43 protein-coding genes and 1 tRNA gene (1 of these 44 running past the window's edge) are annotated in these 57,671 nt (G+C 50.8%); 21 read left to right on the top strand and 23 right to left on the bottom strand.

The window, feature by feature from the left end:
• Window positions 1-286: the end of a zinc-dependent metalloprotease gene (locus tag ABNT34_RS00885; protein ID WP_348727926.1), read on the top strand. Its footprint begins 2,129 nt before the window's first position; only the last 286 of its 2,415 coding nucleotides appear in the window; the start codon falls outside the window, past its left edge; it ends in the stop codon at window positions 284-286.
• A gap of 60 nt (window positions 287-346) precedes the next feature.
• On the opposite strand, the gene ABNT34_RS00880 is transcribed toward ABNT34_RS00885, so the two are convergent.
• Entirely contained in the window at window positions 347-1,672 is a 1,326-nt protein-coding gene (locus ABNT34_RS00880) for a methyl-accepting chemotaxis protein (RefSeq protein ID WP_348727924.1), read from the bottom strand.
• Window positions 1,673-1,963: 291 nt separating this feature from the next.
• Between ABNT34_RS00880 and ABNT34_RS00875 the strand changes: the two genes are divergently transcribed.
• From ABNT34_RS00875 to ABNT34_RS00865, 3 genes are all read left to right on the top strand, one after another.
• A complete protein-coding gene (locus ABNT34_RS00875) occupies window positions 1,964-3,484 on the top strand; it encodes an aldehyde dehydrogenase family protein (RefSeq protein ID WP_348727922.1) in 1,521 nt (506 codons plus the stop codon).
• Between the two features lie 122 nt (window positions 3,485-3,606).
• Window positions 3,607-4,767, top strand: a complete 1,161-nt coding sequence (gene nosP, locus ABNT34_RS00870; RefSeq protein ID WP_348727920.1) for a nitric oxide-sensing protein NosP — start codon at window positions 3,607-3,609, stop codon at window positions 4,765-4,767.
• Complete coding sequence (locus ABNT34_RS00865) at window positions 4,764-6,626, top strand: PAS domain-containing hybrid sensor histidine kinase/response regulator (RefSeq protein ID WP_348727918.1); 1,863 nt, start codon at window positions 4,764-4,766, stop codon at window positions 6,624-6,626. Before nosP ends, ABNT34_RS00865 begins: the two co-directional genes overlap by 4 nt.
• A 19-nt stretch (window positions 6,627-6,645) precedes the next feature.
• Here ABNT34_RS00865 and ABNT34_RS00860 read toward each other — a convergent pair whose 3' ends face one another.
• From ABNT34_RS00860 to yfcC, 3 genes are all read right to left on the bottom strand, one after another.
• On the bottom strand, window positions 6,646-7,299 hold the full coding sequence (locus tag ABNT34_RS00860) for a response regulator transcription factor (protein ID WP_348727916.1): 654 nt from the start codon (window positions 7,297-7,299) through the stop codon (window positions 6,646-6,648).
• Window positions 7,300-7,427: 128 nt separating this feature from the next.
• On the bottom strand, window positions 7,428-8,600 hold the full coding sequence (iadA, locus tag ABNT34_RS00855; RefSeq protein ID WP_348727959.1) for a beta-aspartyl-peptidase: 1,173 nt from the start codon (window positions 8,598-8,600) through the stop codon (window positions 7,428-7,430).
• Between the two features lie 22 nt (window positions 8,601-8,622).
• Window positions 8,623-10,128, bottom strand: coding sequence for a putative basic amino acid antiporter YfcC (gene yfcC, locus ABNT34_RS00850; RefSeq protein WP_348727914.1), 1,506 nt, complete (start codon window positions 10,126-10,128; stop codon window positions 8,623-8,625).
• A gap of 398 nt (window positions 10,129-10,526) precedes the next feature.
• Here yfcC and ABNT34_RS00845 point away from each other — a divergent pair, with 398 nt between their 5' ends.
• Both ABNT34_RS00845 and ABNT34_RS00840 read left to right on the top strand, forming a co-directional pair.
• Window positions 10,527-12,380: a cyanophycinase gene (locus ABNT34_RS00845; protein ID WP_348727912.1), complete on the top strand. Its 1,854-nt coding sequence runs from the start codon at window positions 10,527-10,529 to the stop codon at window positions 12,378-12,380.
• A gap of 483 nt (window positions 12,381-12,863) precedes the next feature.
• A complete protein-coding gene (locus ABNT34_RS00840) occupies window positions 12,864-15,497 on the top strand; it encodes a TonB-dependent receptor (protein ID WP_348727911.1) in 2,634 nt (877 codons plus the stop codon).
• 88 nt (window positions 15,498-15,585) lie between these two features.
• On the opposite strand, the gene ABNT34_RS00835 is transcribed toward ABNT34_RS00840, so the two are convergent.
• The gene (locus ABNT34_RS00835; protein WP_348727909.1) at window positions 15,586-16,038 is read right to left on the bottom strand and encodes a DUF4826 family protein; all 453 of its coding nucleotides are present in this window, start codon (window positions 16,036-16,038) and stop codon (window positions 15,586-15,588) included.
• Between the two features lie 152 nt (window positions 16,039-16,190).
• Here ABNT34_RS00835 and ABNT34_RS00830 point away from each other — a divergent pair, with 152 nt between their 5' ends.
• From ABNT34_RS00830 to ABNT34_RS00810, 5 genes are all read left to right on the top strand, one after another.
• Window positions 16,191-19,058, top strand: a complete 2,868-nt coding sequence (locus ABNT34_RS00830) for a diguanylate cyclase (protein WP_348727907.1) — start codon at window positions 16,191-16,193, stop codon at window positions 19,056-19,058.
• A 116-nt stretch (window positions 19,059-19,174) separates the two neighbouring features.
• Entirely contained in the window at window positions 19,175-19,786 is a 612-nt protein-coding gene (locus tag ABNT34_RS00825) for a TetR/AcrR family transcriptional regulator (RefSeq protein WP_348727905.1), read from the top strand.
• Window positions 19,787-19,871: 85 nt separating this feature from the next.
• Window positions 19,872-20,579, top strand: coding sequence for an SDR family oxidoreductase (locus tag ABNT34_RS00820; RefSeq protein WP_348727903.1), 708 nt, complete (start codon window positions 19,872-19,874; stop codon window positions 20,577-20,579).
• Window positions 20,580-20,715: 136 nt separating this feature from the next.
• A complete protein-coding gene (locus tag ABNT34_RS00815; RefSeq protein WP_348727901.1) occupies window positions 20,716-24,048 on the top strand; it encodes an MHYT domain-containing protein in 3,333 nt (1,110 codons plus the stop codon).
• Window positions 24,045-25,028 (top strand): HD domain-containing phosphohydrolase, encoded by a 984-nt coding sequence (locus tag ABNT34_RS00810; RefSeq protein WP_348727899.1) that lies wholly within the window; start codon window positions 24,045-24,047, stop codon window positions 25,026-25,028. The genes ABNT34_RS00815 and ABNT34_RS00810 overlap by 4 nt, the downstream gene beginning before the upstream one ends.
• Before the next feature lie 53 nt (window positions 25,029-25,081).
• Here the strand turns inward: ABNT34_RS00810 and ABNT34_RS00805 are convergent, their stop codons facing one another.
• The 4 genes from ABNT34_RS00805 to ABNT34_RS00790 form a co-directional block, all read right to left on the bottom strand.
• Complete coding sequence (locus ABNT34_RS00805; protein ID WP_348727897.1) at window positions 25,082-25,780, bottom strand: hypothetical protein; 699 nt, start codon at window positions 25,778-25,780, stop codon at window positions 25,082-25,084.
• Window positions 25,781-25,972: 192 nt separating this feature from the next.
• Window positions 25,973-26,851 (bottom strand): PhnD/SsuA/transferrin family substrate-binding protein, encoded by an 879-nt coding sequence (locus tag ABNT34_RS00800; protein ID WP_348727896.1) that lies wholly within the window; start codon window positions 26,849-26,851, stop codon window positions 25,973-25,975.
• A 186-nt stretch (window positions 26,852-27,037) separates the two neighbouring features.
• A complete protein-coding gene (locus ABNT34_RS00795; RefSeq protein WP_348727894.1) occupies window positions 27,038-28,489 on the bottom strand; it encodes an ATP-binding cassette domain-containing protein in 1,452 nt (483 codons plus the stop codon).
• Between the two features lie 127 nt (window positions 28,490-28,616).
• Window positions 28,617-29,381, bottom strand: coding sequence for an SDR family oxidoreductase (locus ABNT34_RS00790; RefSeq protein ID WP_348727892.1), 765 nt, complete (start codon window positions 29,379-29,381; stop codon window positions 28,617-28,619).
• Between the two features lie 131 nt (window positions 29,382-29,512).
• On the opposite strand from ABNT34_RS00790, the gene ABNT34_RS00785 reads away from it, so the two are divergent.
• On the top strand, window positions 29,513-30,427 hold the full coding sequence (locus tag ABNT34_RS00785; RefSeq protein WP_348727890.1) for a LysR family transcriptional regulator: 915 nt from the start codon (window positions 29,513-29,515) through the stop codon (window positions 30,425-30,427).
• Between the two features lie 41 nt (window positions 30,428-30,468).
• Here ABNT34_RS00785 and ABNT34_RS00780 read toward each other — a convergent pair whose 3' ends face one another.
• From ABNT34_RS00780 to hutH, 5 genes are all read right to left on the bottom strand, one after another.
• Complete coding sequence (locus ABNT34_RS00780) at window positions 30,469-31,218, bottom strand: SDR family oxidoreductase (RefSeq protein WP_348727888.1); 750 nt, start codon at window positions 31,216-31,218, stop codon at window positions 30,469-30,471.
• Window positions 31,219-31,417: 199 nt separating this feature from the next.
• Window positions 31,418-32,482 carry a PA2778 family cysteine peptidase gene (locus ABNT34_RS00775; protein ID WP_348727886.1) on the bottom strand — a complete coding sequence of 355 codons (1,065 nt, stop codon included), beginning with the start codon at window positions 32,480-32,482 and terminating at the stop codon, window positions 31,418-31,420.
• Between the two features lie 5 nt (window positions 32,483-32,487).
• Window positions 32,488-32,862: a PA2779 family protein gene (locus tag ABNT34_RS00770; RefSeq protein WP_348727884.1), complete on the bottom strand. Its 375-nt coding sequence runs from the start codon at window positions 32,860-32,862 to the stop codon at window positions 32,488-32,490.
• A 167-nt stretch (window positions 32,863-33,029) separates the two neighbouring features.
• A complete protein-coding gene (locus tag ABNT34_RS00765) occupies window positions 33,030-35,030 on the bottom strand; it encodes a urocanate hydratase (protein ID WP_348727882.1) in 2,001 nt (666 codons plus the stop codon).
• 14 nt (window positions 35,031-35,044) lie between these two features.
• Window positions 35,045-36,559, bottom strand: a complete 1,515-nt coding sequence (gene hutH / locus ABNT34_RS00760; RefSeq protein ID WP_348727880.1) for a histidine ammonia-lyase — start codon at window positions 36,557-36,559, stop codon at window positions 35,045-35,047.
• A 151-nt stretch (window positions 36,560-36,710) separates the two neighbouring features.
• Here hutH and ABNT34_RS00755 point away from each other — a divergent pair, with 151 nt between their 5' ends.
• A complete protein-coding gene (locus tag ABNT34_RS00755) occupies window positions 36,711-37,634 on the top strand; it encodes a LysR family transcriptional regulator (RefSeq protein WP_348727878.1) in 924 nt (307 codons plus the stop codon).
• 80 nt (window positions 37,635-37,714) lie between these two features.
• Here ABNT34_RS00755 and ABNT34_RS00750 read toward each other — a convergent pair whose 3' ends face one another.
• On the bottom strand, window positions 37,715-39,535 hold the full coding sequence (locus ABNT34_RS00750) for a DUF885 domain-containing protein (RefSeq protein WP_348727876.1): 1,821 nt from the start codon (window positions 39,533-39,535) through the stop codon (window positions 37,715-37,717).
• A gap of 583 nt (window positions 39,536-40,118) precedes the next feature.
• Here ABNT34_RS00750 and ABNT34_RS00745 point away from each other — a divergent pair.
• Complete coding sequence (locus ABNT34_RS00745; RefSeq protein ID WP_348727874.1) at window positions 40,119-41,396, top strand: site-specific integrase; 1,278 nt, start codon at window positions 40,119-40,121, stop codon at window positions 41,394-41,396.
• Between the two features lie 270 nt (window positions 41,397-41,666).
• On the opposite strand, the gene ABNT34_RS00740 is transcribed toward ABNT34_RS00745, so the two are convergent.
• The 4 genes from ABNT34_RS00740 to ABNT34_RS00725 all read right to left on the bottom strand — a co-directional run bounded on the left by ABNT34_RS00740 (window position 41,667) and on the right by ABNT34_RS00725 (window position 46,001).
• On the bottom strand, window positions 41,667-42,305 hold the full coding sequence (locus tag ABNT34_RS00740; protein WP_348727872.1) for a hypothetical protein: 639 nt from the start codon (window positions 42,303-42,305) through the stop codon (window positions 41,667-41,669).
• Window positions 42,306-42,413: 108 nt separating this feature from the next.
• Window positions 42,414-43,664 carry an antiviral reverse transcriptase Drt3b gene (gene drt3b / locus ABNT34_RS00735; protein WP_348727870.1) on the bottom strand — a complete coding sequence of 417 codons (1,251 nt, stop codon included), beginning with the start codon at window positions 43,662-43,664 and terminating at the stop codon, window positions 42,414-42,416.
• Window positions 43,661-44,929: an antiviral reverse transcriptase Drt3a gene (gene drt3a, locus ABNT34_RS00730; protein WP_348727869.1), complete on the bottom strand. Its 1,269-nt coding sequence runs from the start codon at window positions 44,927-44,929 to the stop codon at window positions 43,661-43,663. The genes drt3b and drt3a overlap by 4 nt, the downstream gene beginning before the upstream one ends.
• Window positions 44,930-45,599: 670 nt before the next feature.
• Window positions 45,600-46,001: a hypothetical protein gene (locus ABNT34_RS00725; protein ID WP_348727867.1), complete on the bottom strand. Its 402-nt coding sequence runs from the start codon at window positions 45,999-46,001 to the stop codon at window positions 45,600-45,602.
• 460 nt (window positions 46,002-46,461) lie between these two features.
• Here ABNT34_RS00725 and ABNT34_RS00720 point away from each other — a divergent pair, with 460 nt between their 5' ends.
• From ABNT34_RS00720 to ABNT34_RS00690, 7 genes are all read left to right on the top strand, one after another.
• Window positions 46,462-47,127 (top strand): hypothetical protein, encoded by a 666-nt coding sequence (locus tag ABNT34_RS00720; protein WP_348727865.1) that lies wholly within the window; start codon window positions 46,462-46,464, stop codon window positions 47,125-47,127.
• 102 nt (window positions 47,128-47,229) lie between these two features.
• Complete coding sequence (locus ABNT34_RS00715; protein WP_348727863.1) at window positions 47,230-48,633, top strand: hypothetical protein; 1,404 nt, start codon at window positions 47,230-47,232, stop codon at window positions 48,631-48,633.
• A 134-nt stretch (window positions 48,634-48,767) separates the two neighbouring features.
• Window positions 48,768-49,673 (top strand): tyrosine-type recombinase/integrase, encoded by a 906-nt coding sequence (locus tag ABNT34_RS00710; RefSeq protein ID WP_348727861.1) that lies wholly within the window; start codon window positions 48,768-48,770, stop codon window positions 49,671-49,673.
• Window positions 49,670-51,688, top strand: coding sequence for an ATP-binding protein (locus ABNT34_RS00705; protein ID WP_348727860.1), 2,019 nt, complete (start codon window positions 49,670-49,672; stop codon window positions 51,686-51,688). Before ABNT34_RS00710 ends, ABNT34_RS00705 begins: the two co-directional genes overlap by 4 nt.
• 31 nt (window positions 51,689-51,719) lie before the next feature.
• Window positions 51,720-52,178: a DUF6641 family protein gene (locus ABNT34_RS00700; RefSeq protein ID WP_348727859.1), complete on the top strand. Its 459-nt coding sequence runs from the start codon at window positions 51,720-51,722 to the stop codon at window positions 52,176-52,178.
• A 62-nt stretch (window positions 52,179-52,240) separates the two neighbouring features.
• Window positions 52,241-52,645, top strand: a complete 405-nt coding sequence (locus tag ABNT34_RS00695) for a DUF2787 family protein (protein ID WP_348727858.1) — start codon at window positions 52,241-52,243, stop codon at window positions 52,643-52,645.
• Between the two features lie 278 nt (window positions 52,646-52,923).
• On the top strand, window positions 52,924-53,685 hold the full coding sequence (locus ABNT34_RS00690; RefSeq protein ID WP_348727958.1) for a site-specific DNA-methyltransferase: 762 nt from the start codon (window positions 52,924-52,926) through the stop codon (window positions 53,683-53,685).
• Window positions 53,686-53,740: 55 nt separating this feature from the next.
• On the opposite strand, the gene ABNT34_RS00685 is transcribed toward ABNT34_RS00690, so the two are convergent.
• The 4 genes from ABNT34_RS00685 to ABNT34_RS00670 all read right to left on the bottom strand — a co-directional run bounded on the left by ABNT34_RS00685 (window position 53,741) and on the right by ABNT34_RS00670 (window position 57,612).
• Entirely contained in the window at window positions 53,741-54,514 is a 774-nt protein-coding gene (locus ABNT34_RS00685; protein ID WP_348727857.1) for a hypothetical protein, read from the bottom strand.
• Between the two features lie 295 nt (window positions 54,515-54,809).
• Window positions 54,810-56,165 carry a hypothetical protein gene (locus ABNT34_RS00680; RefSeq protein ID WP_348727855.1) on the bottom strand — a complete coding sequence of 452 codons (1,356 nt, stop codon included), beginning with the start codon at window positions 56,163-56,165 and terminating at the stop codon, window positions 54,810-54,812.
• An 11-nt stretch (window positions 56,166-56,176) separates the two neighbouring features.
• On the bottom strand, window positions 56,177-57,337 hold the full coding sequence (locus tag ABNT34_RS00675; protein ID WP_348727853.1) for a nucleoid-associated protein: 1,161 nt from the start codon (window positions 57,335-57,337) through the stop codon (window positions 56,177-56,179).
• Window positions 57,338-57,526: 189 nt separating this feature from the next.
• Window positions 57,527-57,612, bottom strand: a tRNA-Leu gene (locus tag ABNT34_RS00670).
• Window positions 57,613-57,671 lie beyond the last annotated feature (59 nt).

The raw sequence follows: 57,671 nt of genomic DNA, 5'->3' as shown, positions 1-57,671 counted from the left end.
CCAGACTATTCTGGCCGACAGCGGTGATGACAACGCAGGCCTGATTCGCCAGCGCGTCAGTCATGTCGCGTTTTACCAGCTGATGCAAAGCCTGACGCACCAAGACTTAGCGCCGGAAGCACGGGCGACTTTGCTGGCGAAGCTGACCGACCTTGGCAAACAACTGCAAAAACGCGACGATGGCACCGCGTTACTGCTCGCCAGCCAGTGGCAGCAGTATCTGCAGCATGGCGTCTGGCAACCGGTATTTGTACCAAAACAACTGCCACCGGGTGCGCCGATTTAACAGCACAGGCATCAAGACTGACCGGCCACAGCAGCTTATGCTGTGGCCAGCCTTCGTAAACTAATCTTTGCTCTGAATCCGATTGGCAAACTGCGACACAGCGTCGACCACTTTTTGTGCCGCGGACTGGATGTCGTTAATCACTTCGCGGGCTTGCCCGACCAGCTGATTCACCTGCAGCGCCTGCTGCTGACTGCCCTCAATAATCGACACTGCGTTCTGTGACAACTGCTGATTGCGATTAACCACTTCAGTGATCTCTGCCGTCGCGGCACTGGTGCGGGACGCCAGCTGGCGCACTTCATCGGCGACCACGGCAAAACCACGGCCCTGGTCACCAGCACGCGCCGCTTCAATGGCTGCATTTAACGCCAGCAAATTAGTCTGATCGGCAATACTGCTGATGCTCTGAATAATGCTGTTAATCAGCTGCGACTGGTGCGCCAAATCATTGATATTGCCCACGGCGGCCGCCATCTGCGTTTCGAGTGACTGCATCACCGCGGCGGTATCATGCATCACCTGCATGCCCTGGCGGGCACTCTGGTCGGTCAAACTGGAGGTGTCATATGCGACAGCAGCCGCAGCCGCTACTTCTTGTTCCTGACGGATTTGTTCAGTGATCACAGTGGCAAATTTCACCACTTTGACATACTGACCAGCGGCATTCTGAATAGGGTTGTAAGAGGCTTCCAGCCAGACTTCGTTACCGCGACGGTCAATACGGCGAAAACGTGCCGCAACAAACTGGCCTTGTTGCAGTTGCTGCCAGAATTGCTGGTATTCCGGGCTGTTGCTAATGTCCGGCGGGCAAAACAAGCGGTGATGTTTGCCCTGAATATCAGACAGCTGATAACCCATCCCCCGCAGAAACAACTCGTTGGCGTGCAGCACATGGCCCTGCATATCAAATTCAATCACCGCCATCGAGCGTTGCATGGCGCGGATCAGCGCATCATGTTGCTGCGAGGTATCAATAGTGCGGGTCAGGTTGCTGGCATAGAGTTCAAAATGGTCCAGCTGGCCGTTACTGCTACGCGCCGGACACAAACCGGCCCGCAGCCAGTATTGGTTTTTTTGCCGATCTTCGACCTGCCAGACACCGACATAAACCTGCCCCTGTGCCAATGCTGTCTGTAATTTTTGGCAATGTCCGGTTTGGCGCAACTCTGCCGGTATCAGGTCCAGCAGGGTTTTACCCTGAAAAAATGCCGCGTCGGCTTGCAGCTCACTGAGAAAGTTATCATTCGCCCGCTCGATCCGGCCGCGGGCATCCAGCATCAGATGCATCATTTTCTGATTCAGGCTGTCTCTCACCTGTAAAAACATATCCAGCCGTTCGCGCAGTTGTTGATTTTCGAGCTTTAACGCTTTGTTTCCAAACATAAAAACTCCTCAAATCGGGGGGGGCTCCGTCGCAACGTCTGCTCCGGCTGTGCAGTGCACTGGGTCTACCAAACCAATGTAGAGGAATCACCTCTGATTGCAAGCGAACAGGCCGCTGCTTTGCCCTGCCACAGCGCGATGTTGGCACCCGCCGGCAAAATTACGACTTTAGTACTGGTTTTTCTGTCCGTCCGACGAATGTTCGGCGCCGGGCGGCAGGCATAACATCGGTGGTGACAAGGCAGAGGGCATACGCCTGCTGACCATAACAACAAATCCACGGGGTAGATGATGATTTATGCAAATCCAGGGCAAGACGGCGCCCTTGTAACCGTTAAAACACAATATGGTAATTTCATTGGCGGCCAATGGCTGGCGCCGGTCAAAGGCCAGTATTTTGACAATATTTCACCGGTAACCGGCCTGCCGTTTTGCCAAATCCCGCGTTCCACTGCCGAAGATATTGAGCTGGCGCTGGACGCCGCCCACGCCGCCAAAGCCAGCTGGGGCGCCACTTCTGTCACTTTCCGTTCGAATTTACTGCTGAAAATCGCCGACCGGCTGGAGCAACATCTGGAGCAAATCGCCGTCGCCGAAACCTGGGACAACGGCAAAGCAGTGCGCGAAACTTTAAATGCCGACGTGCCGCTTGCTGTCGATCATTTCCGTTATTTTGCCGGTGCAATCCGCGCGCAGGAAGGCAGTATCGGTGAAATTGACCAACACACTGTGGCTTATCATTTCCATGAACCGCTCGGTGTCGTCGGTCAGATTATTCCATGGAATTTCCCGCTGCTGATGGCCGCCTGGAAACTGGCTCCGGCACTCGCTGCCGGCAACTGCGTAGTGTTAAAACCGGCCGAACAAACGCCGTGGTCTATCTTAAAATTCATTGAAATTATTGAAGATTTACTGCCAGCCGGCGTGCTGAACGTCGTCAACGGCTATGGCCGCGAAGCCGGTGAAGCGCTGGCCACCAGCAAACGCATCGCTAAAATTGCCTTTACCGGCTCGACACCAACAGGTTCACATATCCTCAAATGCGCCGCCGAAAACATCATCCCGTCGACGGTTGAACTGGGCGGTAAATCACCGAACATCTTCTTTGCCGATGTGATGAATTTTGAAGACAGTTACTTAAGCAAATGTATTGAAGGCGTGGTGCTGGCGTTTTTTAACCAGGGCGAAGTCTGCACTTGTCCGTCCCGTTTGTTAGTGGATGAAAGCATCTACGATGCATTTATTGCCAAAGTCATTGAGCGCACCAAAGCCATCAAACGCGGTAATCCGCTGGATACCGAAGTGATGGTCGGCGCGCAGGCATCGGCCCAGCAATTTGACAAAATCATGAGCTACCTGACCATTGGCCGCGAAGAAGGCGCGCAGGTATTGATTGGCGGTGATAAAGAAGCGCTCGGCGATGGTCTGAACGGCGGATTTTACGTGCAGCCGACCCTGCTCAAAGGCCACAACAAAATGCGGGTGTTCCAGGAAGAGATCTTTGGCCCTGTGGTCGCCGTCACCACTTTTAAAACTGAAGCCGAAGCGCTGGCGATCGCCAATGACTCTGAATTTGGCTTAGGAGCAGGCGTCTGGACCCGCGACATGAACCGCGCTTACCGCATGGGCCGTGGTATTGAAGCCGGCCGCGTCTGGACCAACTGTTACCACCATTATCCGGCGCATGCCGCTTTTGGGGGTTACAAAAAATCCGGCGTCGGTCGCGAAACACACAAAATGATGCTCAATCACTATCAGCAAACCAAAAACCTGCTGATCAGTTATGACGTCAATCCACTGGGCTTTTTCTAAGCCCGGCTTTTTGACTTTAATCTACGCAGGCAAGCCGGACTTGGGTCCGGCTTGCCTGCGGCAAGAAATTCGCCCTACAATCCGGTACATGCCTGCCGTCCAGGCCAGCTTTAGGCGAAATTATGTCTGCCTGTTCCGACCCCATTGTTGCCGCCATGTCTGCCGCGCCCGATGCCAATCAGGCGGTGGCTGAACTCGCCGCACAACTGCTGCCGCCCGAACCCGGCTTTGTGTTGTTTTTTTGCTCCGCCGAATATGACCGGCCTGCGCTGGAACAAGCCTTTGCCCGGCATTTTACCGGCGTCACTCTCGCCGGCTGCACCACGGCCGGTGAAATCACACCACGCGGCTACGACCAGGGCACTATTTGCGCTTTGGCGTTCAGCGCCAGCCATTTTCAGGTGGCGCTGGCCTGTATTGAAGATTTGGCCGCTTTTGATTTATTGCAGGCACAAAAGCTGGTCGATGCCTTATTGCAACATAAGCTGCACCATAAACTGCAGGATCTGCAAAAAGCCCGGCCTTTTGTACTGACTTTGCTCGATGGCTTATCCGCGCAGGAAGAAATGGTATTGCTGGCACTTGAAGCGGCGCTGGGTAATATCCCTCATTTTGGCGGTTCAGCCGGTGACGACAACCTGCTCAGCGCCACCCATATTTTTGCCAATGGCCGGTTTTATCAGGGCGCTGCCGCTGTCATTATGCTGCACACCACACTGCCATTTGAGGTATTCAGTACCCACCACGTCAGCGCGCTGACCGACAAACTGGTGGTCACGGCAGCCACCTCCGACATGCGCACTGTGCTGGAGCTTAACGCAGAACCTGCCGCCCTCGCCTATGCTGCGGCCATAGGTTGTAGCGTCACAGACCTCAATGCCACTGTCTTTGCCATGCATCCGTTGGCGGTGAAAATCGGCAAAGACTATTACGTCCGTTCTATTCAGCGCGTCAATCCGGACGGCAGCCTGACCTTTTATTGCGCCGTCGGGCTTGGTGCTGTGCTGACGACGATGCAGCCACAACCGATTTTGCCGGACTTACAACAACGCTTTGCCGACATTGAACAGCGCATCGGTGAACCGCTCATTACTATCGGCTGCGACTGTGTGCTGCGCCGGCTGGAAAGCGCCGAGCGCCACAGTTTGCCGCAGGCGTCAGAATTTTTCCGCGCCCATCGCGTATTTGGTTTTAACACTTATGGCGAGCATTTTCAGGGCGTGCACCTGAATCAAACCTTCACCGGCGTGGTGATCGCCAAGCCTGTGGACAGAGCACCATGACAACAACGCCATCTTCGCAACAAGCTGTGCCAAACGCCGGGCCAGACACTGGGAATGACGCCGGGCCTGACTCTGCTATTGAGCAGCAGCTGTTGGCGCTGCAGGCGGAAAACCAAAAGCTGCGCAAAATCAATCAGGCGCTGATCGAGCGCGTCGAAGCCGGCCAAAACGCCGTGCACACCGGACCTTATGCCGCCTTTCAACATGCTGCCGTGCTGGCCGAACAAGTGCGGGAACGCACCGCTGAGCTGTCGCGCGCTTATGACGAGCTGCGCCGCTCGGTGCGTTATTCGGAAACACTGGCGCAAAGCGAGCGCTGGATCCGCACTATTACCGACCATGTGCCGGCGATGATTGCTTATCTGTCGGCGGCCGGGATTTATCTGTTTACCAACCGCGGTTACGACGACTTTTATGGCGTACCAAGCGGCAGTTTATTAAATCAGACTTTGGACGCCGCGCATGGCCCGCAAGGCGCAGCACGGCTCGCGCCTTATGTGCTGCAGGTATTAAGCGGCGAGCAAGTTGTGTTTGAAATTGACGAGAAAAATGCCGGCGGTGAGTGGCGGCATTTGCTGAAGACTTATGTGCCGCATCGCGACGAGCAACAACAAATCAGCGGTTTCTTTGTATTAAACCGCGACATCACGGAGCGTAAACGCACCTCAGAGGCCCTGCGCCAGGCCAATTTACACCTGGAACAACGCGTCGCTGAACGCACCGCCGCGCTGACCACACTAAACCAACAATTACGCGCCGCCACTGCCACCGCCGAACAGGCCAATCAGTCAAAAAGCCAGTTACTGGCCGCAGTCAGCCACGATGTATTACAGCCGCTCAACGCGGCACGGCTGTTTAATGGCGCTCTACTGGAACAGCAGCTCGGGCACAACCAGCAACAGCTGGTGTTGTCGGCCGGTCGGGCGCTGGATGATGTTGGTGATTTACTGCGCACCCTGGTGGATTTATCCAAACTGGACGCCGGCCAGTTGCAACCCGATCGCAGCAGCGTAGCGCTTGGGCCTTTGTTAGCAGCGCTGGCCAGCGAGTTTGCCGCCTTGGCGGCCAGCAAAGGCCTGCGTTTTCGTTTTGTCACCACCAGTGCCACAGTGCAGACAGACCCGGCCTGGCTGACACGGATTTTACGCAATCTGCTGACCAATGCCTTGCGGTATACCCCGCCCGGCGGCTCGGTGTTGCTCGGCTGCCGCCGACGGGGCGACAAGGCGGAAATTCAGGTGCTCGACAGCGGCGTTGGCATTGCTGATGAACATCTTGAGCTGATTTTTCAGGAATTTCAGCGCCTGCCGCAAAGCCGCGCCACTGAAGCAGGCTTAGGCCTTGGCCTCGCTATTGTCGAGCGTTTATGCCGGTTATTGGCGCATCCGCTGCGGGTGCAGTCCGAACTGAACCGCGGTTCGGTGTTTGCATTACAGTTGCCTGTCGCGAAACCAGAGCCAGTGTTATCGCAGCTGATATTACCCGCCATGGATAAAGCAAACGCCAGCATCTGGGTCATCGACAACGACGCAACCATTTGTCAGGCCATGGATACCTTATTAACCAGCTGGGGGTATCAGGTACAAAGCGGGGCCGACACCGCTGCTTTTACCGCAAAGGCAAAACCCGATTTGCTGATTGTTGATTATCAACTGGCGGATGGACTGCTTGGCACCACTGTGGCGCAACAATTAAAAAGTCAGACTGGTTTTGCTGAATTGCCGGTGCTAATGATCACCGCCAATAGCCAGCAGCAACTCGCCATGGAACTGAAGCAACAGGGGTATCAGCTGCTGTATAAACCGGTGCGGCCGCTGCAGCTAAAAAGCATGCTGCGCCATTTGTTGTTGGGTGTTTGAGTTTTTAGCTGAGCTGCAACTACAGATACAGACTGAAATCGAGATCCCGCGCCAGCAAAATGGCCTGCACCCGGCTTGGCACGCCGAGTTTGGCCAGCACGGCAGAAACATGCGCTTTGACTGTGGTTTCAGCGATACACAGCGCGTCGGCGATTTGTTTGTTTGATTCGCCACTGACCATGCGCTGCAATACTTTGATTTGTTTTTTGGTCAGACCACGTAACAATGCCTGCTCAGCTTTATGTTCGATCGGGCTGTTGCCGGGCGCCACATGTTGGCGGAAGGTATCCGCCGGCAGATAAATGTCGCCATTGAGCAGCTGCTTCAGCGCACTGACCAGTTGCTGCCGGCCAGCCGCTTTGGAAATAAAGCCGGCGGCGCCAAACGCCATCGCCTGCAATACCGTTTGTTTGTCATCCTCGGCTGACAACATCGCGACTGCGATCTGTGGGAACTGCTGACGTAACTGCACTAAGCCGTTGAGTCCGGCCATACCCGGCATATTTAAATCGAGCAGAATAAATTCCAGCGCCGGATAAGCTGCAGCCAACTGCTGCACTTGCGCCAGCGAGCCGGCTTCGAGCACGCTCAGCGCAGTGAAATGCTGATTCAGCACGTCTTTCAGCGCATCACGATACAGCGGGTGATCATCGGCTATACAGATATATTGCATGGGCTCAGCTTTAGGCAAAAGTCAGCTTTGAATAGGGCAAACAGCAGAGTAAAGACTGACGCGGTTTTGTGCAAGCAGCCGGTCTGTGCCGGCCGCCATCTATAGGCAGGTGTATGGTATGCTGAGTTTCAGCGCTCAAAAGTACCTTTCACCAGCGCTTGTCCGCCCTGCACCAACAAGCGGCCTTTGGCTATCACGGAGTCGAGCTGCAAATCATCCCGGCGCAGCAACAGCAAGTCGGCATCCAGGCCTGGTTCGACACGGCCTTTTTGCGCCAGGCCGAGCACAGTCGCCGGCGCTGCCGTCACCGCAGTTAAGGCATGCGCCAGCGGGACATGGTGGCGCTGGACTGCATCAAGCAGACTGTCAAACAGACTCCGTACCTGCCCCACCTGTAAACCCTGTAATTCACCGTCGGCGTTAAAAATCGGCAAACTGGCATTGCCGTCCGAACTTAATGTCAGCTGCAGCGGTGCAATGCCGAGATACAGCGCTTCAGCCAGCGCCGCCGCGGCTGCGACTTCGCCGTGCTGCAAATCATAAGCTGTGGTGCTGGTGGTAAAATCGATGACACCACCTTTTTTGGCAAACTCAATGCCGGCTTCAAAGATACGGCGATTGCGGTTGATATGGGTCGGATAAAACTGCTTTAGTTTCAGCTCAGTACCGCTAACCGCCTGATAGAGTGGCTGCAACATCCGTTCGCCGGCACCAACATGCACGCTGACCACACCACTTTTGCCGGCTAACATACCGCCGACCCGCGCTGCCGCCGCCACTTTGCGAATTTCTTCGCTGGTCGGCTGCGACGAACGATGATCGCTGATGGCAATCTCACCGACACCAATAAACTTGTCGATCAGAATCAAATCGTCGGTGATGCTGCCCGTCAGCGTCCGGCACGGGATTTCATAAGAACCGGTATGGCAATAAGTGCTGATGCCCTCAGCCTCCAGCGCATGGGCCTTGGCCAGCAGGTTGGTTAAAGTGCGCGTGGTGGCGTCAGTGCCAAGTACGCCAATAGCGGTGGTGACACCGCCCAGCGTGGCGTCGGTTAACTGCATTTCCGGCGTGCGGGTGGCAAAGCCACCTTCACCGCCACCACCGATAAAATGCACCAGCGAATCAACCAAACCCGGCGTTAAGTAATAGTCCGCAGCATCAAAAACAGTCACAGGCACATTGCTGCCAGACAGATTAAAATCCTGGCCTATGGCGACAATCCGGTTACCGGCCACCAGCACATCCTGTCGGCCCAGCGGCTGTGGCGCCATCAGTTCAGCGTTTTTCAACAGAAGCATAGAGTTCACAGTCCAATCCTTTTTACTGATAATGCGTGGCGACAGCAAGCAGCATAAAGACGCTGGCCAATCCAAACAGATACAGCTGCAGCCGCCAGACAAAACGCAGCCAGATGGTCCAGTCGAGCCGCACTGCACCAAGGCAACCAATCAAGGCGGCAGAAGTTGGAATGATGCAGTTGGTCAGGCCATCGCCAAGCTGAAACGCCAGCACTGCGGTCTGACGCGACAGACCAATCAAATCCGCCAAAGGCGCAATCAACGGCATGGTTAAGGCGGCCTGACCTGAGCCGGAGGAAACAAAAAAATTAATCACCGACTGCACCACCAGCATCAGCCAGGCGGATAAATAGACCGGTAAATCCTGCAGCGACTGCGCCGAATAATACAGCAGCGTATTGAGTACCGACGGCGTTTGCGGGTCGCCACCACCGAGCAGCAGCAACATGCCTTTGGCCATACCGACAATCATCGCCGCCGGCAGTAATTCAGCGGCACCTTGTTTAAAACCGTCGGCGACATCGTTCACCGACATGCGCCGGCCAATGACGGCGATGGCACCAATCACGATGCCAATAGTGAAAAACTGGCTGGCAATTTCCGGGATGTAATATGCGCAGCTGGTGACGCCCCAGATGATCCAGCCAAGACCGGCAAAAAAAGCCAGTAGGATCACGGAGTCCAACAGCTGATATTGACTGACCACCTGCGCGCTATGCTGGTTGCGCTGGCGTAAATCAGAGTGATAACTTAACGACAGCGCCGGATTGGCTTTGATTTTGGCGGCGTAGCGCATCGTGAACACCAGCCCAAACAGCGTAAACAGCGCCCACATGCCCGTGCGCAGTTCCTGGCCGGAAAACAGCGGGATCTCGGCAATACCCTGGGCTATTGCCACGTTAAACGGATTCATCCAGGAAGTAGCAAAACCGATTTGGGTCGCGACATAAGTGACCAGCACTGTGGTGATAGCGTCGTAGCCTAAGGCCAGCAGCAGCGGCAGCAGGATGATGCAAAAAGCAATCGCCTCTTCACCCATGCCAAACACAGCACCACCGAGTGAAAACAGTAAAAATAACAAAGGGATAAACAAGAACTGCAGATTCTGTGTACGCCGGATCAGCGCCAGTATGCCATTGTGAATAGCGCCGGTTTTCATCAGGATGCCAAAGGCGCCACCGGTCAGCAGGATAAACATCACGACGCCCACCGCCGAGCCCCACTTATTGCCCGACACCAGGCCCTCAAAGGCATAATTAAAAAAACCGATACCGCCGCCTTCAGCAAACAGCGGTACACCGCCCCCGCTGTTTTCGGCAAATTGGAAACTATTTGGGTCGAGCTTGCCGGTGACTTTGGCAGCGCCTTGCACCACAGGCGCTGGTTCCAGTAGCTGAAAGGAACCCGCCGGGATCAAATGCGAAGCAATTGCTGCCAGCACCATGATAAAAAACAGGATCACCATAGCATCCGGCATCGACGACGCTGACGTGGATGTAGACGGCGAGGCTTGAGGTTGAACAGACATAACTTCACCTGCGAATGACGGCCGCAAACAGCCCGGCCGATAAATATTCAGATCAGCACACAGCGTTTTTCAGCAAAACCTTTCGGGCGCAAACTGCGTGTGACAATTGGAGGTGGCGCAACAGACGCCAGCCAGACACCGGATGTCTGGCTGAGATCTACTCGTTAAACCACTCCGACAGGTAGTAGGACGAGTAGTGATATGAGCTTAAAGCAAAGGCATTTTTCAGCATATCGCTACCAAAAGAACTGGGGAAAATGGGTGACAGCAAGGCTGTCCTTTTTCAGAAATACTGATTTAACCGGTGGAAGTCAAGCAACGCCGGCCAAAAAAACTACTGGATTTTGCTGCGGCGACCGGCGTATTAGTAAATAAACCTCAGCTACATGGACCTCACAATGAAACAATCTCTGAGCCAAGTTTTCCCGAAACTGCTGCCAGCGCTCGCGCTTTGCGGCGCCGCACCGGTGGCTGCCGCGACGCCACAATTTCCTGAATATTCAATGGTATTAGTCGGTGGTGGTCTGCATACCTGCAGCTCGCAAAGTCGCTCAGCCTGTACGGACAACCCGCAGTTTGCCGCCAACGCCAAAAGCAGCGAAATCTATGCACTCAGCCTGCCCCGCATCCGTGACATCAGCCAATCCGCGGTGTGGCCACAAAGCCGGGCTGAAACACGCCAGCAGACACAAGCTATCCTCAGTCAGCTGTTGCTGGATTTTGGCACCAAGGCCATGACTGAAGACGAACTGCGCCAGCGCTTACGGCTGGCCAAAGTTGAACTGGCCGGTCAAAGCATCAGCGGCGAAACTCTGTACCAGCAGCTGTCGGAGCTGGAGCTGAACCTGATGTTTGACCTGTTGCAGCAGCCGCAGCTTTTAGGCAAACAGTTTTTAGCAAATCAGCAGTCGGAAAAATCACAACGCCAACCTGAACAGGCCAGTCTGGCACAGACCAAAGACCCGTTCAGCGTCGAAATCTACCAGAAAATCACTGAACTGGCAGGCAAAGTGCGGCAAAAACCAGGGAAACCTGTGGTTTTAGTAGTGACGGCCTCCAGCCGTGACCCGCTGTCCGCGGTAGATTTTTACCAAAGCGCTTTTGCCGAGACCGGTGCCGAGGCGCGCTGGTTACCGCTAAACGCTGCCTATCAGGCGGCACAGCAGCAAAAAACCGCCGGCACAGCCAGTTGCGATCAGTTAGCCCAATACCTTGCTGACATCCATGGCAGCTACAACCGTGCGGCGGTCTATCCGGATTTATTCGCCAAGCTGCAGGCTTTTTGCCAGCAAGGCCCGGCTGCTGCCATCGCGCAAATTGAGCAAGCCGATGCGATCTTTTTTAACGGCGGCGACCAAAGCCTGACGCTACAAGCGCTGCGCCTGCCAGACGGCAGCGCCAGCCCGGAACTCAAGGCCATCACAGCCCGGCTGCAGGCTGGCAAGCTGATTGTCGCCGGCACCAGCGCCGGCACTGCGGTGCAGGCTGGCGCAAATGCGGGTCAAAAACCCCTGCCGATGATTAGCAATGGCAGCAGCACTCAGGCGCTGCAAAGCGGCGCTGTGGCGGCAGAGGCACCGCTCGCAGGTTGCGAGAAAAACCACAGCTGCCCGGCAGAACTGACCGAAGATCAGCTGACCTACCGCGCCCAGGGTGGCCTGGGTTTATTCCCCTTTGGTGTCACCGACACGCATTTTTCTGAGCGCGGCCGCGAAGCCCGGCTGGTAAGGCTACTCAGCGATACACAAACCCGCTACGGTTTTGGCGTCGATGAAGCCACAGCCTTGCTGGTTGGTTTAAATCCGACAGCACCCAACAATGCCCGCTTTGCCGTACTTGGCGCCTCAGGTGTGTTTATCGCCGACCTTGCCGGCGCTAAGGCCAAAGGCAGCGGCGCGGATTGGACCATCAGCGGTGTGCGCACGCACTACCTGAGCCGCGACGACCAGGCGTTGCTGCAACAAGGCCAGCTGAAGGTGATGTTTGCGCCGTGGAAAAAGCCGGTGATGCAGCAGCAGAACCAGCCTGCAGTGCTGAAAAAAGACGACATTCTGCGTGGTGATCACTACCGGCAACTGGCGTTGCAACTGTGCCAAAGCGGGCAGCCCCGCGCCGAAGGACAAGCAGAAAAAGCCCAGCTAGTGCTGCTGCAACAAGCCGACAGCCGGGCTGTATTTGGCACTTATTCGCAGGTAACGCCGGCGGCAGATTATTGCTCTTATCAGAATTTTTATCTGCAGATCAATCGCTAAGCGTTCAGTGCCTGCAGCGTGAAAAAAAACCGCTTGACAGTTTTTGCCGGATCAGACAGTTTGAAAAGCAAGCCGATTTTCCGGCTGTGCTGGTCCGGTTGGACCTGCTAAAACCCGAATAGCCCCGAATAACCCCAGGTCAGCTGCCGCTTCAATGTTGCGCCGCTGCCAAACCCAAAGGAGGAGAGTTATGTTGAAATGCGCAGTCAACCTGAGCAACTACCGTTACTCTCCTTACTACCTGTCCGAGTGGTTTAATAATTAGCCACCCCTCTGCCTGACGCAGAGGGACGCCCCACAGATCCCGGCTTTACGGCAATAATTCGCCTGTTTTTGCACACTCCCTGCAATGGCAGTCCGTGGTTATTGATGATCTGTCCGAGCGTGTCACTCCGGATCTGCCTGTGCGGCCCCTCTGCGTCGTTTTTTGCACAACGTCAACCAGATTGCTTTGAAGCAACATTTTGATCCAGAGGAATACCCATGAACACAACGACATCACCGGCAGCGAAAATCCGTAAATCAGCCCTGTGCAGCGCCCTGTTGCTGGCTTTCAGCACGCAAGCCCAACAAGCACCGGCGACTGGCACAGCAGAGCTAGATGCCGAGAAAAAAATCGAAAAAATTGAAGTCACAGGCTCGCGCCTCAAAGGCGTCGACATGGAAGGTGCCAATCCACTGCAGGTGTTTACCGCCGATGAGTTGATTAACAAAGGCTACGACAATGTCGCCAGCTTCCTGCGTGACCTGCCACAAGCCGCCAGCGCCGGCACTTTCACTGAAAACGGCAATGTCGGTGGTTCCGATGGCACACCACCGGGCGCCGCCGGCGTCAGTTTACGCGGCCTGGGCTCGAGTTCCACACTGGTGCTGGTGAATGGCCGTCGCGTGGCGGTTGATTCTTTCTCGAACGGCTTTGATGCTTTTGTCAACGTCAACGCCATTCCGATGGCAGCGATTGAACGCATCGACGTGCTGACCGACGGCGCCGCTTCGGTCTATGGCTCTGATGCCATCGCCGGCGTCATCAACTTTATCCTGAAAAAAGATTACGAAGGCCAGGAGATCAGCGCCATGTATGGCGATGACACTGCTGACAGTGATTTCAGCCGGCAGAATTTCACTTACACCGGCGGTTTTGCCACGGAAAACTCCAACACCACGCTGGTGCTGGATTATTTCAAACGCGATGCGCTGATGAATACCGACCGGCCAATTGACGTCACCTTCCTGTCGTCAACCCGCGTCACCATCGACGGCAAAGATTACGCCGAACCCTGGTGCGGCAGCGCAACCAGTAACGGCGGCACACGTTGCCAGTACGACTATGTCATGGAGCGCGCTATTCAGCCGGACAGCAAAAACCTCGGTGCCACGCTGAACCATATCTATCGCCTCGGCGGTGACAAAGAGTTGTTTGTCGAAGCCATGTACCAGCAAAACAGCGGCCATTCCTATGATTCAGCCGGCTCTTTTGACTTGCGAGTGCCGGGAACATTGAGTTCAGTGCCGCAATGGGCCCGTGACATTGACGCCAAAAATGGCTCAGCCGGCACCATCCGCATCCGTTCGCGTTATCCGGAAGTACGGATGCAGCAATATGACAGCAACAGCTACCGCCTGCTGGCTGGCCTTCGCGGTGAAACCACTTTGTTTGGCAGCAGCGATAGCTGGCGCTGGGAAACGGCTGCGACTATCGGTAAATCCGACAATGAAGTGTTGCATACCAGTGGCTATTACAATCTGGATCGCGTCGCTGCGGCCACAGCCAGCGGCCAGTTTAATCCGTTTAATTTAGGCCGCGACACTAAGCCTGAAGTGCTGACCAGCCTGCGCGAACTGGCGCCGCGCGTCGGTGAATCGGACGTCAAATCCTGGGACTTTAACTTAAGTGGTCAGCTCGGTGAATTGCCAGCCGGCCCCATCAGCGCGGTATTTGGTGGTGAATGGCGCAGCGAAGATATCTTCGACCGGCCGGCTTTGGTCGCCCAGCAAGGTTTAGTCAGTACTTTAGGTGCCAGCGATGCTGCTGCGGACCGCACCCAATATGCCGGTTACGCTGAATTTAACCTGCCATTGACCGAACAACTCGATGCGATCACCGCGCTGCGTTATGACCATTACAGTGATTTTGGCGGCGACACCAACCCGAAAATCTCGCTGCGTTACAAAGCCACAGATGATGTGATCCTGCGCGCCAGCTGGAGCACCGGTTTCCGCGCACCGTCTTTGTCTGAACTCGGTGCCGGTACTTCATTAGGTTCTAACTATATCGATTGCGGCAGCGGTAAACCTTATAACGGTTTGTGCGGCAGCTTCGGTGCTCAGGCCGGTGAACTGGAATTTGATCAGGAAACACTGGGCAACCGTGGCCTGGATGCGGAAAGCTCCGAAGCCTGGAACGCCGGTGTGTCGTGGAACCTGACCGACGATTTTAATATCACGTTAGATTACTGGCGTTACGAACACACCGATATTGTTGATGTTGATGCCAACACCACATTAAAAGCCTGTCTTGCCGGCACAGCACCGACTGTAACGAGCGAAGCAGCCCTGAACGGTGCCTTTGGCTGTGTCAAAGATGCCGGCGGGGATTTGGTATTCCTGCGTACCGGTTTCTTTAACGTGGGTGCACAAGAAACTGACGGTATCGACGCCAAAATCAAATACGGCTTTGACAGCAGCGCCGGTCGTTTTAACCTGACCTTAGCCGGCACCCGCACTTTGAGCTACGAACGTCAGCTGACTGCCGACGACCCGGCCGAAGATTTGCTGGGTAAACTCAGTGGTGCCAGTGAAATTGCCCGGCCAGAATTTGTCGGCGACGCAGCTGTTGACTGGGAACTGCAAGACTGGAATGCCAGCCTAAGCGCACACTTCATCAGCTCGCTCGGTGATGGTGACTTTAAGTTTGACAACGAAACTGTCAAATCCTGGCTGACGCTCAACGCCAGTGTCGGTTACAACATCACCGACAAACAGGATATCCAGTTCGCGGTGCGTAATCTGACCGACAAAGAACCACCTTACGCATCATCACCAACCAACGGTTATGCCAGCTCGATTCACGACTGGTTAGGCCGTAACTGGACGCTGCGTTATACCGTGAAGTTCTAAGTCCACCGCGCATAAAAATGGCAGCTTCGGCTGCCATTTTTCGTTAAAAAGCCGGGAAATTGCAGCTAAATGCGGCAAAAAACTGGAATCAATCCTCTTCCCACAACTCATCATCCTGCGCCCACAGGCTCAGCAATTGCGCCTGGCGGCTCAGCTGTTTGGCCTGTGCAGCTAAGTCACCGGAAAGCTTTGGGCTGCCCTGCCAGCTTTCGCCTTTTTGCGCCTTTGCCGCCAGGCCTGCCCAGCGTTTGGCAAAAGCAGCCATAGCATCACGCGGCTCCGCCAGTTCTGTGGCCGGCAGATGGTCAAAAGGCACCGGCTGCGGCTGGGCACCGGTGCTGTCGCCGGCTAAAATCCAGTGGCCGGCATAACCCGGATCGGCCGGATCTTCCACCACCCATAAACCAACGTACGGCGCGGTATACCATTCCGGCCAGTCACAAATCAGCCCATGCGGGATCTGCTGCGCCGCTACATAAGCTTCGATTGCGGCAAATTGTTGTTCACACCAGACGAAATCGGCGCTGTCATCCCATTCCATGTTATTGCTCCCGTTGGGTTTTATGCATTGTGATAGCCGCTATTGTCATTGTCACAGCGCTTTACGGCAAGTGCCGGCACGCAGCGGGCGCAGTGGAAAAAACATGCTGCTTCAGATACATTAACCTTTTGTCCTCATCATGGTGAATTTTGTTGCATTGGTTACAGCGCCTGACTTACGCGATGCTGCTGCTCACCTTGATGTGTGGCGGTTGGCTGAATTCGGTTGAGGCTGCAGCGAATACGTCGCCGGCTACAGTAGTGGAACTGCCGCAGAACGTACCGGGCGTTGTGTACGGCGTCACTCAGGATCAGCAGGATTTTCTTTGGCTGGCTGCTGAATTTGAAGGGCTGCTGCGCTATGACAGCCAGGAATATCTGCGTTTTATGCCACCGGGCCCGCGTCGCGCCGTCAGTTTCAGTCAGGTGGTCAGCGATATACACAATCAACTGTGGGTTGGCACCTGGGGCAATGGCCTGTGGCGGCTCGACAGTCAGCGTAAAAACTGGCAGCACATCAACTCATCACTGCCAACCGAAGCCCGTATCCAGTCCTTGTTTCTGAGCCAAAGTCAGGTGTTATGGATTGGTACTACCGACGGGTTGTATAAGTTAAACCCGGACAGTCTGCAAGCAGAGCTGTGGCAGCCGCTCGCCGGCCAGCGGATCTGGCAACTGACCGAACAGGACGACGGCACCTTGTGGGTCGCCACCTCCAAAGGCCTGTATCGTTTGCCAGCCGACCCTTTGGCACAAGGCGAATGGCTGCAACAGGCTGAATTCCGGGATCAGGAGATCCGGGCCATCGCCGTGCAAGGCCAGCATTTGTTCGTCGGACTGCGCACCCACTTATATTTACTGGATTTGTCGCGGCCTGATCAGGTGCTACATACCGGGTTTGGTAATCCCAACACCATCCTGGCTGAATCCGCCAGCAGCTGGCTACTGGGCTCGATCGATGGTCTGTTCCGGTTAAACCTGTCCGGCGGCAAGCTGAGCACCGAACTGCTGCAAAGCGCTGTCGACATCCGCAAAATCTTCCGTGACCGGCGTGGCCAAATCTGGTTGACCAGCCGGAATAACGGCCTGCAAATGTTACCAGCTCCGGCGATCCGACCGGTTGAACCAACCATCAGCACTTTTTTAAATCCGAAACAACCACACCGGCTCGGGCCGCCGTCTAAAACTGATACCCGCTGGCAAGCACTGGAGAAATCGCTGTTGCAGCTGCATCAAGGCCAATGGCGTGAGCTGACTTTCGCTGCCGCAAGCCCTGTGGCCTATGTACGCGATGTGGTGCAATTCGGCGCTTATACACTGGCTGCCACCGATCAGGGGTTATTTGTGCTCAACAACGACAACCAGTTTGTGCCGGTAGCGCTGCAAATCAGCAGCAAACCTCTGAATATCGAACGCATGGTCATTGCCGCAGACGGCGCATTATGGCTGGGGTTATGGCAACAAGGTGTATACCGCATTGGCGCTGAAGCCGCCACACAGCCGGTCGCAGACTGGCAGGCGGTGCAGCTGCAAACCGATATCCAGGCGCAGGAAGGGATTGTCGATATTCAGACCGATGCGCAGCAACGGCTGTGGTTATTAAGCCGGCAGGGTAAGTTGTATCAGGGGGAGGCCGACAAAATCACCTTGCGTTGGCAACCGGACCATCAACTGGCCACAGGTTATTTCCAATGCATGTTACCGGTGCAGGACTCGCTGTGGCTTTGCACTGACAAAGGTTTGATCCGGCTGCAGCAAGACCTGCAGACTCAAACTCTGCTCGGTCATACCGAAGGCCTGCCGGACCCTAGGGTGATCGGCATTACCCGCACTGAGCAGTTTGTTTGGGTACTGACGCGCAATGGTGTACTCAGTTTTAGCCCGGATGGCAGCAATTTACATCTGTTTGCCCCGCGGCCGGGGCTGGATCTCAGTAGCGCCCAGCTCAAAGGGATCAGCCCGCTTGATGGCGATCAGGTGCAGCTCGCCACCAGCACTGGTTTGTGGCAGCTGAGTCAGGCTGACATGACAGCGGTACCGACTTCGATGCAGTTACATCTGACCAGCATGCGGCTGAACCGGCAGCTATTTCATGTCGCAGATACCAACGGCAGCATCCTGTTACCGGAAAAAGTTGAAGAGCTGCAGCTGCAGTTTAAATTGCTGACCTTCCAGTCTCACTTGCGTGTGCAATATTTTTTCCGCTGGCAAGCGGAGCAACGCTGGACCGCATTAGGTGAACATGCGGTATTAACCTTAAGTCAGCTCAGTCCGGGCCAACACCGGCTGGAAGTGATGGCGCAGGCTGGCGGCCAGTTTGTGCAAACCCGGCCTTTGTTGCTGCAGGTGCCGGTGCCATTCTGGCAACGGCCGCTTGGCATTGCGCTGATCAGTGTCAGCACGGCCTTGGTTTTGGGGCTTCTGTATCATTTACGCACCCGGCGCTTACAACAACGCGCCGCCACTCTCGACCGGCTGGTGGCACAGCGCACCGCCGAGCTGGAACTGGCCAACCAGCAGCTGAAATTACTGTCCAACACCGACAGTCTGACCGGTCTGTTAAACCGGCGCGCCTTATATGCAGCAGCCGCCTTGTTACAGGCGCAACGCAGCCGCTCGCCATCCGCCCTGACTTTAGTGTTGATGGATATCGATCACTTTAAGAAGATCAATGATCTACATGGCCATGACAGCGGCGATGCTGTGCTCAAAGCGGTAGCGGCTTATCTGAAACAGCGCCTGCGCGCTCAGGATTTGATCGCCCGCTGGGGCGGCGAAGAATTTTTGTTGTTAATGCCACAAACTGACCTGCAACAGGCCAGTCGCTTGGTGGAAGAGCTGCGCCTCGGCATCCGGCAATTACAAATACCGATACTACCGGTGCCGCTCAGCGCCACTTTTGGTCTCAGCAGCGTAGCCCTGCAACCAGACGCGCTGGAACAGGCGGTGAAAGCCGCCGATCTGGCGCTGTATCAGGGCAAAGCGCAGGGCCGCGACCAGGTGGTGCTGGCCAGCCCCTAAATTGCCCTATCACCAGCGTCCCTGCCCTTGCCGAAAAAATTGTTTGCTTTTTCGCCAATCTTAAAATATGATGATCATCATATTAATTCACTGCACCAGACAGAGCAAAAACCGGCATGGCTAACCTCAGCAAAAAAGAACAAACCCATCAGCGAATTCTGAGCACCGCCGCCCGGATGATCCGCAAAGATGGTTTTGAAGCGCTGGCAGTCGCCGACCTGATGAAACAGGCCGGTCTGACTCACGGTGGTTTTTATGCCCATTTTGCCAATCGGGATGCGTTGTTAGCCGAAGCGCTGGATTATGCCCGGCAGGAAAGTCAGGATTTGCTGGCTGCCACTGCGCAACAACCGACCAGCGACAGTCCGGCATTACAGCGTTTTCTCGATGTGTATCTGTCGGAGCAACATCTGGCCGCCAGCCCACAAGGCTTGGGTTGTCCGGTGGCAGCGCTCAGTTCCGAGTTTCACCGGCTCGACGCCAGCGGCCAAACGGTTGCGACTCAGACTGTGGCAGACCTGATCCAGCGTTTATTGCGTGCTGGTGCAGGGCGTCTCAATGCAGATCAGGCTTTTTTGCTGGCCAGTGCCATGGTCGGTGCTTTACAGCTCGCCAGAACTTTACCTGCAACCGAAGCGCCGGCGTTATTGGCCAGAACGCGCCAGCAGCTGTGCAAGATGTTTTTATCTGACTCTGTCCCGGCTACCCCGGCGCAGGTCTTGAACTAAGCAGTACCAATCGCATGCGGACAATGTCTGCCCGCAGCTGACTTTAAAAATATGATAAGCATCATATTAAATTGAGGATATAGCAATGAAACTTAAAAATGCCGTGGTACTGGTTACAGGCGCCAATCGTGGTTTAGGTCAGGAGTTTGCCCGGCAAGCCGTAGCCGCCGGCGCACGCAAAGTCTACGCAGCGGCCCGCAATCCGGCCAGTATCAACATTCCAGGCGTGATCCCGCTGCAACTGGATGTCACCAATCCGGTGGATATCGCCAGAGTCGCGCAGGACCACCCGGATATCACCCTGCTGATTAACAATGCCGGCATCGCCGAAACTGGCGGGATTTTGTCGCCGGAAGCGGACCAAATGTTACAGCGCCAGATGGAGGTGAATGTGTTTGGTCCGCTGCGGCTGAGCCAGGCCTTTGCGCCGGTGCTGGCTGCCAATGGCGGTGGCGCTGTTATCAATGTGCTGTCGATTGCCAGCTGGATCACCGGTCCTTTGCTGGCGACTTATTCAGTCACCAAATCAGCGGCCTGGTCTATGACCAACGCGCTGCGCCAGGAATTACAGGCGCAACAGACCCAAGTGCTGGGCCTGCATGTCGGTTTTATCGATACCGATTTAACCAAAGACCTCGAAGTGCCCAAAGTCTCTCCTTCCAGCGTAGTCGAGGCGACTTTTGCTGGCCTCGAACAAGGTGCACATCAGGTCCTGGCTGATGATGTGACCCGTCAGGTGCACGGCGCCCTGTCTGGTTATCCGGATATTTACCTGTTACCCATAGCCCATTAACCAACCAGCTGAAAAAAATACCGGCCTGGCTAAAACTGCCGGGCCGGCTTTGCTTCTGTGCCGGATTTATCCGATGATGTCGCTCATCAGGTCAGCAGCGGACCGGACAGCAGCAGCGCCGGAGCGGAGGTAGATTTTGCCAGATTGGTTATCGCAGTGGTTTGAATATCCGGCAGATCCGTTGTTGCTGAGCGGCAGCTATACCCCGGGTCTGGTGCTGTTATCTTTTGCCATTGCCGTGCTGTCTTCGGCGATGGCGATGCAGGTCACGGCGCAGGCGGTCAAAATCCGCCGCCGCAGTTACCGGATGCTGATGCTGGGCAGCGGCAGTATTGCGCTCGGCGGTGGCGTCTGGTCGATGCATTTTATCGGCATGCTGGCCTTTGCCCTGTGTACAGAAGTCAGCTACAAACCTGGTCTGACGTTATTGTCGATGTTACCCAGTATCGCCGCGTCCTGGGTGGCGCTGGATCTCATCAGTAAAAAACGCCTGAGCCTGCCGCAATTATTATTGGGTGGTTTATTAGTCGGCGCCGGCATCGGCATTATGCATTATGCCGGCATGGCCGCGATGGACATGGCGGTGGCACTGCGCTACGACCTGCCGATGTTTTTATTATCTATTTTGGTGGCCGTGGTGCTGGCCGTGCTGGCGCTGTGGGTGCGTTTTGGCCTCAAACGTCTGCAAATTCCGTCGTTCCTGCTGACGATTATCGCCAGTCTGGTGATGGGCGGCGCTATTACCGGGATGCATTACACCGGCATGGCGGCCGCACGTTTTGTGCCGCCAGCCGGTTTTGTCCCGCTGCAGCAAGCCGGCGAAGCACCGCTTGAGCTCGCCATGGCCATTACCTTCACCACGCTGATGATTTGTGCGCTGGTAGTAGCGGTCAATCTGCTTTTGAAGTTTCGCGACGCCAGTCAACGCGCCATGGCCAATGAAAGCCGGCTGATGGCAATGATGGATACAGCCGTTGACGGCATTGTCACTATTGATGCGCATGGCCTGATCCTCAGTATGAACAAAGCCGCCGAGCAAATTCTCGGCTGGCGGCAGCAGGAATTACTGGGCCAGAACGTGAATATCCTGACGCCCGGCACCATCCGGGGTGAACACGATTCTTATCTGGCACGATACCTCAATACCGGAGATGCGAAAATTATCGGCGTGGGCCGCGACGTCAATGCCGTACACAAAGACGGTCATCAGGTGCCGGTCCGGCTGGCCATAGGCCATGTCCGACTGCCCGGTGAGGATTTATTTGTCGCCTTTATCACCGACCTGCGCGCCCGTCAGCAGATGGAACAGGCACTGAAAGACAACGAAGCCAAATACCGCTCGCTGATCGGCAATATCCCCGGCGCGGCTTATCGTTGTCTGTTTAACGACAGCTGGGATATGTTGTTTTTAAGCGACGCCATCGAAGGTATTTCCGGTTATCCGGCCAGTGACTTTATGCTGCCGGACCGTAAACGCAGCTGGGTCGAGGTCATCCATCCGGACGACGCGCTGCAACTGCAGGACCCGGACATGTTCCGCCGGGGTTTTCATGTTGAATACCGGATTGTGCACCGCGACGGCACAGTGCATTGGGCGCTGGAGCAAGGGGAGCCCGTGTTTGACGAACAAGGCAATATTCTGTGGCTCGACGGTTTTATCATGGACATCACCGCGCGCAAGCAGATGGAAACCGAACTGCGCGACGCCCGCGACAAAGCCGAGCAAGCCGCCGAAGCACGCGCCGCCTTTTTGGCCAATATGAGCCACGAGATCCGCACGCCGATGAACGCCATCATCGGTTTCAGTGACCTGCTGCTCAGTTCAGCATTAGCGCCGGAGCAGAAAAAACATCTGTCGACCATTCACAGCTCTGCCCATTCCTTGCTGCATTTGCTGAACGATATTCTCGACAGCGCCAAACTGGAAAAAGGCAAACTGGAGCTGGAGCAACACGATTTCTCGCTGCCGGCGGTGCTCGATAGTGTAGTGTCAACCTTGTGGATCCAGGCGCGGAAAAAACAGCTGACACTGGAGCTGGAACTAACTGCGGATTTAGGCGAGTTTTACCTCGGCGCCGCCGACCGCTTGCGGCAAATTCTGACCAACCTGATTGGCAATGCGATTAAATTCACCGAGCTCGGCGGCGTGACTGTTTCAGTGCGGCCGATGCCAGACAACATGGTGCAATTTGATATCCGCGACAGCGGCATCGGTATCGAGCCACAACGACTGGAGCAGATTTTTGAAGCCTTCACCCAGGCCGATTCGTCGATGAGCCGGCGCTTTGGCGGCACCGGACTTGGCACGACAATCAGCAAACAGCTGGTCGAACTGATGGGCGGCCGGATCTGGGTGCAAAGCCAGCCTGGCGTTGGCAGCACTTTCAGTTTTGTCATTCCGCTGATCCCCGGGCAAGCCCCGGCACAAAGCAGTTACGGTTCACAGGCACCTGCCCTGCCGCCGCTGCGCGTTTTAATCGCTGATGATATTCCGCAAAATCTGGAATTGCTCGGCCTGTTATTGTCCCGCGCCGGCCATCAGGTCTACAGCGCTGCCGACGGTGCTGAAGCCGTTCTGCTTGCCAAACAACACCAACCGGACCTGATCCTGATGGATATCCAGATGCCGGTGCTGGATGGTCTTGGTGCTTGTCGTCAGCTGCGCCAATGGGAACAGGACGAAGCCCGCAGCACCATACCTGTCATCGCGTTGACCGCCAGTGTGCTGGATGAAGACAAAACCGCTGCGCAGCAGGCTGGTATGCAGGGTTTTGCCAGTAAACCGGTGGATTTCCCGGCGCTTTGTTATGAAATGGCGCGGGTGCTGCAACTCGAGGTACAAGCGCCGCTGGCTGACTTCAGTAGCGCAGCGCCCGGCACTGAGCAGCTGATTAATGTTGGCAAAGCCTTACAGCTGTGGGGCAGTTTTGGCCGTTATCTGCCATCGCTGCGCCAATTCCTCGACAAACAAGGCCTGGCCTTGCAACAACTGCAGCTGGCAGTGGAACAAAAAGATTTTACTGCCATCCAACAAGTGGCGCATGCAATCAAAGGTGTGGCGGGTAATCTGGCGCTGGAACCTTTAGCCAAAGTCTGCGCCGAACTGGAACAAGCCGGGCGGCAACAACAGCAGCAACGCTGCGCCGATTTGCTGCATAAAATTCTGCACTGCTGGCCACGTTTTGATGCCGAATACCAGCTGTTGCTGCAACAGCAATCGTCCGATCCGGTGGCCACTACGGCAGCAGCCAGCACCAGCGTGTTGGCAGAGATTTTAACGGCGCTGCAAAGTGCTCTGGCACGCCACGAACTGGATGAGCAGCGACTGACCAAACTGGAAGCCTATCACGGCCCGTATCAGCAAGAAGTCGCACAGATCTGCAGTCTCATCAATGATTTTGATTTCAGTAAAGCCCAGCAACAGTTGCAGCAACTGTTGCCGCAACTGGCAGGTGGAGAGGAAGTATGACAGAGGATTTACCGGTCATTTTACTGGTCGACGATGAACCGACCAACCTGCGGGTGTTGCGCACTGTGCTCAATGACCTGTACCGCCTGCTATTTGCCAAAAATGGCCTGGAAGCACTGCAACTGGCCGCTGAACATCAGCCCGATCTGGTGCTGCTTGATGTGATGATGCCTGGGATGACTGGCTTTGAAGTCTGTACCAAGCTTAAAGCCGACGCCCAAACCCGCCATATTCCGGTGATTTTTGTCACGGCGCTACGCGATGAAATCGACGAAACTCAGGGTTTTGACGTCGGTGCCGTCGATTACATCACCAAACCTATTACGCCGGCGGTGGTACGCGCCCGCGTCAAAACCCATTTGTCGCTGGTACAGGCCGAAGAGCTGAAAAAGACCCGGCTGCAGATTATTCAGCGGCTGGGTCGTGCGGCCGAATACCGTGACAACGAAACCGGTCTGCATATTTTGCGGATGAGTCATTTTTCTCAGGTGATTGCGCTGGCTTATGGCTTAAGCCCAAAACGGGCCGAAGATTTATTACATGCCGCGCCAATGCACGACATCGGCAAAATCGGCATCCGCGATGACATTTTATTAAAACCCGGCAAGCTGACCGACGACGAGTTTAAAGAAATGCAGCGCCATCCGTTGATTGGCGCCGAGATCTTAGGCGACGCCGACTCGCATCTGCTGAAACTTGCGCAGCAAGTGGCGCTGTATCACCACGAAAAGTGGGACGGCAGCGGTTATCCGCATGGCCTTCAAGGTGAAGCGATTCCGCTGGAAGCACGCATCGTCGCACTCTGCGATGTATTTGACGCGCTGACCAGCACCCGGCCTTATAAAAGCGCCTGGAGCATTGAAGACACCATGGCGCACCTGCAGGCACAAAAAGGCCGGCATTTTGACCCACAGCTGGTGGATTTACTCGAACAGGAATTGCCGAAAATTCTGGAGATCAGAGCGCGCTGGGCTGAATAGCAACGACCAGCCGCCCTGAATTTGCTGATAAGCTTTCTGCAGAAATGGGGCCCTCAGGAAACCGGATCATCCCACTGCAGATTGTCCAGATCTGTCGCTAACAACACAAAACTGACCGCCGCCAGCAGGTCTTGTTCGGCTGCGGGGCTTTGCTGCCAGACCAGCACCCGGCCGGCATTGACTTTCTCCACTGACCACAACAGGTGCTGTTGTTTTTTCAGATGAAATCCCACAGGCACCGCGCTACTGAACAAACCGCCTTCCAGCTGATGCTCTGACGTGATGTCGTACACAGCACCTGCTGTGACCAACTGGCCCGACAGACGATTCAGCTTATCCTGTCGCAGCGACAATTCGCCCTGATGCTGGCCGGAAAACACACAGGACAGCAGCGGCATATTGCCAAGGCTTGGGTCCAGCGCCAGGCTGCCTTTGCTGACGTGCAACAACCAGCCATCACAACTGGCGGTTATGCCGGTATTGGTCGTCAGGCTTTTTGCATGATAAGTCCCGCCAAGCCCAAACTTGCCGATTTTCACCCCAGCATCCAACCGGCCTTTATCACTGAGTTGACCGGTAGACCAGGTCCCGAACTGCAGTGGCTTGTCCCAGGCAAAGGGATTTGCGCCTTGCACCTGATGCTCCGCGACAGCCACAGCAGGCGTTGGCAACGCCATCTTGGCTGTCGAGACACAAGCGTTTAATAACAGTGCTGACGTAACACTCAAACAAAACGCAACGGCGTATTTCATTGCAGCTCCTCACAGGCTTTGCTGGCTACCCGATGGTGCCACGCTATGCCATTGTAAAAATGCCAGGGAGGCTTTTTGTAATTCTTTGTCGGTACAACTGCTACCAGCAACCTGATACTATGTACAAAATGTATACAGCTGATTGCTGTTGTTAGCGACTGACGGTTTCCCCGTCCCGGCAACACAACTGCTTTATTTTTGCTCGGCCAGCAGCGCCCGTATCGCCTGATACGGCCTGGTATCAACCGTCACCAGAGTGCGGCTGTGCTGGAATTCAACCCATCCCTGCTGCAGACCCTGTAATACGGCGGTCGCCGTTGCCCGCTCGGCCATCAGCCGTGGCCGCAGTGCCTCACAGGGCAGCGTCTGGCTGTTACACAGTAAGGGCCCAAACGGCAATTCGGCGGAACGCCAGATCTCCGAGATCCCGGCAGGCAAAGTGGCGGGTAAGGCTGCGGTCGCCACTATGGCCAGACCTTCAGATGCTTTACCCAGCGCCGGTAACACAGCCTGATGGCTGCCAACATATTCAAAGCGCAGCTGACTAAATTGGTCGGCCAGTCGCGTTTTCAGCTCGGCGCGGCCGATCAGGCCACCGGAAGCCGAGTCGGGCCAAACCGCAAAGACGGTCAGGGTTCGGCCTTGCTGTAACCATGATGGCAGTTGGGTCAAGTCCGGGAGTTTTTTCGCCAGCAAGCTGGAAGTGTACTGAGGCTTGCTGTCCGACTGCATTGGCGCTGCCGGCACCACAAAATCCAGCATCGCCGGCTGTTGTTGCTGAATTTGCAAGTAAGCCACCAGATTCGGCACTACCATATCGACACTGCCCTGCCGCGCCCACAACACCAGCTCAGCCGGATCTCGGGCAACCTGGACAATAACCTCACGCTGTTGCGTCGCCGCCAGCCAGGTGGCCAAAGGAGTGACAGCAGCCTCACGATTGATCTGCGGATAAGCATAAGTGGCCACTACCAGCGGCCGGGCTGCGCTCTGCAGGCTGCAGCACAGCAGGAGCAACAGAAAAGACCTGTGTAACAGCAATGACCAGTGACGTACTTTGCGTTCTGACATCTGAATCCCCCTCAATCTGCGCCGCAGCCACAGCTGCAGTCACCTCAATAAAGCGGGCAGCTTAACGGCCTTTTCGCCGGCAGATCCACTGCATTTTGTAACCAATCTGCAGACAACCCCCACCGAAGATGAGTCTTGTAACAAAGCGGCCGTCATCAATCCGGGGAGAACAGCGGAGCTGTGCGCTCACTTCTGTGCGGCCAGCACCTGATAATCCGTCATTCGCAACACCTGATGAATGCCGGCGATTTTGTCTTCCGCATGATGATTCACATATAACAAGGTCGATTCACCGCTTTGTGCCAATACACTCAACAATGCCAGCACTTTGAGACGGTTCAGTTCGTCTAGGCCGTTGCAAGGTTCATCTAAAATCAGCAGCGTTGGGTGTTTCACCATAGCCCGCACTATCAGTACCAGCCGCTGGTCGCCAAACGACAACGACTGGAACGAGTCTTTGGCTTTTGCCTCCAACCCAATCAACGCCAGCCACTCAAGCGCCAGTTTGATTTGCAGCGCTGACGGCTGGTCATACAGGCCAATGCTGTCGTAAAAACCCGACAACACCACATGCAATACCGGGCAACCGACGCGGTATTGCAACTGCAGACTGTTCGACACCAGCCCCAAATACTGTTTGATATCCCAGATACTTTCGCCACTGCCGCGCTGATAACCAAACACCTGTAAGTCATTGGTGTAACAATGTGAATTGTCGCCGCTGAGCATCTGCAATAAACAGGTTTTGCCCGAGCCATTCGGCCCGGTGATTTGCCAGTGTTCACCGCGCTGAATTTGCCAGTTAAGGCTCTGAAAAATCACGCGCTCGCCATACTGCACTTTGCCCTGGCGCAGCCGCACTAAAGTCTGCTCTGCCAGTGCCGGTGTAAAACGATCCCGGTCCTTACCCGGCAAAGGCCCGGGCGCTTGTTGCAGCTGATTCAGCTGTGCCAGTTCATGAAGCTCCACGGCGCTGATGCCAGTGTCGGCCGATTGCCATTCGATCTCACCATGCGCCAGATACAGAATTTTTTGCGTAAAATCAGGCAGTTCACTGAGCCGGTTTAACACCAGCACTAAAGTCATGCGTTGCTGCAATTCCGCCAGCAGCAGTTGCAGCGCGGTACAAGCGTCGACATCGAGGCCATTAAAGGGCTCGTCCAGCACCAGCAGTTCGGGGGCTTGTAAAATCGCTTTGATTAATAATAACTTGCGGGTTTCGCCGGTCGACAGCGCCAGAAAGGCCGTGTCGAGACGTTCCTGCAAACGCAACATGCCGGCCAGCTGCTGTAATTGCTGCTCCTGCGCCGCTGACCAATGCTGATGGTCTCGGCAGAGAATGTCGCGGGCGCTGCTCGGGTCCACTTCTACATCGAGAATATCGGCATCGCCTTTACGTCGCTCCGCTTCAATCAGTGCCTGTTGTTGCGCACTGCTGACCCAGCTGATCCGCGCTGGCAAAGTGCATTCCCCGGCAAGCAGTTGCGCCTGCCCGGCCATCACGGCAGCAAGCGCCGATTTGCCGCTGCCATTGGCCCCCAAAATGGCACAGTGCTGGCCGGCGGCAAGCTGCAACTGCGGGACCTGCACCTGATGGTGTTGGCCCAATAAAAACTGGCATTGTTGGAAAATCAGCATCAGAAAAACTCAGTTGCGCGATGAACAGCAGAAAGCTGCAGCTTAGCCGGAATGCCACGCCGATGGAACCTTCCTTCGGGGCTGCCGGCTTCCCGGCAACACCTGCGGTGCAACAGTCCCTGCAAAATCAGCTGCGGCTAATCGACGCCCCGCCATCAACCAGCGAGGCCGTACCAGTGACAAAAGACGAATCGTCAGACGCCAGATATAACACCGAGCGCGCCAGCTCTTCCGGTGTCGCCACCCGTTTTAACGCGTGCAGATTGGCGATATAACTTTGTGCTTCGGCACTGTCATTCATCTGGCGATACATCGGCGTATCAACAGCGCCCGGCAATATCGCATTGACCCGCACTTGCTGCGCACCAAATTCAGTGGCCAAAGCCTGTGTCAAACCAATCAGACCGGCTTTACTGGCGGCATAGGCGGCAACACCGGGAAACGCAAAACTATAGCCGACAAAAGTCGAGGTGAAAATGATCGAACCACCGCCTTGTTGCACCATGGCCGGCAGCTGATATTTGGCGCCTAAAAACGCGCTAGTCAGATTGGTGTTTAAAGTGTCGGTAAACCCTTGCGCCGAAACATCAGCACTGGGTCCCATTTCCCCCAAAGTGCCGGCGTTGTTAAACGCGATGTCGAGCCGACCATATTGACGCAGCGCTAACTCCACCAACGCTTTGGCATAGACTTCTGACACTACGTCACCCGCCAGTGCAACCGCTTCGCCACCAGCGGCTTTAATTTGCGCCACCAGACTGTCTAACTCCGCCTGACGCCGGGCGCCCACTACCACGCTCGCGCCTTCCTGGGCAAACAACAACGCTGTTGCCCGGCCAATGCCTGAGCTGGCACCTGCCACAATCGCTACTTTACCGGTTAATTTACTCATCATCGAATCCTCGTTATTTGCTGGACGAAGCCAGATGCTTCGTTGTAACGCATCATATTGATTTGCAATTCAGTGAAACAGACGGCAAATATGTAGCTATTATTCAGCTTTTATGAACTTCTGGAGTGATGATGGACAGACTCAGGGCGTACGAGATATTTATGACGGTGGTCAATAAAGGCAGCTTCAGTAAAGCCGCCGATTTACTTGATACTTCGCCTGCCAATGTCACCCGTTATGTTAATGATTTGGAAAGCTATTTAGGTTGTCGGCTGCTCAATCGCAGCTCGCGCAAACTGTCATTAACCGAAAGTGGTGAAGCCTTGTTTGAGCGCTGCAAAACTATTCTGGCCGAAGTGGCCGAAACCGAAGCACTGGTGTCCTCTGCTGCAGTGCAGCCGCGGGGGCGCCTGCGCATCAATGCACCGCTCAGTTTTGGCATTTTGCATCTGGCACCGATTTGGCCCGAATTCAGCAAACGCTACCCGCAACTGGAGCTGGACATCACGCTGACTGACCGCGTTGTCGATATTATTGAAGAAGGTTATGACCTGGTGATCCGCATCTCGCGCAGTGGCTCCGTCAATCATGCCGCGCGTAAACTGGCCAGTTCACACAATATACTCTGTGCCACACCGGCCTATCTGCAACAATTCGGTACACCACAAACGCCGGCCGATCTACGCGAACATCAATGCATTACGTACCTCTATTCCGGCGATGAATGGCATTTCACCGACAGCAGCGGCAAAGCACATCAGGTGAAAGTCCGGGGGAAAATTCATACCAACAATGGTGATACGGCCAGAGCTATGGCGTTGGCCGGCGCTGGGATTATCTGGCAACCGAGTTTTTTAATCGGGCCAGATCTGGCATCCGGCGCTTTAGTGCCGCTACTACCGGGTTTTGCGCTACCGGATATTGATGTGCTGGCGATGTACCCCAGTCGCCGCCATCTGAGCGTGAAAGTGCGGGTATTGATTGATTATTTGGTCGAAGTTTTTGCCGGTACTCCACCATGGGAAAAAGCCAAAACAGCACCTTAACTGGTGCTGTTTTATCCGGGTTTAATCAGCTGACAGCTATGTTACAGCTGGCTCATACCACCATCGATAATTAGCTCAGTGCCAACGATAAAAGCCGAGTCCGCCGACGACATAAACAACACAGTGCTGGCTAATTCTTCTGGCGTGCCAAAACGTTGCAGCGGGATCTGTGCCGCAATACCTGCCGCCATTTGTTCCAGCTGCGCCGCTTCCATGCCAAGGCGACCATAGAGTGGCGTCGCGACCGGGCCTGGGCTCACCACATTGACCCGCACGCCGACCGGCAATAATTCGGCCGACAGGGTTTTGGCCAGCGAAATCAGCGCCGCTTTACTGGCGGCATACACTGAAGACGATGGCATACCGATATGAGCGTTAATGGAGCCGTTTAACACAATGGCCGCACCGCGGTTCAGCAGTGGCGTCAGCGCCTGAATGGTGAAATACGCACCTTTGACATTGACGTTAAAGGTCTGGTCCCACAGGGCTTCGTCGATATCTGCAAAGGCGGCAAACTTCGCCACGCCGGCGTTGATAAAAATCGCGTCCAGCCGGATACCTTCTGCAGTTAAAGTCCGCGCCAGTTCAGCCGCGGCCCGCAGGTTACCCTGGTCATTCTGCAGTGCGATGGTATCGGCACCAATCAGTGCTTTGGCCTGATCCAAGGTCGCTTGATCCCGGCCAGTGATCACCACACGGGCGCCCTCTTTGGCGTACTGGATGGCGGTAGCCAGACCAATACCACTGTTACCGCCGGTGACTAACACTGTTTTATTTGCGAAACGGTTCATAAAAACACTCCTCATCAGATTTGGTGTGGCTGACAGTGGCCTTGTGTTGCCCTGCACAGCCGGTTGATTTCGTCCGGCGCTTGCCGTGAACACAAGATATGAGATCAGCAAAAATCAAACAAAGGGGTGAATGTTGATGATAGATTCAGCTTTTATGAATGATTGGTGGTAGATGCTGCACTGAATGCAGCCACAGTTGTTATTGATGGTTGGTGAGATTATTTACAGACGTTATGGCAGGACACTGCACCGCCTGACTATTGGCCTGACTATGGGACTTATTGACGCCAGCTTTAGCGGTACCAGCGTTCTGGCGGATCTGTTGTTGGCTATCAAGCAAATTGGCATTCTGCGGCGCCAGGCGCAGCGCTTCGTCCAACAAGGCTGTGGCGACGTCCGGGCAGCCCTGCGCGCTCAGCAGCAAGGCATAATTGTTCAGATAAGCAATTTGCTGGCGAGCGGCACCCAGACCTTTGCCAAACCAGTGCATTGCCATGGCTGGCTGGTTATCGTTGTAATGATTGCCAAGCAAAAAATACGGCAGCCAATAATCCGGCCACTGCGCTGTGGCACTTTGCAGCGCACTGACACCCGCGATTTCACTGGCGCTGCCGCTCTGGTGTTGCTGCGTACTGAGTAAATCCTGCGCCGCCTTGGTATACAAAAACGGGTCAAGCTGCGGGCTGGTTTTATCCGCTGGCAACATCAGTAGCAACCAGTAGGCACCGCGCTGCCAGGTGCGTTCAAAAGTGGCGAAATCCAGTTGATAGTTTGGCGTCACGCCGGTATGCAAAGTGAGAGTTTCGTCAGCAAGGTTATAACCAATCACCACTGCATAATGCCACTGCGGCCACCAGCTGATGGAATTATTCTGCAGCACTATCACCGGCATGTTGTCGGCCACCAGACTGAGTAACTGCTGCATGCTGCCGCGTTGGGCATAAGCCAGCAGCCCCAGTTGCCGGGTGGCCGCCGCCATTTCTATTTGCAGGCTGCCCTGCAGTTCGGGGATAAAAGTCTGCGGCGCTATCGCGGCCGGATCTTGCGGTTTGCCATAAAAACCGGCAACTTCGGCTAACGTGGTCGGGCCACAGAAATAGTCCTGCTGCGGGTAAAACGGCACGCCGGCAATCAGATGCTGGCGCGGCACCGCCGGCGGCTTATCCAGCAGCTGCCGGGTTTGGGGCGGCGTCTGACAGCCCGCCAGTAACAGCGCCACCAGCAGGCACAGCGCCGTCGACAGGCGCCGATTAACCAGTTGCAAAGCAGTTAACGGATCGGGCGAATAAAGGGATAAACGTCCGTCACGCCCAGCAGGTCAAGAATAGCCACCACCGCCAGCACTGTGATCACAGCACCGACGATACCGCCGGCCGGCATCTCGTTCATTTGAGTATTCAGCGCGTTCAGCTCTTCAGCCGTCATGCTGGCGATGCGCATTTTGGCATCCGCTGGGCTCACACCCAATTCCTGCAGTTTTTGCTGCACTTCGGCGTGGTCAACAAAGGCCAACACTTGTTGCTGGTTAAACTGGTACTGCTGCTCGGCCATCACCTGGCCAGAACTAAAGGCTGCGGCGGAGGCCTGCTGCATGCCAAGCAGAAACATCGGACACAACAGACTGACTTTTAATAATTTATTCATCATCTATATCCTTTTGCAGAGAGTTGCACTGAACAAATGGTCAGTTGAAACAGCTTTGGCCTACCGTCGTCAGGCAGGGCCTGAGGGCAGAGTAAAAGATGCCCTGCGGCACTGCAAGCGGCAATAAAGTTTTTATTGCCGCTCTGGTTTTAGCAAAGCACCAGCTGTTAAAACAGCAACTGGTTTAGCAGTTCGTCGTCGACGCGATTAGCCAGCGTCACCTGCAGTTTCGGTGTGCGCGCCATTTCGCGTTTAATGGCAAAATCGGCCTCATTGTTGCGCGCCCAGCTGCGCCGGGCGATGCCGTTGTTGACGTCGAAAAACAACATCGATTTTAAGCGCTTCGACGCTTCAGCCGAACCATCCAGCAGCATACCAAAACCGCCGTTCATCACCTCGCCCCAACCGACACCGCCACCGTTGTGGATAGACACCCAGGTCGCACCGCGGAAACTGTCGCCGATGACGTTGTGAATGGCCATGTCAGCGGTAAAACGGCTGCCGTCATAGATGTTGGAGGTTTCGCGGAATGGTGAGTCGGTGCCGCTGACATCATGATGATCCCGGCCTAACACCACAGGGCCAATCTCACCGCGGGCGATGGCTTCGTTAAAGGCCTGGGCAATTTCAGCGCGGCCTTGTGCATCAGCATATAAAATCCGCGCTTGCGAGCCGACCACCAGCTTGTTTTGCTTGGCGTCTAAAATCCAGCTGATGTTGTCTTGCATTTGCTGCTGAATTTCTTCCGGCGATTCCAGCATGATGCGCTTAAGCACTTCGGCGGCAATCGCATCGGTTTTGTTCAAATCTTCCGGCTTGCCCGAAGTACAAACCCAGCGGAACGGGCCAAAACCATAGTCAAAACACATCGGGCCCAAAATATCCTGCACATAAGACGGATATTTAAAGTCGATGCCATTATCAGCCATCACATCACCACCGGCGCGCGAGGCTTCCAGTAAAAACGCATTGCCGTAGTCAAAGAAATAAGTGCCTTTGGCGGTGTGTTTATTCACGATCGCGGCGTGGCGTTTCAGTGTGTCTTGTACTTTGGTTTTAAACAGTTCGGGTTCTTCACGGATCAAGCGGTTGGCTTCATCGTAAGACACACCGACCGGGTAATAACCGCCCGACCATGGGTTATGCAAGGACGTTTGATCTGAACCTAAATGCACAAAAATGCTCTCTGCATCAAAGGCTTCCCACACATCGACGACGTTGCCGATATAAGCAATAGACACTACTTCCTGCTGTGCTTGCGCTTGTTTAACGCGATTAATCAGCGCCGGCATGTGGTCGATGAGTTCGTCAACCCAGCCTTGCTGATGGCGTTTAGTCGCCGCTTTGGGGTTCACCTCGGCGCAAACGGTGATGCAGTTGGCGATATTGCCCGCTTTAGGCTGGGCACCGCTCATGCCGCCAAGGCCGGCCGTTAAAAAGATTTTGCCTTTGGGCGTGTCGCCTTTTTGCAGTACTTTTCGAAACGCATTCATCACTGTGATGGTGGTGCCATGCACTATGCCTTGTGGGCCAATGTACATAAAAGAGCCGGCCGTCATCTGGCCGTATTGGGTGACGCCAAGCGCATTAAAGCGCTCCCAGTCATCCGGTTTGGAGTAATTCGGGATCATCATGCCGTTGGTCACCACCACACGCGGCGCTTCGATGGATGATGGGAACAAGCCCATCGGGTGGCCGGAGTACATATGCAGCGTCTGATCTTCTGCCATCTCGCTTAAGTACTTCATCGTTAAGCGATATTGCGCCCAGTTCTGGAACACAGCGCCATTGCCGCCATAAGTAATCAGCTCTTCCGGATGCTGTGCCACGGCTGGGTCTAAGTTGTTGTCGATCATCAGCATAATGGCGGCTGCTTGCTGGCAGTTGGCCGGATAGTCGCTGATTGGCCGCGCTTTGATGGCATATTCCGGCTTAAAGCGGTACATATAAATGCGGCCGAAATCATTGAGTTCGCAGGCAAATTCAACCGCCAGTTCAGCGTGCCACTCTTTTGGGAAATAACGCAGTGCATTTCGCACCGCCAGCTGTTTTTCCGCTTTGGTTAAAATGTCTTTGCGCTTCGGCGCCCGATTGGCATCTACCGGATAAGGTTTAGCCGCAGGCAGCGTGGCCGGAATACCTTGTTTGATTTGTTCCTGAAAATTCATCGCGATATCCTTTATTAGTTCAGCGCAAAGTTGACGCGGAAGGCCTGAGTACGCACCAGCTTGATCATCGCGTCAATATCCGGCTTCAGCAGACGGTCTTCTTCCAGCTTGGCGACTTTGGCGCGGATAATCGCATGATTTTCTTCGATTAAATCTGAACAGCGGTTCGGCCGGCGGAACTCAAGCGCCTGCGCGGCATACATCAGCTCAATGGCTAAAATCTTCTCTAAATTACCGAGGATTTGATTCAGTTTACGGCCAGAGATACTGCCCATCGACACGTGATCTTCCTGGCCCATCGACGTTGGCACACTGTCGGCAGACGGTGGGAAACACAGAGATTTGTTTTCTGTCACCAGTGCAGCCGTGGTGTACTGCGGGATCATCATCCCGGAGTTGAGGCCACCGGCTTTGGTCAGCAGGCGTGGTAAACCATGCAGGCCTTCCAGCAGCAGATAACAGCGACGGTCAGAAATATTGCCAAGCTCTGCAGCGGCAATCGAGGTGTAATCCAGCACCATCGCCAGCGGCTGGCCGTGGAAACCACCACCGGATAATGCTTCCTCTGAGCTGATGACAATCGGGTTGTCGGTGACTGAGTTCATCTCAATCTCAACCAGCTGTTTTAAGTGGTTAAAAGCGTTACGCGAAGCGCCATGCACTTGCGGAATACAACGAAGTGAATAAGGGTCCTGCACGCGGGCACAGCCAGTATGCGACGCCATATTTTGTGAATCTTTAAACAACCGGCGCATCCGTGCTGCTACTTCGATATTGCCAGGGAAAGGGCGGATTTCATGCAGTTCAGGCCGAAACGGTGAACCACTGCCCTGCATGCCTTCGATACTCATGGCGCCTGCCACATCAGCTAAGTCCAGCAGATACTGCATTTTGGTCAAAGCGGTGATGCCGTGCGACAAAATAAACTGGGTGCCGTTAATCAGGCCTAAACCTTCTTTGGCCTGCAATTCCAGTGGAGTTAAACCATGCTCGGCTAAGGCCTGTGCCGCCGGAATGATGTCTTTGCTGTCACCTTTGGCCCAGAATTCACCTTCGCCAATTAAAGGCAGGAATAAATGCGACAACGGCGCCAAGTCCCCGGACGCGCCGACTGAACCCTGCTCCGGCACCACCGGAATTAAATCCAGCTCGATAAATTTCAGCATGCGTTCGACCACTGCCAGCCGCACACCGGAAAACCCTTGCGACAGCGCATGCACTTTGGTGATCAACATCAGTTTGGAGATAGCTTTGGCGATAGGTTCACCGACACCAACGGCATGCGTGATCAGCAGGTTTTTCTGCAAAAGTGCCGTTTCAGCCGGGGAAATTTGCGTGTCACACAAAGGACCAAAACCAGTGTTGATGCCATAAATAGCTTTGTCAGATGCCGCCATCACATCAACACAAGCGCGGCTTTGGTTGATTTTCGCTACTGCCGCTTCGCTTAATAATGCCGGGATGCGGCCAGTGGCTATACCGTTGACTGTGTCTAAATCCAGCTGATCAATGCCGTAATGAAATGCCATTGTAAACTCCAAAAATTGCTGAAACTGCTACTGCCGGTGAGGCAAGCGATAAGCAGATGCTAGCTTGCGCCTGATGTTTTATAAATACATAATAATCGTAACTCATTCCGGTTTTATCGAACTAATATCCAGCCAAAAAGGTGACAAACTGATGCAGGTGCAGGACGTCGATTTACGCTTGTTGCGGATTTTTGTCACTATCGTCGAATGTGGCGGGCTGTCGGCGGCCGAGTCGCGCTTAAATATTGGCCGTTCGACTATCAGCACACATTTGTCGGATTTGGAAATCAGGCTGGGCCTCAAGCTCTGTAAACGCGGCCGCAGCGGTTTTGAACTGACCGACGCCGGCCGTATCACCTATCAGGCATCACTGGAATTACTGCAGCAGTGTGAGACATTCGCCAGCACGGTCGCCGGTTCCAAACATCAGTTATCCGGCCGTGTCACTATTGCCATTATCGATACGCTGGTCAGCGACCCGCGCTGCGGCGTGGCTCAGGCAATAGCCCGGCTTAAAGCCAAAAGCAGTAATCTGCAGTTTGAAATGTATGTCTGCGAAGCGCGCGAGGTGGAAACATCAGTCGCCAATGGCCGCTCGTTGGTGGGCATCGGTGTCAGCCGCCATCAGATCCGCGGCCTGGATTATGTGCCGCTGCATAACGAGACCAACTACCTGTACTGCGGTAAAGGCCATCCACTGTTTGACTGTGATGCAAATAAAATCAGCGAGTTATTGCCACAAGCTGAAGTCATTAGCAGTAATTACCTGCGCGACAAAGACAGTCGCAATGACGGCCTGAACTACCAGAACAGCGCCAGCGCCTATCACGACGAAGGCATCGCCCATTTGATTTTGTCAGGGCAATTTATCGGCTATTTACCCGAGCACTACGCCAACTACTGGGTCGACAAAGGCCTGTTCCGCGCTATCCTGCCGCAGAAATACCGCTATCAGATCCCGGTGATGCTGATCACCTCGAAAAGCAACAGCGCATCGCCGCTGGCGCAGGCGACAATTGAGGTGATCAAAGGATGTCATCCGGCAGAATTCAGCGCGATCAGCAACAAGAATTAACAGCAAATAAGGCTTTACCCTGACCGGCAGTGCCGGCCAGGGCGTGAAAAAACCAGGCTCAGGCGGCCTGACTCTGTTATTCAACGCGATTTAGCTTTGGCAATAAAGCGGTCCATCTCAGCTTCGAGGACTTCCAGCGGCAAGGCACCGTTGGCCAACAACGCATCATGGAAAGCCCGCAGGTCAAATTTATCACCCAGTGCCTGTTCGGCTTTCGCGCGCAGCTGACGGATTTTGATTTCGCCCATTTTGTATGACAGCGCCTGACCCGGCCAGGAAATATAACGGTCAACTTCAGCCCGCACATTGGCCTGTGATAACGAGGTATTTTGCGCCAGGAAATCCAGCGCCTGTTGCCGGCTCCAGCCATTGGCGTGGATGCCGGTGTCTATCACCAGCCGGCAGGCGCGCCACATTTCATAACTCAGCCGGCCAAACTGCTGATAAGCATTTTCATAGACACCCATCTCCACGCCAAGCCGTTCGGCGTACAGGCCCCAGCCTTCGCCATAAGCGCTTAAATACAAGTTGCGGCGAAATTGCGGCACATCCTCCAGCTCCTGCGAAATAGCACTTTGCAGATGATGCCCTGGTACCGCTTCGTGCAAGGTCAGCGCCACCAGTTCATACATAGGCCGCTGATCAAGCGCAAAGGTATTCAGCCAATAAGCCCCGCCCCGCGTGCCGCCAATAGCGGCGGAGTTATAAGAAGCCGTGGTGTAATTCGGTGCAATTTCCGCTGGTACCGGCACTACGCCATATGGCATGCGCGGTAACTTGCCAAAGAATTCCGGCAGACGGTAGTCAATACGTTTGGCGATATATGAGGCTTCTTTTAACAAATCACGCGGCGTTTTGGCGTAAAACTGCGGGTCTGTGCGCAAAAAACTGGTGAATTCGGCAAAACTGCCTTCAAAGCCGGTTTCTTTAATCAGTGCATCCATCTCAGTACGGATGCGTTTCACTTCGGCAAGACCGGTGGCATGGATCTGCGCCGGGTCGATATCGGCCGTGACATAAGTGCGGATGGTATGACGATAATAGGCTTTGCCGTTTGGCATCTGTTCTGCGGCAAGGCTGGTGGTCGCCGCTGTTAAATAATCGCCTTCGAGAAAATCAGCAACCCGGGCAAATGCCGGCATCGCCACTTCAGTAATAGCTTTTCTGGCGTCTTGTTGCAGCTGTTGTTGTTCCGCTTTGCTCAAGCTGGCCGGCAGCTTACTGAAGGGTTCATACAAACTGCTTTTAGTCGGGTCGCTGTACACCAGCGCCCGCACCGTCGGTGCTATGCCCTGCACCACGATTTTCGGCAACACAAAACCGTCTTTGATGCCCAGGCGCATATTGGCGATGTTCTCGTCAAAATAGCGGCCAAAGTCTTTGATCCTGCTGATGTAATCACGGTAATCCTGCACTTTATGCATCGAAAGCCCGCTGCTGGCATCCAGCGCTGAGCCCCAGAAACTGTAAAATGTGTTAGCCGGAATGCGGTCTAAAAACAGCTGGTTGGCATCAATCGAATTCTTCAGTACCCAGCTGAGCAGCTGATGATTAATGCGCTCTGCGTCGGTTAACAGGTCCGGCTTGATAGCGTCCAGCCGGCGTAAAAACTGCTGTTCACTCTTCAACCGCCGCGCCCGGTCTGTGGCGCTCACGCCCGGCAAACGGTCGTTAAATCCCGCCACGCCCATTCGGCCGGCGGTGATTGGATCTTCGCGCAAACTGTACTGCCAGTGCTCGTCGATGATGAGTTGCAGCTGTTGCGCAGCGCTGGCTGTGGCTGCAGTGACAGGTGTAGCGGAATTGCCGGCAGCAGCTTCAAGCGCAAAGGCCTGGCCTTGCAGGCACAGCACTAACATCATTGCGGTCATAATTTTATTGCTTGGAAAAGGGATTGGCATGGCGCCTCCGAACCTGGAGCAGCAGCCTCACAGGCCACTGGAATTGGTGTTTTTTGTTTGTTTTACCTTACTACGGCCCCAGGCGCCACTCAGCAAAGACCAACCTGAGCAGCCTGGCGTTGAGCGCATTGGTGATAGGGAGATATATCTTGGTTTTGCGAGGGAAACCGGATAAGGCCTGCTGTGACACTACAAATGTACAGTCGGAAGCCATGCAAAATCACGCATCGGATGTTCGGGTAAATGAAGCGGAAAACACTAACTGAAACAGAGAACTCAACAGGATTAACTGGTTGCAATATAGTCGGGAATGACGATTTACTTGTAGGAATATTGGTGCCTAGGGTCGGACTCGAACCGACACGATTATTCATCGGCGGATTTTGAATAGAGCGCGTCTAAAATAGCAGTTTATGAAACAGTGGGTTACACTCACTATCAAGACACTTTGCAAATTCTTTGCATAACGCTATTCGGACCAAGCCATGCACAGCAATCAAATTTTCCCGAACTTTATCCCTTTCCTACAACCCTTATCTGCCAGCCTTTTACCTTCAAGTGCGCTCTGCTTTTGGGTGATGCCATGACAACTCAGTTAGAGCGCCACGACATCAAGCCGGGAATGTACATCTTCCTGCAGAACAATAGCAAGAACTGGTATGTCAGATTTTCGCTTTGGGGCAAGTGGTACTGCAAGGCCACCAAGGAAGCAGATAAAGACCGTGCTATCGCCATGGCTCACCGGATTTTCATCGAACATGAGATTCGGGCCGAGACTAATACCTTAACCACCAGCAAACGCTTCAGGGATGTTGCAGAAAAGGCTATTGGCACCATGAAGGCTGACCTTGCCCGTAAAGCAGGTAAAGCCATCTATGAAGATTACATAGGCGCTCTGCAAAACTACCACATCCCATTTTTCGACCGGACTTATATCACCTCTATAGATAGTGAAAAGCTGCGTGATTTTGATCTTTGGCGTGAGAATAAGATGAAGCGTAGGCCAGCTCGTTCAACCTTGATGACTCATAACGCCGCCATGCAGATGGTATTTAAGGAAGCAGTCGAAAATAAATGGATGCTGCAGATGCAAATACCATCCCTTACTACCGAAGGGACAAACACTGTCAGACGGGCAGCCTTTACACCATCGGAGTACGAAAGGATTCAAGAATACCTGTATCAGTTGGAACAGAACAGCCGTAAAGAGGTTACAAAGCAGATCAGGGAACTGACGCAAGACTATGCAGAGTTTGTTATTCATACCGGTATGCGCCCAGGTACTGAACTGGATAACCTGACATGGGGTGATTTGCATATTGAACGACATGACGACAAGGCCACATTCTTTATCACCGTGCGCAAAGGCAAAACCACATTACATACCGGAACCCGCGAGGTTGTTTGCAAGCGGGCTTTGCAAAATACCATTTGGCGCATGACTGAGCGTTTCCCTAACCGCCAAGCGAAAGATCTGATTTTCCGCTTACCGGATGGCTCCACTACTAACGAAATCAGCCGTACATTTAATGCCGCCCTGAAAGAAATCGAGCTGGATCAATCACCTCATGGCAAAAGAACACTTTACTCTTTACGCCACTCGTTTATAACATGGGAACTCATAGCGCAAAAAGTGACTATTGATGTGCTGGCCCGCCAGTGTGGCACCAGTATAGAAATGATCGAGCGCCATTACAGCCATGTGATTCCAAGGATGTTTAGCCAGCAGTTATCTGGTGTTGAGTTGCCCGATAAAACAGAGATCGAGAAAAAGTGGGAGCATGATAGCGCTGTTGCTAAGCGTTGGAAGGAACGATATACCAAGTGGGAAACCCGCTATAAACGGAAAGGATGCATCTAATAATAAAACGTCACGAGAACAAGAAAAATTCTTCTTCATGTTCACCTATGAAGAAGCAAAAATGTTTAACCGTTTGTTCCAATTCAGTTTACAGAGTGAGGTGTGATCAGGGCGCCGTAAGGTGTGTGCGCATTTAAGCGCCTCATGTTAATGCTATTGTCAAAACTAACATTAAAAGGGAAGCCATAAAACTGTTTATCACAGCCCTATGACTTGAGCTCTTTTTAGGGAGCTAAAACGGTCACCCTGATCAAACTCAAATATATCTTATCAATACCCGAACAACAACTCCTTTCTTTCTAATATGTTCCAAAGCTCCAATCGATCCCAAGAGATAAACCATTGGCTCTCTGTTAACTCTTTAAATATGGCTTCTTTGACTTCAGAACTAGAATCATCTTTAGAAAACCTACTAACTTTATAAAAGTCTTCAAACCAGCGCTTTTTTGTTTTCAAATCAATGAAAGGGCACGACATTGAATCGAGGAATAAATAACAAACCCTAGCATCAGTTGAAATGTTATCAAGACTGGAAATCCTTACGCTAATATTCTTAATAATATCTTTTTTTATTAATTCGTATTCCCTGTTATTACCGCAATAATATAGGGCTGACATTATCTGAAAGTAGTCAGTACTTTCTTCTAAATCAAGGTACAATTGACTTCTCTCTGTAAGTTCGTCAAGTGAAAAAGCCTGTTTTACCAGATTCGGAGGTAGCAACATTTCAGGACAGAGGTTTCTTGCTACACATAATATATTTGAGAACTCGATAGGTGCAAACGACCTTACTCTATCCCTAAGTTGTGTAAACTTCCCACTCTCAAAGAATTCTTTAACAAAGTTACTGACCATTAACTTTATTGAGTCTGCCTCGTCGGGATAGAATTGTTCAAAACTAGAAATCATCAGATAGCAAACAAGAGAAATTTTAACACTATTTGCCGAGTTAGGATTCATATTGAATAAATGAAAGGCAACTGACAGTAGTATGTACATTGCATTTTTGGCATTGTATTAATGCTCTGAATCTTCATCATCCTCTCTGTAATTCAATGTCTTCAAAGCATTAAATATGGATGAAATTACATAACCGCACATGGTGAGATATGCTTCAGAATCTTCATAGCTTGCATTCATAATTAGATTTAGAAATTTTCTAGAAACAGCGTTTGGATCTCTAATTAATGATTTAGTAATAAACTTTTCGGAGTCTTCAATGGAAAATATTATCTGGAATATTTCTTTAATAGCTTCATCAGTTTTTATCTTAGCGCGTGTAATACCTGTTATAAGAGGCCTAGATCTCTTTTTGGTCTTTGAAGTGTTTAGATGGAATTTATAAGCACGCAGACATTCCTCAAGGATGGCAACAATCTTTCTTGCCAATCCCTCACTACTACAAAAAATGAAATAATCATCTACGTAACGCTTTATTTCATAGTCCTTTCCCGCAGTTAATCCTTCAGAACTTGCAAGGTTCTCAACTTTCTCATCGACATCTTGGAGTATTATTTCGGCAAATATCCTACTAAACTCGTTCCCTATGACTATGCCATTTGTTTCATTATAGTTTGAACTTTGCATTATTCTATCTAGAATGTTTGTAAAGTCAGTATCGGAAGATGTTGTTTTTGAGAACTTTTTTCCCTTTACAGCCCAAGTAATGGAGTGGGTGTAAATGCTATCAAAACACTTTGATATGTCTATGGACCAAAAATGCGTAAACTTGCTCTCTAACTTAAAATATTCTGGAGATCCAAAGAATTGATGAAGTTTAGTGTGCGGACTATAAGAAAAATACGATGTGCTGTGTTTAAATTTCTTCTCGTCGGATACAGTTGATGCTGCATCAGATCTGAATGCTCTTGAATCAGAAATTGAACTTTTAACTGAAACAGTCGAAGCAACTTTTTTGGGTCGTCGTATAGAGAAACTACCAACGGAGCAATGGTGTAACAACCTATCTGAGTATTTTTTGTATAACTCTACAATGTGTAACTGGGATGCCGGATGAAGGAGAGATAGATATCTACAGGAATCCTCACCCTTTAATATAGGATATTTAATTGGGCAGTAAGATGTATCAATAGTTCTTGTAAAAATTCTTTCAATTAGCAATTTCACTTCTGGCTCAGAATCTTTGTAACTTCTCATTCGGCTATAAAAGTGATTATTGCTAAAAATTAACGGGACATCAAATGGAGCCGTTTCAGAGAGAAGCACACGATAGTAGTCAGATAATTTTACTTTTTGAGTTTTACTCATAACCATGCCTTCTTTATATTTTCGAAATCAGCATAACTAAATCTATGAAACTTTACTTCTTTAAATCCAGTTGTAAAACTATGGCTTGATAATTGAATTCGTTGCCTGTAGCTGAGCTTCGACTTTAATCTTTGGCTTAGTCGCGTATTTCCAAATAAAATATGTTTATAGAAGGAATCTAAGCTTTTCAATCCGAAATCGACATTTAGAAATTTATAGTTGTAAAATATCCCTGACTTAACCGATTTTCCATATCCAATTTTTTCAAGTTCATAATTCCCTGTTAGAAATTTAATTCTTTTCAAAAGAATGTCAAAGTTTTCGTTGGCTTGCCCTGACATGAATCTGCAAAACGATTTTATTATTCTGTTTTTTATTTTTTCAATTTTATCGTCAGATAAATCAATATCTACAACTCGATATTGAAAGTGGTAGAAGGCATCATTAGAGTCTTTAACGCTCTTAATTGTGAACTTATAGCCTAAATATCCAAACTCAACTATTTTTTGTTCATTTGCAAATGATGATTTTGCTCTTGGATAGTTCCCGTGAAATTTTTTGTCGCCCTTTGAGTGAAATTCAAGATTCCCAGGTAATTTCGTTTTGTTTAAAACATTCATCATCGCATTCGTAGACATTGTCGAGTTTGCAAAGTTGATGATGTCATCAACAAACCGAGCGTAGTAAAGAATACCGCTATCGCTGATGATTCCTGAATCGAAGTCCTTCATGCATAATTCTGACAGTGTTGCACTAATTGCCAGTCCGCGAGGTAGCCCCTTGATTGATTTATTATCTAATTCATGAAAAAAAAGTTCGAGCAGTCGAACAGATTTTGGGCTTAGAATGTTGTCATCTCTTATTCTTTTTATTAGAAGCTTTCTATCTACACTTTCATAAAAAGATTTTATGTCAAACCTGTGAACATTGAATGGATAGGATTCTTTTATGTGTGAAATGAAAATACTAACCAATTCATTTCTGTTTTTTTGCTTTATGTTGTACGATTTTAGTATGTTTTTATTTAAAAGGTTCATCGCCATAAATGCTATGGGATCATTCACTGTATATGCAGGCTTTTTCTTTATAATTATTTTTTTAATAGCATTTAAAAAAACATTGTTCAAAGAGTTCCCGCTAAGTTGCAGGGATGCAGCTTGAGCAGCTTGTTTTCTCAGTGTTTCATTGCTTAGGTAGCTGTTTTTTCTTATGATTGAGTATGTGATCGCACGCCTTAAATTTCTTGTGACATAGCTATATTCCATTAAACAAGTGCTCCCTATTAATATCGGAAATTCAATCGTTAATCACGTACAGAGATGGCTAACTTATCTTAAACTCTGCACTTTAATGTTCGTTAAAGTGCATTTTATTGCCCATTTTAGCGCCAAACCGCTGATTAACATACGTTCTATCATTAACGTGCGTTTTAGGCACTGAAATCAGTATTAACATGCTTTTTGTCAGTGTTGACGACTTGAATACTCTCGCGTGTATTTAAGAACTGCATCAGCTCGCTCAGCGACATTAGATTGCTGATTCAGAGCTGCTTGCTCAGCGAGTAGCGTCAGAACTCGTTCTAATTCGTCTTGCAACAGCTGATTGTGTGCTTCAAGGGTCTGAATATACTCAACTGTATCTTTGTGGCCGGCCTCGCGTAATGTCCGTAAGGCTGAATCATGATCTGGCATTTTATTACCTCCCTGTTTCCTGTGGCTGCATCCTGCTCCCGTCTTTTTAGGACCTTAGCTCAAATATCTTTGCCAAGCTACCCTGATTTGATCCCTGCACAAACTATTAAAAGACATCAGCCACTCAGCAGGCTTAAAGCTAATGATGGCCGCTGATTACCAAATGACTCCTTATATATTTTACTACCTCTGAAATTTAATCGACTATCGCGATCCATATTGCAGTGATAAATCCGCTCAACACTTACTCTTCTTCTGCATCTGTAATATCACGCAGAAACAGTTGATCAATAATATTTTCCAGCCTCTGATCCCAAGTCCCATTCCGATACTTCTCATCGACATATCCGATTAAAGTTTCCAATGTCTCTTTGCGAACCGAAATTCTCACACGAGATTTTTCATACTCGGCATCCGACTTTAACCGCAAAACATTGGTTCGGGCGGCAGGGCTTAGAGAGTTAACAAACTGTGAAAAATGTTTATTAATAACTTCCCGCTTTGCTTTTTTGGATCCCTTCTTTTTAAGGAATGCTTGCCACTTTTGTACGGTCTCATCTGATCGAGATCTCTTTGCTATTTTCTCAATTTTTCCAAATAACGGTTCGTACTCAGAAAAATCAAAATTTTTTTCCAAAGCTCGCACTCTCTTTCACCTCGCACAACGAGAAAAAAAACAGCCCCAACAAAACGTCAGAACTACAGAGAAATTAAAACCGTCCCGAGATAATAAAATTTAGCAAAACACTTGAATAAGATCCATTCGAAATGAAAAACATCGGAAAAATGCGATGGATTATTACGTTTTCTGTTTTCACTCATCAACAAAACAAATATCACACGAAAAATTTTTAGGTGCGACCCATTCAAAAAAATAAATGTGTAGAGAGCTCTCTACACGCTTCTCACAAAATGATGACGTCGTCCCGAGGGCATACCTGACCACAAATTCAAATCTGTAAATGGATGGACGTTGCAGCATGAAGCAACGCAAACAGAACTCAAAACTCACTTTTTGAGATGTGTTTTTAGATCTGTAAACAACCCATTGAAGGTAGCTTCAAAATCGAAGCCCCTACAAAATCCATTAACATGAGGTCAAAGTTATGCCTTCCAAAAATGAAACCCGTGCACGCACAAAGAGTAAGAAAAGCCAAAATAAGCCAAGCCTGAAAAAAATTGCACAAACCATGCTTGAAGCATACGCGGCACAAAAACCCGTTAAACCATTCAATAAAAGCGATTCAACTTGCATCGAGAAAAAGATCAAGGACAGCTTGAAAACGACCCCGCTCTATTTGCTGGCCGTTGAAGTTTCGCAAAGCTTTAAGGTTCAGGGCTTCGGCTCAATGCGTGAGTATGTGCAAAACACTTTCACCGAGCAGTACCCGACACTCAACCGCCAGTTAGTGGCTGCACGTGTAAGCATGAAGATGTTCGGTCCCGATTCAATCGGCTTGTACAGTGATGCTTCCATGCAAGCACTGAATAACCTGAAAGACCCTGAGCTCAAAAAGATCAAAAAGTTGATTGAAGAAAAGCTCGGGAAAGCCCCTTCTCCAAAAAAGGTCACTAAAGAATTCATTGAAGCGCTGTTGCGTGACCTCGGCATCAAAAAGGAAAAAGCGAAAAAAACCGATCTTGAGATCCTTACAGCACAAATTAAAAAGACTTACTCAGATAACTCATCCTTAACGCCAGTGGTGAAGGCAATCCAAACTGCACTCAAAAAGGACAAAGTTAAAACGCTGATCAAATTGCTGAAAGCATAAACACAACCACAGGGGGGTACTGCATGTACCCCCGTATACAGACAACGTACCAGCAGCAAGCGAAACAACTTGGGTGCTGTAAGCTATCAGAGAAATACTACTATGAAACAACAGAATATAGAGCGTAAACAGTTACCAGCTATACAGTGTGAAGACTTTACATATATCAATGAATCCATAGCCAAATACAGGAAAGAGAGCAATAAACTGTTATCAGTTAATATGCTTAACAGAGCATCCATTAAACACTGTGTACAACCCCACATTATTAATGCTTTAGCTATTAGCCACGAGAGATCACATCAGAATGCCAGCACAAATCCACACTATTTAACACAGAATCACCTGTTAATAGCAGATCAGCTCAATAACCCTGTGAATTGGCAGCTCTACCCTACAGTGGATGGCCTGTCTTTCACTTTGGATGCCTCAGATACAGAGCTTAAGCGCCTGGAGCGGTTTTTTAATGTTAAAAACAAGCATCCAAAGCTTAAGATGAAAAAAGATGTTAAGTCTAAAAAGGGTAAAAAAAGCGAAAAAGGCTCAGTAATGCTCTCATATGAAGAGGAGATCAAAGAACGTAATTTGTACAAAAAAACCGTGCAAGTTCACCTTAGAAAGGAAGATTGTGAACATATGCGAGTATCGCTGGGTTTAAAGGGTGATAAAAAGAAGAACAAGATGCGCCCAGTCCGGTTTTCGTTTAATCCGGCACGGTTTAAAGGTAAACAGCTAAGAAAGCTGTTCCAGCTGATCCGCGAAGCCGATGTTTTTAACGATTTTAATAAAACCTTATCCGACGCAAATGTGACGCGTGTTGATATTGCTATTGATTTGATTGGCGTTCCTACGCCCATGATAATTGCGACTCAAGGGACAGCTGTTCACTATTCTTCGCATCCTAAGCCAGGCACTGAAGAAAATGACGAAAAACCATTCGTGGAAACGATGTATAGCGGAGCTCCTAAGAAATCTCACTTTACGCTCTACAGTAAAGTCGACAAGCAAGAACAGCGCAAACAGACGCATGTGGTCATTATTAAAGGGCCAGATGAAAAACCACTGTCGCTCGTGCGTGGGGAGCGGGTTTATAAACCCCAACATAGTGGTAGTAAATTTAAACTTAAAGATTTAGAGAAGGCACCTTCGTTGTTCAAAAGCCTGAAGTTTTACAGCCCTCTAGCATATTGCCGCCTAGATGAGGATGACAAAGGTTATGCACTAAAATTTGGTTATCCTCTTTCACAGATGGTGAAAAACTCGGACTGGTCTGAGCTTTCAAAATTCTTCTCTAAAAAAGAGTTAGAGTTGAAAAAACGTACCGCACCTGACGGTACGCCCCTCTTAGAAAAACGTGAGAGCCAAGAACGTCGTTTGGCTAAAAAGAAGATGCTCAAAGAGCTTACTCCGTTTGAGCTGCCTATCAATCACGAGTGGTTTGAGGAAAAGCAGCGCAAGTTTTTAAAGAAAATACTTGAACTGATGTTCAACAAGGATCATGGGTAAACCTCGCTTATCCGTAGCAAAAATAGGCCATTCAAATCCTACCAACTCCAGTGCTACCATGGCGTAGCACTGCTTTTCTAGCAATACCCTCCTTCTATCAATCACATACAATCAAACACTACAGAGGTACGCTTATGAGTACAGCTAGCCCTTATGCGCTGTATATCGGCCGCTTATCGCCTAACAGTCGTCGTTCTATTGCGTCACAGCTGACAAGTCTCAGCAAACTGATGCAGTGGGATGAGGCTGAGCGCGAACAGCGGCTTTATCAGGTGGACTATGCACAGGCCATGCTTATTCGTCAGACGTTGACGGCAGCAGACTGGTCAGCCCGTTCTATTAATCGCGCCATGATAGCCATACGTGGCATTGTCAAAGTGGCTGTGCTGCAGGGCATAGCGCAGCAACAACAGCTGGCACAGCTGGAGTCTATTCAGCAGTTGAAGCATGGTGAACATCAGGGCACAGCCCTCACCACTAAACAGGTTGAGCAGTTGATTTATCAGCTGCGCGCCGATTTATCGCCGATTGGCTACCGGAATTTGCTGGTCTTTGCGCTGCTGTTAGGCACTGGGCTTCGGCGCAGTGAACTGGTGGCGTTGACACTCAAAGACTATGACAAGACTCAGAAAACGCTGTTAGTGCGTCATGGTAAGGGCAATAAGAGCCGGATTGCGTATTTACCTGAATGGACATTGGAATATATGCAGGCATGGCTACGCATTCGCTCTCAGGCTGATGGCTACTTGCTGTGCTCTGTGTATGCCGATGGTCGGGTAAAAACACATGAGGCCATGCACGATTCCACCGTCTATCGCCTGATTAAGCAAAAGCTTCAGGATATTGGTGTTGAGAATGGCTCACCGCATGATTTGCGCCGGACCTTCATCACCCGTTTGTTGTCGCAGAGTGTGGATATCAATACGGTGCGCCAAATGGCAGGCCATAGCACCATCAGTACCACCACGATTTACGATAAGCGCGACCATGAGTTTATGAAGCAGGCCGCAGCACAGCTTAGTTACCGGAGTCTGCCATGAGCAGGGTTGGTCGTGGCACCGCCTATAAGTACCACGCGCTGGCAAGCAAGTATGCCTTAGTGCTGTTAGAGCAGGTTCGGGAAGATGAACTGCCGGATATCTTAAGCCGAAATATGGCGTTCAAAATCACCGGTAAAGTCTTTAACCCCGACAAGCTGGTGCGAAAGGATGCTGTAGAGCGGGTGTTTCGGGTATCGGACAGCTTCGCTAAGGCCACTGCGCTGTTGCAATCGAATTTAGCGAAGGTGGCAGACCTGTTTGGCTTTCCGAAAGAGTTTATGCCAGCGCTGGAGTTTATAGCGCTGTTGAACCTCAATCGTGGCTTGCCGGAATTATTGGAGCTTATAGAGCTGCATCGGCTGGAGCTGGATGTGGCCGACATTATTGCAGAGCACTTCGGCCTAAACCGCTATGAAATGTTAGATGCGGTGCTGAAACTCGCCAGTCAGGGCTTGTTAGTGGTGGCTTTTGAGGATGAGTTGCACAGCTGCACTATCCCAGCACCAATACTAAGTCACCTGATTAGTAAGCCGGTGGACAGCAAGGATTCGCTGTTGGCGACTTTGCTGAACCAAAGCCCGAAAGCTCAGTTTACTGTTGATGCATTCCCCCAGGCGAATACCGAGCTGTTATCGCTCTATCTGGAAGCCGCCAGTCAGAAGGGAATAAAAGGGGTGAGTCTGTTGCTCTATGGTGAACCCGGCTCTGGCAAAACAGAACTGGCACGCGCCTTGGCAGAGGATTGTGAAAAGCAGCTCTATGAGGTGCGCAGTGTGCGCCTGGAGGATGGCAAACTCACCCAAGAGCTGGATGCCCGCAATACCACCAAGCAGCGTATTCAGCATTTCTCAGCCTTACAGACTGTGTTAGCAGGCAATCCAAATGCAGTGTTGCTGGTGGATGAGTGCGAACGGTTGTTTATTGATGCAGATATTCACTACAGCAAGGAATCGCTGCACAGGCTGATAGAAGACAGTTCGGTTCCTACGATTTGGATAACCAATCATGTGGACGAGCTGGAAAACAGCTTTATCCGCCGTTTTAAGCTGGTGCAGGAAATCCCATCACCGGACAGCTCAGTACTGAAGGGAATTGCCAAGCAGAGCTTTCAGGGCTTAAAGCTGCCTGAGCAGACGTACAAGGAAGTGGCCTCTATTCCCAACATCACGCCTGCCATTATTGGCAATGCCGGACATGTGGCAAAGATAGTGGCAGCGAAGGGGCAGCTTGCGAAGGGCATCATCGATGAGATGATAGAAAGCACCTTACAGGCCTGCAGGCTTTGGGAAGACAACTTAGAGTACCGCCAGCAACTGGACTTTGACCCAACACTACTCAACATCAAGCAAGGCAATGAGCAGTTAGCGCAAATCCGCCATGCTGTGAAAAAAGGTCATTCGGTACGGGTGTTACTCTGCGGTCCGCCTGGCACTGGTAAAACAGCGCTGGCCTATCACATGGCAGAGCAGTTTGATTATGCCATTAAGCGGGTCAAGTGTTCGGATGTGCTGAGTAAATACGTGGGCGACAGTGAAAAGAACGTGGCCGAGCTTTTTCAGCAAGCCCACAAGGACAAACAAATCCTGCTCCTTGATGAAGTAGACAGTCTCTTAACCAGTCGTGACCGTCTGCACAATCAGCATGAGCTACAGCTTGTTAGCGAACTGCTGACACAGCTTGAATGCTTTACGCAGCCGCTCTTTGCAGCAACAAACTTCGACCAGTCGCTAGACAGAGCTGTGCTTCGCCGCTTTGACTTCAAGCTTGAGTGTGACTACTTGACTGCTGAGCAAGCAATCACGCTCTACAAGCGCGTTCTGAGCGTTAAAACGCTGTCTGCGGACGAGCGCGACAGACTGACTGCGCTCAAGTACTTAACCCCAGGGGATTTTGCAATTCTCGCAAGACGCCTGAACTTCGATACCAGTTCAAACCCTCGCCATTCGGCACTTCTGCTGCTGAAAGACGAAAACCAACGCAAGCAACCCTCGTCAGGCATTGGCTTTATCCGCTAAGCCCTGACACCCACATTACAAGGTGAATGTTATGACTACATTATTGAGTTCTCTCAAGGTGATCGACCGTCCAAAAATCGAGCCCAAGCCACCGATTTTAGGCAAACGCATGAAGCTGATAGAACGGCTGGACGAACAGCTGGCCATGGTACAGTGCATGTTAGCCGGTGAGCCCTTTGAAGCCTTTAAAGAAAAGGTGGTGAAACACCCTGAAACCGGAGAGCGCCAGACCATCCGTAAACGCAAAGCTGTCCGGCCTTGGTACTACGATGCCAACGAGCACTACTACTTTGAAATCAAGGTAGGCCTCAAATCCATGGAGCTGGAAAAAGGTAAAACCGCGATTGATGTTGGCTCCAAAGACAAACTGCTGGATGTGATCGGCACCATCATCAAAGCCGTGGAGAAAGGCGAACTGGATACCCACATTCTGGCGCTGTCTCCACCCAAAGCGCCAAAGCTCCGCAACAGAACCAAGAAAACTGTTTAACCCAAACCCAACCAACAAGGCCTGCACTCACTGCGGGCCTTGTGCTTTTTAGGAGAATCACTATGAATATCAGTACTTCCAACCTGCCATTACCAGTAAGCAGTAAACTAACAGACCTCATCAAAGAGTCGTTGAAGGGCAAAGACTTAATCAACAAAACCAGCGTCACCATCAACTTCAGAGATCCAGACTACAGCGCAGAAAAGGGTGGCTACCATCCGGTTGAGATCATGCTAAAACGTCAGGGCGATGAATGGCACATTCTGTACATCACCGACTTTTGCTATGCAGGTATCGGCCCTTACGCTGAACTGGTCAAAGACTTGGATTTTGATTTTGGGGCAGGCGTGTTTCAGACCCAGTACGGGTATTACCGGATAGAAGAAGCATCAGACATCTATCCGGTGTGGGAGCAGAATTTTATAAGTTACTTTAGGATAGGAGCATTCGAGATAAAAATTGGTTAAACCCAATCAAATAAGGGAAGGCTACGGAGTTAAATTTAAAGCCTGATTAGCGCAGAGTAGTCTGATAAAATGTTGAAATTCACATCAAGACCTGAAGATACTGTATATAATAACAGTACTCATGAAGCTTTTGCTGCTCAGGCATTCTACAGGTACTAGTTATGACACAACTTGTTCAAGACCTCTTTACTGAGGATTGTCCGGTTTTCGAAAGAGAGCTATCCATAACCGTCGGTGGTGATATTCTGCATGGCGATGCACTCAGTCGCCTTAAAGAAATGCCTGACCGTTCAGTAAACTGCTGCATTACCTCTCCACCATACTGGGGATTGAGAGATTACGGGATAGAAAACCAGATTGGAGCAGAGCAGGATCTTAACCACTTCTTAGATAAACTTGTCGAAGTGTTTAGGGAAGTTCGACGAGTCTTAGCAGATGATGGCACGTTCTGGCTTAACATTGGAGATAGCTTTACCAGTGGAGGGAGAACTTGGCGACAATCAGACAAAAAAAATGAAGCCCGAGGAATGGATTATAGGCCTCCTACACCAGAAGGATTAAAACCAAAAGATCTGATCGGTGTGCCTTGGAAGCTTGCATTTAAGCTGCAAGAAGATGGTTGGTACTTAAGAACAGACATCATTTGGCACAAACCAAATGGCCAACCTGAGTCTGTCCGAGATCGGCCAACTCGAGTACATGAATTTGTATTCATGTTTTCGAAAAGTGAAAAATATTTTTATGATGTGGATGCTGTTAAAGAACCGTCTGTCGATGGTAAAACTCGTCGCCTTCGCTCCGTTTGGTCAATCAACACCAAACCATTTAAAGGTGCTCATTTCGCAGTATTCCCGCCAGAGTTAGTTCAATACTGTATGCTTGCAGGAAGCAAAGCCGGGGATTTGGTATTAGATCCATTTTTCGGATCAGGCACTGTCGGTGTGGTGGCGAATCAACTCAGAAGGAATTGGCTGGGGATCGAACTAAATAGTGAATATATCGACATAGCGAAAAAACGAATTAATGTTGAACGGTTTTAATTCACACAGAACCAGAGGGGATAAAACCCTCTGGTTTCAGAGTTAGGCAGCTAGATCAAAACTCCCACGATGCATGTTGTATACATACGCTTTTGTCCAAATGTTTAATTTGTAACTTGCGCTCACCACCACCATCAAAATACAAAGAAAAAACTGGATTGCCGTATTTATTGGTGACATAGCAATAGCCAGGTTTAGGGAATTGGCTACTGTCCATTTTCATTTCAAAACGCCCGCTCATGCACTCAAGCAGGATCTCTTTCGGAATTTCCACAAGTTCATAGAACCTTGAAAAACCAGAACCAACTTTCTTTCCGTTCAGAAAGCGTAAGACCAAAATACGATCATAACCCGCCAAATGCTGAATAAATTCCTTTGCAAGTTCAACTAACACATTTTCTTTTTCTTTAAAGCTTATTTCTCTATCACCCCAGTTAGGGTTCTTCCCAAGCTCCATCCATTTTGAAATGTGTACCACATCAAACGATGAATTTTTAGCTGCCTCCGTTTTTAGTGAGAATTTCTGGCCTGCAATCTCAATGTCATAGCCAGGGTTTCCCTGACGAGCTAACTCAGCCTGACCACCTGTAGTGCTAATGCTTTCCTTTAATCCATGTTCAAAGGCAAACTTAGAAAATGCCGAAGTGGTAAAGGCATGGTGTAATTTCATCTGCAAGCCCAGATAAGATGCACTACCTTCATTCAGAATTTTGTAACTTGAGGGAACAAGCTCGTTCAAAACGAATTTGTGGGGGACGTTTAATGCTTTCTCGACGGAATTGAGAATAGCCTGCTGAGCAGCAGAAGTTTTGCTGGTATCAATGATCATAATAACTCCAATATTTACGGTCGGTTTTTCAACCCCATTTGTTTTGCCAGCACACAAGTCTGAGACTCGATTCGCTAAGCATCATTAAGGCTACTCTTAATTTCGATTGTGTCAAGAGTAAAGAGGACAGGATGAAGTGCAAAAAAAGACAGACCGACTTTCAGATAAAGGAGACTTCAGGCATCTATCCGGTACAGGAGCAGAATATTGTGGTTACTTTGATATTGCCCATTTATCGTGTGAGCGAGCAGTTGTAGTACACCCGTATAACCCCGGAGGACCTTTTGGTTATTAACTAGTGATGCAGGCTACAGACAAAATGAATAGCAGACTCAAAAGCTGTCTTGATGCTGGCCCAAGGAGTATATGACCATATCCCGTATATAACTATAGCGGTCAAAGGTAAAAATAATACGACCCAGTTAACTTTAAGATACAACCTCGCCTTTACAATTCGCTTGTTGAGATCATCTATACTATCCTCAATCTCCTTATCAAGTTTTGAGTTCATCAATCGCTCTTTGGGCGAGTCTGAAAATCTATTTTTAAAAGTTCTATATTGCACCTCGATTTGTCTTGATACATGTTCTAACTTTCCAAAAAGGCCGATCATGTTGAAGTTAATTGGGATCGTCATCAAAACAGTTGCTAATAGGAAACCAAAAAACTGAATAAAGCTTACACTATCACTTCTTAGCAAGATTAGAGCGGCTGCAAACGCACCTGTTACGATGGTCAACTTTCCTGTCACATCAAATATTGCTCCATTAATGTCATCGATGAACTTAATGTGTCGTTCTTGTACTTCCTGATTCAATTTACTAAAAGAAATTCCCGTAATAAATGTTTCAAGATTCTTGTAATATCCAGCCTCGACATCATGCCATTTAATTATCAGCAGCTTAAAATGCTGGCATGTTTTTTCTAGTTTTATACCTTTCAACACTTCACATATTGCTGATTTAATGAGCATCTTTTTATCATAGTCGGCACGCTGATCTTTGAGATTAAAATCCTTCAGAAGAGCAAATTGAAAGTTATCAACCTCACTCAGCTCCCGAAAAAATATAATCTCAAGGTCTATGGGGATTACTTGATCTTTATTCTCTTTATCAGACACATAATATGTGCAAACTCGATGACCTTGTCTTGTATCGACCTTATTTGCTAATAAAGATAGTGAGTCAGCGAACTCAATAATGTTCTCAAGAACTAGTAGATTTGCAGGTTTAATATTTTCATCATCAAACCCATAACAGTAATCGGAATCTACGAGGTAAAAGCTATCAGGAATACTGAACCCAATTTTGTTAATAAGATCATCAATATCCCGATAAAATCTAATTTGAGAGTTTTGCCGAGTTGTAACATTTATTTTGACGTTTTTACCAGTATATTTCTGTTTCTCTGATAATAGTGAATCTTTACAGTAGATATTATTTATTGCTGGCGCATGCGTGATTTCGCACTCAACATGCCCTTTACTCCCGGAGTCTCCTAACAACTCATAAACTTCTTGCAGAATATCTTCAACTTCTTGGTTAAAGAGTACCTCCGCACTAAAACCATAGTTCGCATCAACAGCTGGCCGACCCATTTTACGCCTAAGTTTTACAAGAGAATTCAGGAGTTTGGAATCATTGGAGGTCATTATGTGAAACCTTACTGATCATCAGACGATTCAAATTCTTTCACAAGGAGTTGAATCACCTTAGATGACAGATCGTTGATGGTAATAGATCTATCAGATTCGGAAAATTTTATCTTTGATTTTGGGTCAGTTCCCAAGAGGCTCTTTTCAAAATCAAAACGCCATCCATCTTCACTTGCAATTTTGAGCCGCATATTCTTCTTAATGATGCTTTTATTGCATTTAAAGTTCGCAGGTAGGTTGTATGGCTCTCCAGAAGCAAAAGAAGTAAAAGTGTTCATGTGTTCAGATAGTTCAGGGCCCAAAAGCGCATTTACCCAATTTTCTATTTGTTCAATAGTGCAATCCCGAGATTCAGTTTCACTTACAGCAAACATGTGAGACAAAACTTGCTCTTTTCCATTACGTTTAATGGCTTTTAGGCTGTCATTTTGGTCAAAAAAAGCGCCAATTGCTTTAATCGCAACTGTAGTAGCCGCATGCTCAGACGAAGCATCTTTGCAACCAACAGCTTCAATGAAGTAGCCTGATGCTTCAGTTTCAGCTTTTGGACTTACAAATGTAAGATAATTGTAGATTGTACGCTGGTCCTCTAACTCGCTTTGAAAAATCTGATAGCGTTTGAAATTGACCTTTGCAGCTTGATGTAGCTTAGAAATATCTACTTCTTGCACTGTTGTCGGAACAAGATTTTCCAAAACGATTCCATCACGCTTCTTAACCATCGCAATCAGAAGCATATCTTCCAAATCGTCAGACACGTTATCTACTGTATAGTGCGCGAATACTATATAGCCACCAGTAGCAAATGGTTGCTTTTCCGACTTGTTTTTGAGCTGTTTCATTGCGACCAAAGTTAAGGCGCGAAATGCTTTCTCACTTAATTCATGAAGTTCAGTGGGGGTTTGTCCATCAATAGGCTCAACGCTTTGAGCTGCATAATAACGTCCAAACTCATCAGGAAAATTACTTTCCGAATTGTCAAATGTTCCTACGGAAGAACTGTTGCCACTTCTGCCATAGATTTTGTTTATACTTTCAATAAGTTTTACGACTGGAGCTGCTGCCACATCCAGCAGAGGACCGGCATCAAACTTGGCTGCGTTGGTTTCTGCATCCTTCTCACGACGTTCTTTTATTAATTCATGTATAACAGCATGTTTTAAATGCACTGGAAATTCCCTTTAGTAACAATAGTTACATCGAATCTAGCACATGCTGACTCCAATTTGAATACAGCCAATTCTAGACGAAGAATTGACATAACAATTCAGGGCACACAAGGTATTAACGATTAAGTATGTGAAAAAAAGATCAGATGCTGTTTCAGTAAACAAAATTTGAGGAGGTAGTATTTTAATTGGTGCCTAGGGTCGGACTCGAACCGACACGATTATTCATCGGCGGATTTTGAATCCGCTGCGTCTACCGATTTCGCCACCTAGGCATAGGGGACATGCTCTAAAACTTTGCAAATCTTTGCAAGAGATCCGCACTTTTAATAAC

Source organism: Rheinheimera texasensis (assembly GCF_964031785.1).
GTDB classification, from domain to species: Bacteria; Pseudomonadota; Gammaproteobacteria; order Enterobacterales; family Alteromonadaceae; genus Pararheinheimera; species Pararheinheimera texasensis_A.
Note: the sequence above shows the minus strand (reverse complement) of the source record. Positions and strands in the feature narration are given on the sequence as shown.

What these genes read in the sequence shown, in the direction of transcription:
- ABNT34_RS00880 (WP_348727924.1), bottom strand. Translation starts at nt 1,672, where the DNA reads ATGTTTGGAAACAAAGCGTTAAAGCTCGAAAATCAACAACTGCGCGAA.
- ABNT34_RS00875 (WP_348727922.1), top strand. Translation starts at nt 1,964, where the DNA reads ATGATTTATGCAAATCCAGGGCAAGACGGCGCCCTTGTAACCGTTAAA.
- nosP (WP_348727920.1), top strand. Translation starts at nt 3,607, where the DNA reads ATGTCTGCCTGTTCCGACCCCATTGTTGCCGCCATGTCTGCCGCGCCC.
- ABNT34_RS00865 (WP_348727918.1), top strand. Translation starts at nt 4,764, where the DNA reads ATGACAACAACGCCATCTTCGCAACAAGCTGTGCCAAACGCCGGGCCA.
- ABNT34_RS00860 (WP_348727916.1), bottom strand. Translation starts at nt 7,299, where the DNA reads ATGCAATATATCTGTATAGCCGATGATCACCCGCTGTATCGTGATGCG.
- iadA (WP_348727959.1), bottom strand. Translation starts at nt 8,600, where the DNA reads ATGCTTCTGTTGAAAAACGCTGAACTGATGGCGCCACAGCCGCTGGGC.
- yfcC (WP_348727914.1), bottom strand. Translation starts at nt 10,128, where the DNA reads ATGTCTGTTCAACCTCAAGCCTCGCCGTCTACATCCACGTCAGCGTCG.
- ABNT34_RS00845 (WP_348727912.1), top strand. Translation starts at nt 10,527, where the DNA reads ATGAAACAATCTCTGAGCCAAGTTTTCCCGAAACTGCTGCCAGCGCTC.
- ABNT34_RS00840 (WP_348727911.1), top strand. Translation starts at nt 12,864, where the DNA reads ATGAACACAACGACATCACCGGCAGCGAAAATCCGTAAATCAGCCCTG.
- ABNT34_RS00835 (WP_348727909.1), bottom strand. Translation starts at nt 16,038, where the DNA reads ATGGAATGGGATGACAGCGCCGATTTCGTCTGGTGTGAACAACAATTT.
- ABNT34_RS00825 (WP_348727905.1), top strand. Translation starts at nt 19,175, where the DNA reads ATGGCTAACCTCAGCAAAAAAGAACAAACCCATCAGCGAATTCTGAGC.
- ABNT34_RS00820 (WP_348727903.1), top strand. Translation starts at nt 19,872, where the DNA reads ATGAAACTTAAAAATGCCGTGGTACTGGTTACAGGCGCCAATCGTGGT.
- ABNT34_RS00810 (WP_348727899.1), top strand. Translation starts at nt 24,045, where the DNA reads ATGACAGAGGATTTACCGGTCATTTTACTGGTCGACGATGAACCGACC.
- ABNT34_RS00805 (WP_348727897.1), bottom strand. Translation starts at nt 25,780, where the DNA reads ATGAAATACGCCGTTGCGTTTTGTTTGAGTGTTACGTCAGCACTGTTA.
- ABNT34_RS00800 (WP_348727896.1), bottom strand. Translation starts at nt 26,851, where the DNA reads ATGTCAGAACGCAAAGTACGTCACTGGTCATTGCTGTTACACAGGTCT.
- ABNT34_RS00795 (WP_348727894.1), bottom strand. Translation starts at nt 28,489, where the DNA reads ATGCTGATTTTCCAACAATGCCAGTTTTTATTGGGCCAACACCATCAG.
- ABNT34_RS00790 (WP_348727892.1), bottom strand. Translation starts at nt 29,381, where the DNA reads ATGAGTAAATTAACCGGTAAAGTAGCGATTGTGGCAGGTGCCAGCTCA.
- ABNT34_RS00785 (WP_348727890.1), top strand. Translation starts at nt 29,513, where the DNA reads ATGGACAGACTCAGGGCGTACGAGATATTTATGACGGTGGTCAATAAA.
- ABNT34_RS00780 (WP_348727888.1), bottom strand. Translation starts at nt 31,218, where the DNA reads ATGAACCGTTTCGCAAATAAAACAGTGTTAGTCACCGGCGGTAACAGT.
- ABNT34_RS00770 (WP_348727884.1), bottom strand. Translation starts at nt 32,862, where the DNA reads ATGAATAAATTATTAAAAGTCAGTCTGTTGTGTCCGATGTTTCTGCTT.
- ABNT34_RS00765 (WP_348727882.1), bottom strand. Translation starts at nt 35,030, where the DNA reads ATGAATTTTCAGGAACAAATCAAACAAGGTATTCCGGCCACGCTGCCT.
- hutH (WP_348727880.1), bottom strand. Translation starts at nt 36,559, where the DNA reads ATGGCATTTCATTACGGCATTGATCAGCTGGATTTAGACACAGTCAAC.
- ABNT34_RS00755 (WP_348727878.1), top strand. Translation starts at nt 36,711, where the DNA reads ATGCAGGTGCAGGACGTCGATTTACGCTTGTTGCGGATTTTTGTCACT.
- ABNT34_RS00750 (WP_348727876.1), bottom strand. Translation starts at nt 39,535, where the DNA reads ATGCCAATCCCTTTTCCAAGCAATAAAATTATGACCGCAATGATGTTA.
- ABNT34_RS00745 (WP_348727874.1), top strand. Translation starts at nt 40,119, where the DNA reads ATGACAACTCAGTTAGAGCGCCACGACATCAAGCCGGGAATGTACATC.
- ABNT34_RS00740 (WP_348727872.1), bottom strand. Translation starts at nt 42,305, where the DNA reads ATGATTTCTAGTTTTGAACAATTCTATCCCGACGAGGCAGACTCAATA.
- drt3b (WP_348727870.1), bottom strand. Translation starts at nt 43,664, where the DNA reads ATGAGTAAAACTCAAAAAGTAAAATTATCTGACTACTATCGTGTGCTT.
- drt3a (WP_348727869.1), bottom strand. Translation starts at nt 44,929, where the DNA reads ATGGAATATAGCTATGTCACAAGAAATTTAAGGCGTGCGATCACATAC.
- ABNT34_RS00720 (WP_348727865.1), top strand. Translation starts at nt 46,462, where the DNA reads ATGCCTTCCAAAAATGAAACCCGTGCACGCACAAAGAGTAAGAAAAGC.
- ABNT34_RS00715 (WP_348727863.1), top strand. Translation starts at nt 47,230, where the DNA reads ATGAAACAACAGAATATAGAGCGTAAACAGTTACCAGCTATACAGTGT.
- ABNT34_RS00710 (WP_348727861.1), top strand. Translation starts at nt 48,768, where the DNA reads ATGAGTACAGCTAGCCCTTATGCGCTGTATATCGGCCGCTTATCGCCT.
- ABNT34_RS00705 (WP_348727860.1), top strand. Translation starts at nt 49,670, where the DNA reads ATGAGCAGGGTTGGTCGTGGCACCGCCTATAAGTACCACGCGCTGGCA.
- ABNT34_RS00700 (WP_348727859.1), top strand. Translation starts at nt 51,720, where the DNA reads ATGACTACATTATTGAGTTCTCTCAAGGTGATCGACCGTCCAAAAATC.
- ABNT34_RS00695 (WP_348727858.1), top strand. Translation starts at nt 52,241, where the DNA reads ATGAATATCAGTACTTCCAACCTGCCATTACCAGTAAGCAGTAAACTA.
- ABNT34_RS00690 (WP_348727958.1), top strand. Translation starts at nt 52,924, where the DNA reads ATGCCTGACCGTTCAGTAAACTGCTGCATTACCTCTCCACCATACTGG.
- ABNT34_RS00685 (WP_348727857.1), bottom strand. Translation starts at nt 54,514, where the DNA reads ATGATCATTGATACCAGCAAAACTTCTGCTGCTCAGCAGGCTATTCTC.
- ABNT34_RS00680 (WP_348727855.1), bottom strand. Translation starts at nt 56,165, where the DNA reads ATGACCTCCAATGATTCCAAACTCCTGAATTCTCTTGTAAAACTTAGG.